Origin of the sequence: Aeromonas sp. ANP5 (genome assembly GCF_963870295.1) — a bacterium.
In the GTDB taxonomy this organism is placed as follows: Bacteria; Pseudomonadota; Gammaproteobacteria; order Enterobacterales; family Aeromonadaceae; genus Aeromonas; species Aeromonas veronii.
The window spans coordinates 57672-115342 of sequence record NZ_CAWMRY010000003.1; the positions used below are offsets into that span (position 1 = coordinate 57672).

The 57671-nt window shown below is 59.8% G+C and carries 49 protein-coding genes (1 of these 49 only partly in view); 22 read left to right on the top strand and 27 right to left on the bottom strand.

All coding sequences use genetic code 11. The annotated features are described in order from the left end of the window. Positions 1–726, top strand: the end of a protein-coding gene (dxs, locus tag AACT07_RS02720; RefSeq protein WP_069526514.1) for a 1-deoxy-D-xylulose-5-phosphate synthase. The gene continues 1143 nt to the left of window position 1, outside the view; the window shows 726 of its 1869 coding nt (coding positions 1144–1869); its start codon lies off the left edge, out of view; the stop codon is at positions 724–726. Positions 727–799: 73 nt separating this feature from the next. On the opposite strand, the gene AACT07_RS02725 is transcribed toward dxs, so the two are convergent. The 8 genes from AACT07_RS02725 to ribH all read right to left on the bottom strand — a co-directional run bounded on the left by AACT07_RS02725 (position 800) and on the right by ribH (position 9063). Then, positions 800–1741 (bottom strand): ABC transporter permease, encoded by a 942-nt coding sequence (locus AACT07_RS02725; RefSeq protein ID WP_040068611.1) that lies wholly within the window; start codon positions 1739–1741, stop codon positions 800–802. A 2-nt stretch (positions 1742–1743) separates the two neighbouring features. Beyond that, a complete protein-coding gene (locus tag AACT07_RS02730; RefSeq protein ID WP_005349514.1) occupies positions 1744–2718 on the bottom strand; it encodes an ABC transporter permease in 975 nt (324 codons plus the stop codon). Positions 2719–2817: 99 nt separating this feature from the next. Continuing rightward, positions 2818–4374: an ABC transporter substrate-binding protein gene (locus AACT07_RS02735; protein WP_069526515.1), complete on the bottom strand. Its 1557-nt coding sequence runs from the start codon at positions 4372–4374 to the stop codon at positions 2818–2820. 70 nt (positions 4375–4444) lie between these two features. Further along, positions 4445–6169 carry a dipeptide ABC transporter ATP-binding protein gene (locus AACT07_RS02740; RefSeq protein ID WP_005358467.1) on the bottom strand — a complete coding sequence of 575 codons (1725 nt, stop codon included), beginning with the start codon at positions 6167–6169 and terminating at the stop codon, positions 4445–4447. A 487-nt stretch (positions 6170–6656) separates the two neighbouring features. After that, entirely contained in the window at positions 6657–7151 is a 495-nt protein-coding gene (locus AACT07_RS02745) for a phosphatidylglycerophosphatase A family protein (RefSeq protein WP_005349509.1), read from the bottom strand. Beyond that, positions 7148–8107, bottom strand: coding sequence for a thiamine-phosphate kinase (thiL, locus tag AACT07_RS02750; RefSeq protein WP_026034998.1), 960 nt, complete (start codon positions 8105–8107; stop codon positions 7148–7150). The genes AACT07_RS02745 and thiL overlap by 4 nt, the downstream gene beginning before the upstream one ends. Positions 8108–8164: 57 nt before the next feature. Then, a complete protein-coding gene (gene nusB / locus AACT07_RS02755; protein ID WP_005343514.1) occupies positions 8165–8578 on the bottom strand; it encodes a transcription antitermination factor NusB in 414 nt (137 codons plus the stop codon). 14 nt (positions 8579–8592) lie between these two features. Then, positions 8593–9063 carry a 6,7-dimethyl-8-ribityllumazine synthase gene (gene ribH, locus AACT07_RS02760; RefSeq protein WP_005338866.1) on the bottom strand — a complete coding sequence of 157 codons (471 nt, stop codon included), beginning with the start codon at positions 9061–9063 and terminating at the stop codon, positions 8593–8595. Positions 9064–9276: 213 nt separating this feature from the next. Here ribH and AACT07_RS02765 point away from each other — a divergent pair, with 213 nt between their 5' ends. Then, complete coding sequence (locus tag AACT07_RS02765) at positions 9277–10503, top strand: S1 family peptidase (protein ID WP_069526516.1); 1227 nt, start codon at positions 9277–9279, stop codon at positions 10501–10503. A gap of 57 nt (positions 10504–10560) precedes the next feature. On the opposite strand, the gene ribBA is transcribed toward AACT07_RS02765, so the two are convergent. The 5 genes from ribBA to glyA form a co-directional block, all read right to left on the bottom strand. Next, positions 10561–11670, bottom strand: a complete 1110-nt coding sequence (gene ribBA, locus AACT07_RS02770; protein ID WP_069526517.1) for a bifunctional 3,4-dihydroxy-2-butanone-4-phosphate synthase/GTP cyclohydrolase II — start codon at positions 11668–11670, stop codon at positions 10561–10563. 149 nt (positions 11671–11819) lie between these two features. Then, on the bottom strand, positions 11820–12473 hold the full coding sequence (locus AACT07_RS02775; RefSeq protein ID WP_005349507.1) for a riboflavin synthase: 654 nt from the start codon (positions 12471–12473) through the stop codon (positions 11820–11822). A gap of 55 nt (positions 12474–12528) precedes the next feature. Further along, complete coding sequence (ribD, locus tag AACT07_RS02780) at positions 12529–13638, bottom strand: bifunctional diaminohydroxyphosphoribosylaminopyrimidine deaminase/5-amino-6-(5-phosphoribosylamino)uracil reductase RibD (RefSeq protein WP_069526518.1); 1110 nt, start codon at positions 13636–13638, stop codon at positions 12529–12531. Positions 13639–13743: 105 nt separating this feature from the next. After that, the gene (nrdR, locus tag AACT07_RS02785) at positions 13744–14193 is read right to left on the bottom strand and encodes a transcriptional regulator NrdR (RefSeq protein ID WP_005338880.1); all 450 of its coding nucleotides are present in this window, start codon (positions 14191–14193) and stop codon (positions 13744–13746) included. A gap of 150 nt (positions 14194–14343) precedes the next feature. Next, complete coding sequence (gene glyA, locus AACT07_RS02790; protein ID WP_005338884.1) at positions 14344–15597, bottom strand: serine hydroxymethyltransferase; 1254 nt, start codon at positions 15595–15597, stop codon at positions 14344–14346. Positions 15598–15921: 324 nt separating this feature from the next. Between glyA and AACT07_RS02795 the strand changes: the two genes are divergently transcribed. Beyond that, positions 15922–16206 carry a hypothetical protein gene (locus AACT07_RS02795; protein ID WP_069526519.1) on the top strand — a complete coding sequence of 95 codons (285 nt, stop codon included), beginning with the start codon at positions 15922–15924 and terminating at the stop codon, positions 16204–16206. Positions 16207–16254: 48 nt separating this feature from the next. On the opposite strand, the gene torS is transcribed toward AACT07_RS02795, so the two are convergent. Then, entirely contained in the window at positions 16255–19080 is a 2826-nt protein-coding gene (gene torS / locus AACT07_RS02800) for a TMAO reductase system sensor histidine kinase/response regulator TorS (protein ID WP_069526520.1), read from the bottom strand. A 70-nt stretch (positions 19081–19150) separates the two neighbouring features. On the opposite strand from torS, the gene torT reads away from it, so the two are divergent. Then, positions 19151–20197: a TMAO reductase system periplasmic protein TorT gene (gene torT, locus AACT07_RS02805; RefSeq protein WP_069526521.1), complete on the top strand. Its 1047-nt coding sequence runs from the start codon at positions 19151–19153 to the stop codon at positions 20195–20197. Between the two features lie 37 nt (positions 20198–20234). Continuing rightward, positions 20235–20639, top strand: coding sequence for a GFA family protein (locus AACT07_RS02810; RefSeq protein ID WP_005338893.1), 405 nt, complete (start codon positions 20235–20237; stop codon positions 20637–20639). Positions 20640–20675: 36 nt separating this feature from the next. On the opposite strand, the gene torR is transcribed toward AACT07_RS02810, so the two are convergent. Further along, positions 20676–21389 (bottom strand): two-component system response regulator TorR, encoded by a 714-nt coding sequence (gene torR, locus AACT07_RS02815; protein WP_069526522.1) that lies wholly within the window; start codon positions 21387–21389, stop codon positions 20676–20678. 145 nt (positions 21390–21534) lie between these two features. Between torR and torC the strand changes: the two genes are divergently transcribed. From torC to AACT07_RS02840, 5 genes are all read left to right on the top strand, one after another. Then, positions 21535–22701, top strand: a complete 1167-nt coding sequence (torC, locus tag AACT07_RS02820; protein WP_083243727.1) for a pentaheme c-type cytochrome TorC — start codon at positions 21535–21537, stop codon at positions 22699–22701. Positions 22702–22728: 27 nt separating this feature from the next. Then, positions 22729–25221 (top strand): trimethylamine-N-oxide reductase TorA, encoded by a 2493-nt coding sequence (gene torA / locus AACT07_RS02825; RefSeq protein ID WP_069526524.1) that lies wholly within the window; start codon positions 22729–22731, stop codon positions 25219–25221. A gap of 99 nt (positions 25222–25320) precedes the next feature. Beyond that, a complete protein-coding gene (torD, locus tag AACT07_RS02830; protein ID WP_058057287.1) occupies positions 25321–25989 on the top strand; it encodes a molecular chaperone TorD in 669 nt (222 codons plus the stop codon). A gap of 7 nt (positions 25990–25996) precedes the next feature. Beyond that, entirely contained in the window at positions 25997–26365 is a 369-nt protein-coding gene (locus AACT07_RS02835) for a hypothetical protein (RefSeq protein ID WP_042080620.1), read from the top strand. Positions 26366–26517: 152 nt separating this feature from the next. Next, positions 26518–28962, top strand: a complete 2445-nt coding sequence (locus AACT07_RS02840) for a sensor domain-containing protein (RefSeq protein ID WP_069526525.1) — start codon at positions 26518–26520, stop codon at positions 28960–28962. Between the two features lie 57 nt (positions 28963–29019). Here the strand turns inward: AACT07_RS02840 and AACT07_RS02845 are convergent, their stop codons facing one another. Continuing rightward, positions 29020–29301, bottom strand: a complete 282-nt coding sequence (locus tag AACT07_RS02845; RefSeq protein WP_236397141.1) for a hypothetical protein — start codon at positions 29299–29301, stop codon at positions 29020–29022. A 166-nt stretch (positions 29302–29467) separates the two neighbouring features. On the opposite strand from AACT07_RS02845, the gene acs reads away from it, so the two are divergent. From acs to AACT07_RS02880, 7 genes are all read left to right on the top strand, one after another. Further along, complete coding sequence (acs, locus tag AACT07_RS02850; protein ID WP_069526527.1) at positions 29468–31414, top strand: acetate--CoA ligase; 1947 nt, start codon at positions 29468–29470, stop codon at positions 31412–31414. A 288-nt stretch (positions 31415–31702) separates the two neighbouring features. Further along, positions 31703–32152 carry a type II 3-dehydroquinate dehydratase gene (gene aroQ / locus AACT07_RS02855; RefSeq protein ID WP_005338907.1) on the top strand — a complete coding sequence of 150 codons (450 nt, stop codon included), beginning with the start codon at positions 31703–31705 and terminating at the stop codon, positions 32150–32152. Between the two features lie 36 nt (positions 32153–32188). Continuing rightward, positions 32189–32647, top strand: a complete 459-nt coding sequence (accB, locus tag AACT07_RS02860) for an acetyl-CoA carboxylase biotin carboxyl carrier protein (protein ID WP_069526528.1) — start codon at positions 32189–32191, stop codon at positions 32645–32647. Positions 32648–32662: 15 nt separating this feature from the next. Continuing rightward, the gene (gene accC / locus AACT07_RS02865) at positions 32663–34003 is read left to right on the top strand and encodes an acetyl-CoA carboxylase biotin carboxylase subunit (RefSeq protein WP_005338910.1); all 1341 of its coding nucleotides are present in this window, start codon (positions 32663–32665) and stop codon (positions 34001–34003) included. 163 nt (positions 34004–34166) lie between these two features. Then, a complete protein-coding gene (locus AACT07_RS02870; RefSeq protein ID WP_005349483.1) occupies positions 34167–34430 on the top strand; it encodes a YhdT family protein in 264 nt (87 codons plus the stop codon). Further along, positions 34420–35877, top strand: a complete 1458-nt coding sequence (gene panF / locus AACT07_RS02875) for a sodium/pantothenate symporter (protein WP_069526529.1) — start codon at positions 34420–34422, stop codon at positions 35875–35877. The genes AACT07_RS02870 and panF overlap by 11 nt, the downstream gene beginning before the upstream one ends. An 89-nt stretch (positions 35878–35966) precedes the next feature. Beyond that, positions 35967–37394 carry a PTS transporter subunit EIIC gene (locus AACT07_RS02880; protein WP_042080616.1) on the top strand — a complete coding sequence of 476 codons (1428 nt, stop codon included), beginning with the start codon at positions 35967–35969 and terminating at the stop codon, positions 37392–37394. Position 37395: 1 nt separating this feature from the next. Here the strand turns inward: AACT07_RS02880 and AACT07_RS02885 are convergent, their stop codons facing one another. After that, on the bottom strand, positions 37396–38268 hold the full coding sequence (locus AACT07_RS02885) for a LysR family transcriptional regulator (protein ID WP_069526530.1): 873 nt from the start codon (positions 38266–38268) through the stop codon (positions 37396–37398). Between the two features lie 100 nt (positions 38269–38368). Here AACT07_RS02885 and AACT07_RS02890 point away from each other — a divergent pair, with 100 nt between their 5' ends. From AACT07_RS02890 to AACT07_RS02905, 4 genes are all read left to right on the top strand, one after another. Next, on the top strand, positions 38369–39385 hold the full coding sequence (locus tag AACT07_RS02890; protein WP_069526531.1) for a zinc-binding alcohol dehydrogenase family protein: 1017 nt from the start codon (positions 38369–38371) through the stop codon (positions 39383–39385). 537 nt (positions 39386–39922) lie between these two features. Next, positions 39923–40801 carry a 50S ribosomal protein L11 methyltransferase gene (prmA, locus tag AACT07_RS02895; RefSeq protein ID WP_005358410.1) on the top strand — a complete coding sequence of 293 codons (879 nt, stop codon included), beginning with the start codon at positions 39923–39925 and terminating at the stop codon, positions 40799–40801. Positions 40802–41003: 202 nt separating this feature from the next. Then, positions 41004–41981, top strand: a complete 978-nt coding sequence (locus tag AACT07_RS02900) for a D-2-hydroxyacid dehydrogenase family protein (protein WP_069526532.1) — start codon at positions 41004–41006, stop codon at positions 41979–41981. A gap of 66 nt (positions 41982–42047) precedes the next feature. Next, a complete protein-coding gene (locus tag AACT07_RS02905; RefSeq protein WP_069526533.1) occupies positions 42048–42602 on the top strand; it encodes a sugar O-acetyltransferase in 555 nt (184 codons plus the stop codon). A 383-nt stretch (positions 42603–42985) separates the two neighbouring features. On the opposite strand, the gene AACT07_RS02910 is transcribed toward AACT07_RS02905, so the two are convergent. Both AACT07_RS02910 and AACT07_RS02915 read right to left on the bottom strand, forming a co-directional pair. Beyond that, positions 42986–43534 (bottom strand): NAD(P)H nitroreductase, encoded by a 549-nt coding sequence (locus AACT07_RS02910; protein ID WP_005338924.1) that lies wholly within the window; start codon positions 43532–43534, stop codon positions 42986–42988. Positions 43535–43648: 114 nt separating this feature from the next. Then, positions 43649–45688 carry an NADPH-dependent 2,4-dienoyl-CoA reductase gene (locus AACT07_RS02915; RefSeq protein WP_069526534.1) on the bottom strand — a complete coding sequence of 680 codons (2040 nt, stop codon included), beginning with the start codon at positions 45686–45688 and terminating at the stop codon, positions 43649–43651. A gap of 208 nt (positions 45689–45896) precedes the next feature. Here AACT07_RS02915 and sppA point away from each other — a divergent pair, with 208 nt between their 5' ends. Further along, positions 45897–47741, top strand: a complete 1845-nt coding sequence (sppA, locus tag AACT07_RS02920; protein WP_069526535.1) for a signal peptide peptidase SppA — start codon at positions 45897–45899, stop codon at positions 47739–47741. Between the two features lie 92 nt (positions 47742–47833). Here sppA and AACT07_RS02925 read toward each other — a convergent pair whose 3' ends face one another. The 8 genes from AACT07_RS02925 to AACT07_RS02960 all read right to left on the bottom strand — a co-directional run bounded on the left by AACT07_RS02925 (position 47834) and on the right by AACT07_RS02960 (position 56982). Continuing rightward, positions 47834–48754, bottom strand: a complete 921-nt coding sequence (locus tag AACT07_RS02925) for a L,D-transpeptidase family protein (protein WP_069526536.1) — start codon at positions 48752–48754, stop codon at positions 47834–47836. A gap of 511 nt (positions 48755–49265) precedes the next feature. Beyond that, entirely contained in the window at positions 49266–50507 is a 1242-nt protein-coding gene (locus AACT07_RS02930; protein ID WP_069526537.1) for a tetratricopeptide repeat protein, read from the bottom strand. An 11-nt stretch (positions 50508–50518) separates the two neighbouring features. Continuing rightward, on the bottom strand, positions 50519–51154 hold the full coding sequence (locus AACT07_RS02935) for an energy transducer TonB (protein ID WP_005343441.1): 636 nt from the start codon (positions 51152–51154) through the stop codon (positions 50519–50521). Between the two features lie 16 nt (positions 51155–51170). Then, a complete protein-coding gene (locus AACT07_RS02940; protein ID WP_005338933.1) occupies positions 51171–51578 on the bottom strand; it encodes an ExbD/TolR family protein in 408 nt (135 codons plus the stop codon). A gap of 67 nt (positions 51579–51645) precedes the next feature. Next, positions 51646–52173: a MotA/TolQ/ExbB proton channel family protein gene (locus AACT07_RS02945; RefSeq protein ID WP_005338936.1), complete on the bottom strand. Its 528-nt coding sequence runs from the start codon at positions 52171–52173 to the stop codon at positions 51646–51648. 10 nt (positions 52174–52183) lie between these two features. Then, a complete protein-coding gene (locus tag AACT07_RS02950; protein WP_005338937.1) occupies positions 52184–53557 on the bottom strand; it encodes a MotA/TolQ/ExbB proton channel family protein in 1374 nt (457 codons plus the stop codon). Further along, complete coding sequence (locus AACT07_RS02955) at positions 53554–54318, bottom strand: DUF3450 domain-containing protein (protein ID WP_069526538.1); 765 nt, start codon at positions 54316–54318, stop codon at positions 53554–53556. The genes AACT07_RS02950 and AACT07_RS02955 overlap by 4 nt, the downstream gene beginning before the upstream one ends. A gap of 108 nt (positions 54319–54426) precedes the next feature. Continuing rightward, positions 54427–56982: a TonB-dependent receptor gene (locus tag AACT07_RS02960; protein ID WP_069526539.1), complete on the bottom strand. Its 2556-nt coding sequence runs from the start codon at positions 56980–56982 to the stop codon at positions 54427–54429. Between the last annotated feature and the right edge of the window lie 689 nt (positions 56983–57671).

Sequence of the window (57671 nt, forward strand, 5' to 3'; positions counted from 1 at the left end):
ATCGCCGACAAGAAGCCGGTGGTCGCAATCTATTCGAGCTTCCTGCAGCGTGCCTACGATCAGGTGATCCACGATGTGGCGCTGCAAGACCTGCCGGTGCTGTTCGCCATCGACCGGGCCGGTCTGGTGGGCGCCGATGGCCCGACCCATCAGGGGGCGTTCGACATCAGCTTCCTGCGCACCGTGCCCAACATGGTGGTGATGACGCCATCTGACGAGAACGAGTGCCGCCAGATGCTCTATACCGGCTATCTCCATCAGGGCCCTGCCGCAGTGCGCTATCCGCGCGGCAGCAGCCTGAGCGATGCGCCCATCTCATCAGAGATGCAGGCACTGGAGCTTGGCAAGGGTCGTATCCTGCGAGAGGGCAAGGCCACTGCCATTCTGGCGTTTGGCACCTTGCTGCACCACACGAAAGCGGCCGCCGAAGCACTGGATGCCACCCTGGTGGACATGCGCTTTGTCAAACCGATGGATGAGGCACTGGTGCTGTCGCTGGCGGCCAGCCACGATCACTTCGTCACCATCGAAGACAACGCCATCATGGGCGGCGCCGGTTCGGCTGTGAACGAACTGCTGATGCGCAGCAAGCAGTGCAAGCCGGTGCTCAACCTCGGCCTGCCGGATCGCTTCGTGGAACAGGGCACCCAGCAGGAGATCTATGCCCTGCTCGGTCTGGACGATGCAGGCATCCAGCGCAGCATCGAAAGCTGGCTGCAAGCCTGATAACGCTTAAAGCTATCAAGCAAAAGAAGGGCGCCTCACTGGCGCCCTTTTTATTTTGTGTTTCTGACCTAGATTACCCTTTGTAGATCTTGGGGTTAAACACATCCCGCAGCCAGTCACCCAACAGGTTGATGACCAGCACCAACACCACCAGGCAGATGCCCGGGAAGGCGGTGATCCACCAAGAGCCGGAGAAGATGTAGTTGAAGCCGACGCTGATAAGCGAACCGAGCGAGGGCTGATCAACCGGCATCCCCAGACCAAGGAAGGAGAGTGCAGCTTCACTCATGATGGCGTTGGCCACCTGCACGGTGGAGATCACCAGAATGGGCGACAAACAGTTGGGCAGAATGTGGCGGAACATGATGCGCGGGGCGCGGAATCCCATCACCTTGGCCGCCTCCACATACTCCTTCTTCTTCTCCGCCAGCACCGAGGCGCGCACGGTACGGGCGTACTGCGGCCACTCGGCGATCCCGATGATCACCACCAGCATCATGATGGCGAACTTCGAGTAGAACTCGGAGCCAAAGGTTGCCTGAAAGATGGCGGAGATGATGATCGCCACCATCATGGTGGAGAACGACAGCTGCACATCGGCAAAGCGCATCAAGAGGTTGTCGATGCGGCCACCGAAATAACCGGCAATCAGACCGATGACGATACCGAGCACAAGCTGCAGCGCCACCGCAAACAGGCCGATGGTGAGGGAGATACGGGCGCCATAGAGAATGGTGCTCCAGATATCCCGCCCCTGGTTGTCGGTACCGAGCCAGAAGCGCTCCTCGCCGCCTTCCAACCAGGAGGGGGGCAACTCGGCATCCATCAGATCAAAACTGGTCTGGTCATAGACGTTGTGCGGGGCGAGCCAGGGGGCCAGCAGCGCCGCCAGCACAAATACCACGAACACCGCAAAGCTGAACATGGCTACCTTGTCCCGCAGGAAGTAGTAGACGATGTCAGAGTTCTTGAATCGTGCCCAACGGCTTGGGCTTGCAGTTACAGCGTTACTCATGCTTACCCCTTGGCAGTCAGGTTAACGGTCGGGTTAATCAACCCGTAGAGCAGGTCGACCAGGGTATTGGTCACCACGAAGATCAGTCCCACGAAGATGACGTAGGCGGTGATGAGGGGCGTATCGACCCGGTGGATCGCCTCGAGGAACAGGAAGCCGGTACCCGGCCACTGGAACACGCTCTCGGTCAGAATGGTGTAGGCCACCATAGTGCCGATCTGCACCCCGCCGACGGTAATGACCGGCAGCATGGTGTTCTTCAGAGCGTGCTGATAGTAGACCTTGTTGTTATCCAGCCCTTTGGCGCGGGCGAATTTGACGTACTCGGAAGAGAGCTGCTCCAGCATCTCGGAGCGCACCAGCCGGATAAACAGCGGCAGCATGATGGAAGAGAGCGACACCGCCGGCAGGATCAGGTGCAGGATGCCATCCCAGGTAAAGAAGCCCGACTCCCAGCCCAGCAGGTTACGGGTCTCGCCGCGGCCATAGGCTGGCAGCCAGCCCAGCTGGATGGAGAAGAGGTACATCAGCATGATGGCGGTCAAAAATACCGGGATCGAGATACCGATACTGCTCCCCGCCATGATGATCTTGGTGGGAATGCTGCGCGGGCGGATCGCCGAATAGACACCGAGTGGAATGGAGACCACCACGATGATGAGCGCGGCAGCAAACACCAGCTCAAGGGTAGCCACCAGCTTGTCGAGGATCACCTCGAGAGCGGGTCGCTTGAAGAAATAGGAGGTACCCAAATCCCCATGCACCGCATTTTTCAGAAAGCGGCTGTATTTGATGAGGAAGGGATCGTTAAGGCCCATCTTCTCGCGCAACTCGTGACGCTGGGCTTCGGAGACGGATTGTCCCACCAGCTCGCGCAACGGGTCACCCAGGTTGTCCTGGATGGAGAAGGCGACCAGGCTGATGACGAACATCACTATCACGGCCTGATAGAACCGTTTCAGCAGGAATGTAAACATGCTTGTCCTTCTACGTGGCCTGTGTCGTGGCACAGGCTTCTGTTAGTGGGCGGAGTGGCCAGCTGACCACCCCGCCCCGTCCTTCCTTGCGACGTTCTCTTACTTGCTGACCACCAGGTCACCCAGGTAAGGGAAGTTCATCACGTTGACCACCGGCTTGATGTCGACGTTCTTCTTGGCGCCATAGGCCAGATCTTCCCAGTGCAACGGCACGTAGGCAGCATCTTCGATCAGCATGGCTTCGACCTTCTTCAGCATCTCGGCACGCTTGGCCGGATCGGTCTCGGCGTTGGCATCCATCACCAGCTTGTCAGCTTCGGCGTTGGCGTAACCGGCGCAGTTGTACTGACCCATACCGGTCTTGGCGTCCTTGGTGAAGGTCAGGAACTCGAAGAAGTTCGCGGTATCTTCGGTGTCGGAGTGCCAGCCGATCAGCTGCATGTCCGCGGCGCACTTGTCAAACTCAGGCCAGTACTGGGCCACCGGCATGGTCTTCAGATCCACCTTGATGTTGATCTTGGCCAGCATGGCAGAGACAGCCTGGGCAATCTTGACGTCGTTGACGTAGCGGGCAGCCGGGGAGATGAAGGTCATCTTGAAGCCTTTCTCGTAACCGGCCTCTTTCATCAGCTCCTTGGCCTTGGCCAGATCATACTGGGGCACCAGCGCCTCGTTGTGACCGGCATAGCCTTTCGGGCTCAGCTGGCCAGCAGGGGTACCGAAGCCCTTGTTGATCTTCTCGACAATGCCCACCTGGTTGATGGCGTAGTTGATCGCCTGACGCACGCGCTTGTCTTTCAGTGCCGGGTTGGTGTTCTGGTTCAGCTCGATGATGATGGCGCGGGTACCGGACAGGGTGATCAGCTGGGAGTCCTTGCCATTCTTCACGCGCTCCAGATCGTTCGGCGCAACCGGATAGATCATGTCCACGTCGCCACCCAGCAGGGCTGCAACACGGGTCGCATCTTCCTTGATCGGCACCACGGTCAGGTTCTCAACATTACCCTTGGAGGCCTTGTCCCAGTAGTTGGCGTTGCGGGCATAATCCAGCTTCACACCCTGCTCGCGGAACTTGACGGTGAACGGGCCAGTACCGGAGACGTGGGTAGAGGCATAGGAGTCGCCGTTTTTGACGATCTCGGCCTTGTCTTTGCCCGCTTCGGTCTTGCCGGTGTAGAACTTGGAGTCCATCGGGAAGATGTAGGTGACGGTCTGCAGCACCAGCGGGAACGGCTTGGCGGTAATCAGATCGACGGTGTAGTCATCGACTTTCTTCACTTCGCTGATGGGATCGAAGATCGCCTTGAAGTCGACGGAGGATTTCAGGCGGTTGACGGTCCACACCACGTCGTCAGCGGTGAAGTCGTTACCGGAGTGGAACTTGACCCCTTTGCGCAGGTGGAAGCGGACGGTCTTGTCATCGACACGCTCGAACTTCTCGGCCAGACGAGGCTCGAACTGCAAGTCCTGGGTGTAACGCATCAGGGGATCGAATACCAGGTGCGACATCTCCAGGGTCTGACCGGAGAGCTGCTCCTGCGGATCCAGCGAAGTGGCGTCAGAAGCGACACCCACCTTGATATCAGCGGCTGAGACACTGAAGGCGAAACCGGCGGCAAACAGCGCCAGGGCAATCTTGGACAATCCTTTCTTCATCTTGTTCTCCATGCTTTTGGCTTTCTTATGACACTTTTTTTGACAAGCAGACCGGCGCACCGGTGCTCTCCTAGCTTGCGATTTCCAGCCCCTCGCGGGACATTCCCTTGAACTCCGGCATGAGGGAGATCAGCTTGCGGCTGTACTCATGCTCGGCATTGGTAAAGAGTTTCTCGGTCTCGGCCACTTCCACCAGATGACCGTGCTGCATCACCCCGATGCGGTCGCACATCTGGCGGATCACCGGCAGATCGTGGCTGATAAACAGCATGGTGAGCTTGAGCTCCTGCTGCAGATCCTTGAGCAGGTTGAGGATCTGGGCCTGCACCGACACATCCAGCGCCGAGGTCGGCTCGTCGCAGATAAGGAAGCGCGGGCGAGTGGCCAGGGCGCGGGCAATGGAGATGCGCTGGCGCTGGCCGCCAGAGAACTCGTGGGGATACTTGACCCCGGCACCACGACCGAGACCCACATGATCCAGCAGATCGCCGACAATCCCCTCAATCTGGCTCTCGCTGCTCGCCAGCTGATGGAAGCGGATCGGCTCGGCAATGATGTCGCGCACCTTCATCCGCGGGTTCATCGACGAATAGGGGTTCTGGAACACCATCTGCATCTGGCGACGCAGCGGGCGGCGCTCGCGCTCGCTCTTGAGAGCAGTCAGATCGATCCCCTCGAAGAAGATTTTGCCGGTATCAGGCGGATAGAGACCGGTGATGGCGCGGGCAATGGTCGATTTGCCGGAGCCGGACTCCCCCACCAGACCGAAGGTCTCCCCTTCGAAGATCTCGAAGCTGATGTTGTTGCAGGCGCGCACATATTGGCGACGGCTCGGGAAGATGGAGTCCTTGGTGACGAACTTCAGATCAACGTTCTCCACCCGCAGCAGCGCCCCTTCATAGGCACGCTCGTCCTGACTCTGGCCGAGCCAGTGGGTCTTGAGGTCGATATTGGTATCCGGCGCACTGGCATCCTCGATATAGGAGACCAGCGGGAAACGCACCAACTTCACGTCGGAGCGGGGTACCGCCGAGATGAGGCTGCGGGTATAGGGGTGATTGGGGCTGCCCAGTACCTGTTCGGTCAGGCCGAACTCCACCAGATCGCCGCGATACATCACCGCCACCTTGTCGGTGACGTTGGAGACCACCCCCATGTCGTGGGTCACCAGCATGCAGCCCACCTGACGCTCTTTGCAGAGGGCGCGGATAAGCTGGAGGATCTGATCCTGAATGGAGACGTCCAGCGCTGTGGTCGGCTCGTCGGCGATGATCAGCTCCGGATCGCAGGAGAGGGCGATGGCGATAACCACCCGCTGACGCATGCCACCGGAGAACTGGTGCGGATACTGTTTGATGCGCAGCTCCGGCTGCGGAATACCCACCGCCCCCATCAGCTCCAATGCCTTGGCAAAAGCAGCCTCGCGAGAGAGGTCGGTATTGGCCAGAATGGTCTCCACCAGCTGATGCTCAACGGTGAACAGCGGGTTGAGGGAGGTCATGGGGTCCTGGAAGATGAACCCGATACGGGAGCCACGGATGGCCCGCATCTCATTCTGGCTCTTGCCGGAGATAAGCTCGCCATTGAGATAGATATCGCCACGAGCGATGCGACCCGGCGGGCTCAGGAGATCGATAACGGCGTTGCCGATGGTGGACTTGCCGGCGCCGGATTCACCGACCACCCCGACAATCTCACCCTTTTCGATAGAGAAAGAGAGATCCTTCACCGCGGCCAGTACCCCGTAGCGGGAGGGGTACTCAATCCGCAAGTTCTTTACTTCGAGCAAGGACATGTTTACCTCTGCGGGGGACATCCGTCCCAAATAATTCGTCCGTAAATCAGCCGCAGATGCCGGTTGTTACCTTGGGCAATATTTGCTCAATCCATGAGGCAGCGAAACCAGCGATCCGGGCGGGTTTTTTGCATTTTTTTGGAATAACCCGCGAGTAACTTAGACGGTTTGACCACGGGTGTAAATGATTGAGTTATACAATTCCGCAATGTTTTGTGCAGATAACCACCAATTCGGCAGAGATAAATGATGATTTTCATCACACAAATGGCCGGTGCGTCCGTACATCTATTGGTATCATTACTTTAATTTCAACAACAACGCAACAAGCAGCATTTATCACTATTTCCAAAACAATCACCAGCCCCGAATGAGTAGTGAATATTTATGTGAAATGGATGATAAACGGCAGCATATGCCGATGAATGAAAATTAAGCAGATATAAATCGGGGGATGCCAGAACGGTCATCCCCCTGAAGGTGGCTCTCAACCGAGCCAGAATGCCAGTAATTGCATACAAAACAGGGCGAACAGGCCGGCGATCAGATCGTCCAGCATGATGCCCAGGCCACCGTGGATCCGGCGATCAAACCAGGAGATGGGCCAGGGCTTGAGCACATCAAACAACCGGAACAGCGCGAAGCCCGCCACCACCCACTCCCAGCCGGCTGGCGCGGCGATCATGGTGACGCCAAAACCGATCACCTCGTCCCAGACGATGGCGCCGTGATCCGGCATACCGATGGCATCGGTGGCGCTCTGGCAGATACGAATACCGACCACAAATCCCACCGCCAGCAAGGCGATAAACCAGTGGGTCGGCAGCCCGCTCACCAGCAGGTAGAGCGGAATGGCCGCCAGGGTGCCCATGGTGCCCGGCGCCTTGGGGCTGAGACCAGAACCAAATCCCACCGCCAAAAAATGAAGCGGATTTTTCAGATCCAGTCGTGTCAGCTCGGGCTTTATCCTGAACAAACTCATGCGAAGTGATCCCACCCTTTCAGTTGCAACTCGACCGCCTGGTCGCCACGCAGGTAGTCGATGCCCGGCTCGCCCGCCACGATGCGGCCGATGCGGCTGAACTTGACCCCGCTGTGGGCCAGCGCCGTATCGAGCGCGCCGCGGTGCTCCTCCGGCACTGTAAAGCAGAGCTCGTAGTCATCGCCACCGGCCAGCGCCAGTTGCCACGCCTCCTGCTCGCTCACCGCATCCTGCAGCACCGGCGAGAGCGGCAGCAGATCGAGATCGATCTGGGCCCGCACGCCGGAGGCCTTGAGGATATGGCCGAGATCCGATGCCAGCCCATCGGAGAGATCCAGCGCACTGCCCGCCAGTCCGCGTAGGGCCTGACCGGCCAGAATGCGGGGATGGGGGTGGTCGAGCCGTGGCAGCACCGCAGCCAGCTGGTTCTCGTTGAGGGTGCGTTTGCCCAGCAGGTGGGAGAGCGCCAGCGCGGCATCTCCCAGAGTGCCGGTCACATAGATGCCGTCACCGGCTTTGGCGCCGCTGCGCATCAGGGCGCGACCGGCAGGCACCGATCCCTTCACCGAGATGGTGATGGAGAGCGGCCCACGGGTCATGTCTCCGCCCACCAGCGCCACATTGTAGTACTCGGCCAGCTCCAGAAACCCTTCGGCAAAACCGGCGACCCAACCTTCGTTGATGGCAGGCAAGGTCAGCGCCAGCGATACCCAGCGCGGCTCGGCCCCCATGGCGGCGAGATCGGAGAGATTGACCGCCAGCGCCTTGTAGCCGAGATCCACCGGATCCATGTCGGGAAAGAAGTGTACGCCGCTCACCAGAGTGTCGGTGCTCACCGCCAGTTGGGTATCGGGGGGCAGGGTCAGCAGGGCACAGTCATCTCCAGGGCCCATCACCACGTCCTTGCGGGCGTGGGGGACCTTGAAGTACTTATCAATCAGCTCAAATTCACCCATACAGTAAAAAGCCAGCAATAAGCTGGCTCCTCTCTTAGATGCTGACGGACAGCAGGATCAACGCTTGTTTAGCGACTTGATCACCTTGTCCAGTACACCGTTGACAAACTTGTGGCTGTCATCGGCAGCAAAAGCTTTGGCCAGCTCGATCGCTTCGTTGATGACCACGCGCGGCGGTACATCATCACGACGGGTCAGCTCGTAGGTCGCCAGACGCAGGATCGCCTTGTCCACCATGTCCACTTCTTCCAGCGGACGGGAGAGGAAAGGTGCAAACACCTTGTCCAGCTCGCTGCAGTGGAGGGCTACCCCGAACAGCAGATCGCGGAAATAGTTCAGGTCTACACCCTTGGTGTCCTGATCGATCTTGAACTGCTCTTCGATGTCACCCACGTTAGCCTTGGTCATCTGCCACTGGTAGATGGCCTGGGTGGCGCAATGGCGGGCTTTACGGCGCTCAGACGGTTTCAATGTACTTCTCCTCGTTACACGTCCAGTTCTTTCAGGACGTTGATCATTTCGAGCGCTGCCAGTGCAGCCTCTGCACCCTTGTTACCCGCCTTGGTACCTGCACGCTCGATGGCTTGTTCAATGTTTTCAGTGGTCAGCACCCCGAAGGCAACGGGAATTTCATATTCCATCATTACCTGAGCCATGCCCTTGCTGTTCTCGTTTGCCACCAGGTCGAAGTGGTAGGTGCCGCCACGGATGACAGTACCGACCGCCACGATGGCGTCGTATTGACCACTCTTGGCCAGCTTCTTGATGACCAATGGCATTTCAACCGCGCCCGGCACTTTTACCAGTGTCAGGTTGCTGTCCTGCACTTGACCTTGACGCTTCAGTACGTCCACCGCACCGTTCACCAGACTGTCGTTGATGAAGCTGTTGAAACGGGCAACAACAATAGCAACGCGCGCCTCAGGAGCGGCGATATTTCCTTCGATAACCTTCATTGGAAATCCTGTATCTGTGCAATCAAAAGGGCCGGAGTCAAAAGTGCGCACATTCTAGCACAACAGACCCACGACAAAAACCAGCTTCATAACTCCGACAAATTCCATCTATTAACTTTTTTCACAGCCAGTCAATAAGACCCATAATACTCCCCCCCCACAACCGCATCGTTCCAGTGCGGTAAAATAAAAACACACTGAAAGGAGTTCGAAATGTTGTATTTAAAACGTGCGGCATTGATATCTGCAATCATCGCAGCTACATCGCCTCACGCAAATAGCACACCACGCATTATTGGCGGCAGTGGTACTACCGCTCCTAGCTGGATGGTTGCCATTGGGGAAAATGTTAATGGAACATGGTTCAACTACTGTGGCGGTACTCTTATCGATCGTGAGTGGGTCGTCACAGCAGCCCATTGCGTAGAAAACCCGCAAGTAGGCAAGATGGAAGTCGCCATCGGCGTAACGGACTTGAGCAAATCCCATCAGCGGACTTCGATTGACCAAGTTTTGATGAATACCGAATATCTGGTCAATCGTCTGAAATCCCTCGGTTTTGATATTCCAACCTTTGAAAAAGATATTGCCCTGCTGCACCTAGCAACACCCACAGCCAATGCTCCAATCACTTTGGCGCCATTAAATACCAAAGACACATGGGTTGGGCCAACTCAACTACGAACCTATGGTTATGGCGGCATCAATCCGCAGGCCACTATTGACAGTCCAGTACTTCAGACTATTGACCTCCCTTATCAAGGCGACAGGGACAGATGGTATGGAGACACAACCCTGAGCCATATCTTTGCCGGACAGACCGTGATGCAGGACTCCTGCAAAGGCGATAGCGGGGGGCCATTGGTTTATATGGGACAGCTGGTCGGCATCACTAGCTATGGGGCCTTTCCGTGTGCTTCCGGAGCCGCAGGGGGATACACTTATGCACCTGCTTTGGCTGATTGGATAAACGAACAAAAACACAACATTACCATTACATCACTACGCGGACTGAATGTTCCGGCAAACCAGAGCCGCTGGGCAGAATATAGACTAGTCAACCGCACCATGTTCAGCGCAACCCTGAGTGATCTGGTAACTACTGCACCTGGAATAGCCAATAACTGTAACGTTGAACTAAAACCGGGCCAAGATTGCACAATTCGCGTTCGTTTCGATGGCAAATACGCTGTTGACTCTATTCGTGCCGAAATCATTAGTATGAAAAGTACCATTGCTGGACGAGCTTCAACACTTGAAGCAGCACTTATAGGTATCACAACAAAAGAAGAACCAGCCCCCATCCCTGAACCGACACCGCAACCTGCCCAACCCTCCCAGCCGACAACCACATCAGGTAGTGGCGGTGGCGGCGGTGGTTCTATCGGTCTAGCAGCCCTGTTACTAATACCAATAGCCTGGCTACGGCGTCGCCGTTGAAACCAACAAAAAAAAGATGACGCCATGGCGTCATCTTTTTTATCCTACAAAGATTAATTACTCGCCGATGTACTCAACCACTTCCAGACCGAAACCACCGAGGGCATGGTACTTCTTCGGCGAGCTCAGCAGGCGCATCTTGCTTACACCAAGGGCCTTGAGGATCTGGGAACCCACGCCAACCCGGCGCGAGGTGCCCTGCCACTTGGCTCCTTCCGGTGCCAGCCCCTTGTCGGCGGCTTCAAAACCCTTGACCCGGGCCAACAGCTCGGCGCCATGGGATTCCGCCCCCAAAATCACCAGCACGCCGCCTTCGCTGGCAATGCGGGCCATGGATTTGGGCAGCGGCCAGCTACGGGCAGCGTGGCGGTCGGTCAGCAGCAGATCGCTCAGCACATCGTGCAGATGGACGCGCACCAGGGTCGGCTGATCGGCCTGTACCTCACCCTTTTTCAGGGCGAAGTGAACCTGATTGTCGATGGTATCGCGGAAGGTGATGAGGTCGAACTCGCCAAATTCGGTGGGCAACTTGCACTCGGCCACCTTCTCGACCGTGGTCTCGTGCTGGTTGCGGTACTCGATAAGATCGGCGATGGTGCCAAGCTTGATGCCGTGCTCCTCGGCGAACACCTCCAGATCCGGACGGCGCGCCATGGTGCCATCCTCGTTGAGGATCTCGACGATGACGGCGGCCGCCTCGAAACCGGCCAGACGGGCCAGATCGCAGCCCGCTTCGGTGTGACCGGCACGGGTCAGCACGCCGCCATCCTGAGCCATCAGCGGGAAGATGTGGCCCGGCTGCACCAGATCGGCCGCCTTGGCATTGGGCGCCACAGCGGCCTGCACGGTCACAGCACGATCGGCGGCTGAGATACCTGTGGTCACCCCTTCTGCCGCCTCGATGGAGACGGTAAAGGCGGTGGAGAACTGGGCATTGTTGCGATCCACCATCAGCGGCAGAGCCAATTGCTTGCAGCGATCCCGGGTCAGGGTCAGGCAGATGAGGCCACGGCCGTAGCGGGCCATGAAGTTGATATCCTCCGGACGGACGCAGGAAGCGGCCATGATGAGGTCCCCTTCGTTCTCCCTGTCTTCGTCATCCATCAGGATCACCATCTTGCCAGCCTTGATATCGGCAATGATTTCCTGGGTTGTGCTCAGCGCCATGGGCTACTCCATCAGTGTGCTTGGGGGTTGAGCCCGCAGGCTCAACGCAAATGCGTGTGTATGTTGCTCTAGATTGGGGCTAGCGGCTCCATTTCAATCAGAGCGGGATCACAGAAAATCGTTTTGGTGGCCAGATTCAGCGCACACCGTCAGAGAAAACCGGCCTTGGCCAGCGTCTCCATGGTCAGGGTCGAGGCGCTGCTCTCCTGACTTTTTCCCATCATCAGCCGCTCCAGATATCGGGCGATCTGATCCACCTCGAGGTTGACCTTGTGACCCGGCTTCCAGCTGGCGATGGTGGTCTCCTGGGCGGTGTGGGGCACTATGGTCAGGCGGAAAAGGTCGCCCTGCACCGCGTTGACGGTGAGGCTGATGCCATCCACCGCAATGGAGCCTTTCTCGGCGATATAGCGGGAGAGTTCCCCCGGCGCCTTGATCCAGTACTCGATGGCGCGGCCGCTGCTGGAGACGCTTTTCACCTCCCCTACCCCGTCCACATGACCGGAGACCAGATGGCCGCCGAGGCGGGAGGTGGGCATCAGTGCCTTCTCGAGGTTGACCCGATCGCCCACTCTGGCGGCGGCAAAACCGGTACGGGAGAGGGTTTCCAGCGACACATCGGCGGTATAACTCTTGTCGCCCAGCGCCACCACGGTGAGGCAGACGCCGTTGGTGGCGATGGAGTCGCCCAGTTTGACGTCGCTAAAATCCAGACCTGGTGCGTGGACGGTGAGGGCCATGTCATCGCCCTGACGGCGCAGTTCGGCCAGGGTTCCCACCGCTTCGATAATTCCGGTAAACATGCAGATCACCTTGCTGATGACGGAGGCTGATTATGCCCCCTTGAACATTGATAAATCAGGCTATTTTGGCGGTAATGCGAATATCCGGCCCCACCATTCGCACATCCTTGATGGCGAGCCTGGGTGCCTGGAACAGCCGGGTCAGGCCCGGCAGATGGAACAAGCCACGCCCCTCGTCACCCATCAATTTGGGAGCCTGATAGAGCACCAGCTCATCCACCAGCCCTTTTTCCAGCAGAGCGCCGCACAGCCGCGGGCCCGCCTCAACCAACACCGAGTTGACGTTCTGCTTGGCCAGCAGCATGAAGAGGCTGACCAGATCCAGCTTGCCATCCAGCAGCGGCAGCTCCAACTGCTGCACCCATGCGGGCCACTCGCCGGACGCCTTATGACGGGCCAGCAGCACCGGACTCTCGCTCTGGAACAGCGGCAAGTCGGGTGTGAGGCGGTTTTGCGAATCGACGATGACTCGCAGCGGCTGGCGCAGGGTCTCTTTGGGATAGCTCGCCTTGACCGAGGGGGGCAGCTCATCCCAGCGCACGGTCAGGGAAGCGCCATCGGCCAGCACGGTTTCAGCGCTGGAGAGCACCGCATCGTGGCGGGCCCGCAGTCGTTGCACATCGCGGCGCGCATCGGGAGAGGTGATCCACTGGCTCTCGCCGCTCGCCATGGCGGTGCGGCCATCGAGGCTGGCCCCCAGCTTGACGGTCACCCGCGGGAAGGCGGTACGCATCCGCTTGAAAAAGCCCGGGTTGAGCGCTTCGGCTTCGCTCGCCAGCAGGCCGAAATCTGTCTTGATCCCCGCTTCGGAGAGCATCCGCAGGCCACGTCCGCCCACCTGGGGATTGGGATCGACCATGGCCGCCACCACCCGGGCCACGCCAGCGTTGATCAGCGCCTCGGCGCAGGGGGGAGTACGACCGTGGTGGGAGCAGGGTTCGAGGGTCACATAGGCGGTGGCGCCGCGGGCGTTGTCACCGGCGGCGCGCAGGGCGTAGACCTCGGCATGGGGCTCGCCCGCCTTCTGATGCCACCCTTCGCCAACCACCACGCCATCCTTGACCAGCACGGCGCCGACGCAGGGGTTGGGGGCCGTGGTGTAGCGGCCGCGGCGGGCCAGTTCGAGGGCCCGACTCATCCATTGGTAATCATCTTGACTAAACATTCGGGCTCCTGTTTTCAACAACATCCAAGCCGTATCGCATCAGGTAACTGGCTGCGTTACCGCATCCGATGACGCTTCGCTAATCGGGCCTGCTTCAGGGACGATTTATTTTTCCAGCTTGGCGATCTCTTCGCCGAACTCGCGAATATCTTCGAAGCTGCGATAGACGGAGGCAAAGCGGATATAGGCCACCTTGTCCAGACTCTTGAGCTCATCCATCACCAGATTGCCCACCAGCTCGGAGGCGACTTCGCGCTCGCCGGTGGCACGCAGGCGGGATTTGATATGGTTGACCGCTTTTTCGATGGCCTCCATGCTCACCGGCCGCTTCTCCAGCGCCCGCAGGATGCCGGCGCGCAGCTTGTCTTCGTTGAACGGCTCGCGGGAGCCGTTGGACTTGATGACGCGGGGCATCACCAGCTCGGCCATCTCGAAGGTGGTAAAACGCTCGTGACAGAGCAGACACTCACGACGGCGGCGCACCTGATGGCCTTCTGCCACCAAGCGGGAATCGATCACCTTGGTATCAACCGCACTACAGAATGGGCAATGCATCGGACCTCCGGCGTTAATGGAACAGGGACCGGCCCGGCGGGCCAGGATCTAGGTCGGCCAGTGTAGCACGGCCATCCAAAACCGGTAAAAGCCAGAAAAAACAATGCCACCCGCAGGTGGCATTGGTCTCAAACCGAACGGTCTGACTTATCAGCCATAGACCGGGAAGCGGCGGCAGATATCCAGCACCTTCTCACGCACGGTGGCCAGCACGGCATCGTTGTCGTGGTTGTCCAGTACGTCACAGATCCAGTGGGTCAGCTCGATGGACTCGGCCTCCTTGAAACCGCGGCGGGTGATGGCCGGGGTACCGATCCGTACACCGGAGGTGACGAACGGGGAGCGCGGGTCGTTGGGCACTGAGTTCTTGTTGACGGTGATGTTGGCTTTGCCCAGCGCAGCGTCAGCATCCTTACCGGTCAGCTCGCGGCCGATCAGGTCAACCAGCATCAGGTGGTTGTCGGTACCACCGGAGACGATCTTGTAACCGCGCTCGATAAAGGTGGCAGCCATCGCCTTGGCGTTTTTCACGACCTGAGCCTGATAGGTCTTGAACTCCGGCTCCAGCGCCTCTTTGAAGGCAACGGCTTTACCGGCGATAACGTGCATCAGCGGACCACCCTGACCACCCGGGAAGACGGCGGAATTGAGCTTCTTGTAGAGCTCCTCGTCGTCAGCGGCGGAGAGGATCAGACCACCGCGCGGACCGGCCAGGGTCTTGTGAGTGGTGGAGGTGACCACGTGAGCGTGGGGAACCGGGTTCGGGTAAACGCCAGCGGCAATCAGACCAGCCACGTGGGCCATGTCGACGAACAGGTAGGCACCGACCTTGTCGGCGATTTCGCGCATGCGGGCCCAGTCAACGATGCCGGAGTAGGCAGAGAAGCCACCGATCATCATCTTCGGCTTGTGCTCGACAGCCTGACGTTCCATGTCGTCGTAGTCGATCTTGCCGGACTCATCGATACCGTAAGGCACGATGTTGTAAAGCTTGCCGGAGAAGTTGACCGGAGAGCCGTGGGTCAGGTGACCGCCGTGGGCCAGGTTCATGCCCAGTACGGTGTCGCCCGGCTGCAGCAGAGCCATATAAACGGCGCTGTTGGCCTGGGAGCCGGAGTGCGGCTGCACGTTGGCGTAAGTGGCACCGAACAGCTCTTTGGCGCGCTCGATAGCCAGGGTTTCGACCACATCCACATACTCGCAACCACCGTAGTAACGCTTGGAGGGGTAACCTTCAGCGTACTTGTTGGTCAGCTGGGAGCCCTGGGCTTCCATGACACGGGGGCTGGTGTAGTTCTCAGACGCAATCAGCTCGATATGCTCTTCCTGACGACGGGTTTCGTCTGTGATGGCCTGCCACAATTGCGGATCATAATTGGCGATGGTCATGTCACGTTTCAACATCCGTTTCTCTCCTGAAAATCGTTTGCGCGTTAGGTGAAGTGGGCGCGGGCATTGTAACGTGAGCTGGATCAAAGAGACAGTCCAACCACCTAAAAAAATGTTGAATTTATGTTGTAAAAAGCAAGGTTCCCTCCCCGTTCAATACCCTGGCCGCTCCGCCAAACGGCACATTTTTCATCCCGCTGCGGGCGGGCAAAACCCGAAGGGGATCACAACGCCCTCTTTATCCATCCTGTAACATATTCATTCGAAACAAATTTAATGATGATGGAGCTGATTGCAGCCATGCATCCGAGGGGCTGCACCTAACCGGAGGAGTTCAAGATGGACCATCTGCTGACATTCGTGATCCTGGCTGTCTTTTTTCTGTTCTACTGGGTCTACTACACCAGCCAACGCAAGCATGTCCCCACCACCTCGTGGGATCAACTCCCCACCAAAGCCGAATATCTGGCGGCCCACCCTGAATCAGTCGATGGCGACATCGTCTTCTGTTATCACTGCGGCCACCACGAGTTGCTGGAGGTAGGCATAGTGCACCTGACCGATTTTCGCCGGGAATGGGTCTGCGCCAAGTGCAAGCAGGTGCTGTTTCGCGAAATAGAATAACGGCACAGGAACTGGCCCCCTCTGAACGTTGTGCATCGCCAGCAGGGATCAGAACGGCGAATCCCTGTTGGCCGCCAGCCACTGCTGCAACCCGCTCACCGCCGCGTCAAATTGCCCGCCGATTGCCGCAGGCTCCCCGCCTCCCGCCTCAAGAGCCGCACAGTGGCTGGCAAATTCGGTCAACCCCAGCGCCAGCGCACTTCCCTTGAGCTTGTGCGCCAGCTGACGTTGCTCTTTCCCCTCACCCTGAGCCAACTTATCTACCAACACCCGCCCTTGCGACTCAAACAGCGCGACCAGCTGGCGGATCCGCGCCATGCCGAGCAGGGGCAGATCGGCATCCAGCACCGGATTGGCCCACTCGGGGTGGTTAGTTGGGGGCACGGCTACTGATAACGGCACCTGCGGCTCGATAGAGGTTCCTTCTTGCCGAAACAGCTGATCGATAGCGTTCGCCAGCACCGCCAGCCGTACCGGCTTGCCGACAAAATCGACAAAGCCGGCGGCAAGGCAGTGGCGGATATCCTCCGGATACATCTGGGCCGAGATGGCGATGGCGGGCAGCGGCCGTTCATGCATCTCCTCGCTGATGGCGGCCAGATCCTCGCGCAGAGTCATACCGTCCATATCGGGCAGATTGATATCGAGCAGCGCCAGCTCGAAGGGGCGCTCGGTCACCAGCGCCAGTGCACTGCGACCGTCCTCCGCCAGGGTGACGCGATGGCCGAGGCGGGTCAGCATGCCGTGCGCCACCAGCCGATTGATCTCGTTATCCTCCACCAGCAGGATGTCGCGGGACTGGCCAAGGTGCAGCGGTTGCGCCTCGGCAGGCAGTTGGGCGCTCGAACGCTGCAAGGGCAGACTGAAGCTGAATTCACACCCCTTGCCCGGTTCGCTGGCAAGGATAAGCTCGCCCCCCATGGCGGCCACCAGCTTGCGACTGATCGCCAACCCCAGCCCGGTGCCGCCCTGATGGCCTATATCGCGCTTGCGCTGGCGAAACGCCTCGAACACCGCCTCCTGTTCATCGGCCGGAATGCCGGAGCCGGTATCGCGCACCACGAAGCGGATGCAGGGCTCGGCGCAAGGGCCTTGGCAGGCAAGAGGCGCCACCGTCAGGGTAATCTGGCCACGGACGGTAAACTTGACCGCATTGCCGAGCAAGTTGCCGAGCACCTGGCGCAGCTTGCCCAGATCCCCCTCGACCACAGGCGCCAGCCCGGGCGCATATTCCAGCGCCAGAGTGACCCCCTTGGCCTCTGCCTTTGGCCGGAACAACGCGCTGAGCTCATCCACCAGCTGGAACAGGGGGAAGGGCTCGCGGCGCGCCTCCACATGGCCCGCCTCGATCTTGGAGTAGTCGAGAATGTCGTTGAGGATCTCCAGCAGGGATTCGCCGCTATGTTCGATTGCGGCCAGATAGCGCTGCTGGGTATCGCTGAGGTGGGTATCTTCCAGCAGCGTCAGGCCCCCGAGAATGCCGTTCATGGGAGTACGGATCTCGTGGCTCATGGTGGCGAGAAACACCGACTTGGCGCGGTTGGCCTGTTCGGCCTCGGCGCGGGCCTGCCGCAGCTTCTCCACCTCCTCATTGAGCCGCTCGTTGGCGTGGCTGAGCTGGCCAGTGCGCTCCTCGACCCGCGACTCCAGCTCGCGCTGATAACGGCCCAGCTCAACCGCATTGTCACGAAACACCTGCAGGGCCCGCCCCAACTCAGCCAGCTCATCGCGCCCGGTACTGGCGATCGGTTCAAGGGGGGCCAGATCCCCGCGCGCCAACCGGCTCATCCCCGCCACCGCCCGTTGCAGCGGCCAGACGATCCGGCCGTAGACCATGCGCCACATCAGCAGCATCAGCAGTAGCAGGGTGAGCAGGCCAATGGCCATCAACGCCTGCTCCAGCAGCCTGAGGCGCTGGCTTAGCGCCTGCTGGCTCTGCCCCAGCGAATCGCGGGCACTGCTGACCAGCTCACCGACCTGCTGGTTGAGGCTGCTCATCAGGGCCTCATTGGCACTGGCCAGCACCCGAAGCGCCTCCCCCTTGCCGAGCCAGTCGCTGCGCAGTTGCATCAGCTTGTCGCTCTGTGCCAGCACGGTCAGCGCCTGTTCCACCGCCTGCCGGCGGGCCGGATCGGTCACCGCCCCGGCCCGCAGTTGCAAGATGGCCAGCTCCCGCTGCCCCTCTTGCAATAGCGTTTGCAACTGTTCCTGCCGTTCGCTGCGCCACATCTCCTCGATGCGCTGCTGCTGCATCAGGGTGCGATGACGCAGCTCGGTCATCTGCTCCAGCCAGTCGAGATCCTGCTCCAGCAGGCGGTCCAGCGTCCGGGTCACCTGCGTACCTTGCTGTTGGTAGAGGGAACCCAATCCCGCCACCATCACGGTTTCGGCGTTCTCCATCTGACTGCGCGCCAGCTCGGCGATCTGTCCGGCCGCCGCCACCAGACGGGCCCGCTGCGCCTCCCCCTGCGCCATCAGGGTCAACCGCTCCCCCACCAGCCACCCCTGTTGACCCAGATTACCGATAATGCTCTGGCTGAGCTGATCGAGGCTTGTTGAACTCTGCCCACGGTCGAGTTGCGCCAGCACCTGCTGCAGCTGTTGCCCCTGCAGAGTGAGCAAGCGTCCCTGATGCTCCCGCTCCTGCTCGCTGGTCGCGGTGGCCAGCAGCCGTGACGCGCTCTGGATCTCGCCGCTGAGGCGAGAGAGCGTGCGGGCCAGCTCCTGATCGGCCAGCGTCTGCTGCACCCCTTGCTCCAGCTGGCGCAGATGGCTAAGCCCCACCCAGCCCAGCAGGGAGGCACTCAGGGTCAACAACGCCATCAGGGAGAAGGCCAGCAGCAACTTGCCACCCAGGCCGGAAAAGATTCTCACGGGAAGTCCCTTGGTTGTGGTCGGCTTTGACCGGATAATATGGCCCAACACTTTAACAAAACCCCTGACCATGCGAAGCGTCTATCTCTCCCCGTTGTTGCTGATCTGGTTGCTAATGCTTCCCCGCGCCGCCCTCGCCTTTGCGGTCGATATCTGGCCCGGCGGCGAATTCAGTGGCCAGCCGGTGCGCCAGCAGTGGCCGGAACCCGCCGCCGCAACCAAATCGCTGACCTTCTGTGCCCTCTACCCCCATCTGCGCGACGCCTACTGGCTTTCGGTCAATCAGGGCATGGTAGACGAAGCGAAGCGGCTGGGAGTCAAGTTGCAGATCCACGAAGCAGGGGGTTACGGTGCCCTCGCCGAGCAGCGCCAGCAGTTGCTGCGCTGCGTGCAGGAAGGGAGCGACGCCATCTTGCTCGGCGCGGTGAGCTATCAGGGCTTGCGCGAGGCAATCGAGGCCACGCCGCTGCCGGTCTTTGGTCTGGTCAACGATCTGCCCAGCGGTCTGGTGCAGGCCAAGGTGGGGGTCTCCTGGTACCAGATGGGCTGGCAGATTGGCCACTGGCTGGCGCAGCGCCACCCCGCCGGCAGCAAGCCGGCCTCGGTCGCCCTCTTCCCCGGCCCGCAGGCAAGCGGCGGCAACAACTTTGTCGAACCTGGCTTTGCCGACGCCATCAAGGGGAGCGCCATCAAGCTGGTCACCACCGAACGCGGCGACAACAGCCGGGAAATCCAGCGCACCCTGGTGCAGCAGACGCTGGCCCGCTATCCCGACCTCGACTATCTGGTGGGGGGCGCCATCGCCGCCGAAGTGGCAGTCAACGAGCTGGCGCAGCGCCATCTCGACAGGCCCCAGGTGCTGAGCACCTACTTCAGCCACGGGGTACAGCGGGGCCTGCGCCGGGGCAAGATCTTGGCCGCCAACAGCGATCAGATGCGGCTGCAGGGGCGCCTTGCGGTGGCTCAGGCGGTCTGCCTGCTGCAACACCCTGATGCCAGTGCCGAGCAGTGCCCGCGGGTGATGGGGCCACCCATTCTGACGCTGTCTGCACCGCTGGCCGACCCCGCCGATTCCCTCTCGGATGGCGCTTTTCGTCCCGTCTATCGGGTCGAATAGCCGTTCCAAATCCGATTAGCCCACTCAAGGAGAAGAGATGAAAGAGTTACATGCCAGCTGCCTGTGCGGCGCCGTCGCCCTGACCCTGCCTGATCAGTTCGACTATATGGGGAACTGCCACTGCAGTGAATGCCGCAAGTTTTCAGGGGGAGATTACGCCTCGGTCGGCGGACTGGATGGCAACAAGGTCACCATAGTGAAAGGGGAAGAGGCCATCGGCCGCTACCGGAAATCGGCAGAGACCACCCTCGCCTTCTGTCGTCACTGCGGCTCCAGCCTGTTCAGCCAGAAGAGCAGCAGCGGCAAGATCAACCTGCGCCTCGGGGTACTGGACGATGTGCCGAGCCAGCGGCCCGCGTTTCACATCTTCGTTGGCTCCAAGGCGCCCTGGCACCAGATTGGCGACGACTGCCCGCAATTTGATACCCGCCCGCCGGTCTGATACCCGGTCAAACAGGTCAAGGCCGCCGCAACGGGATCAGGAGGCTATCTCGCCGGCAAACAGATAGCCTTCACCATGGACGGTGACAAACAGCTGGGGATCCCGCGGATCCGCTTCCATCTTGCCGCGCAGCCGCCGGATCAACACGTCTATGGTGCGATCGCTCGGGCCATCGCCGCGATGGCTGATAAGGGTCAGGATCCGCTCCCGACTGAGCACCCGCCCGGCATGGGCGACAAAGGCCACCAGCACTTCATATTCGGCCTTGGTCAGACGCACCGGCACCCCGTCCTTGCTGAGCTGGCGACGGGGAATGTCAAAACGCCAGGGGCCGAAGCGCACCGCATCGTCAGCCACCGCAGGCTCGCTCGGCGCGGCGGCCGCCAGCGAGATCCGCCACAGCAGATTCTTGACCCGCACCAGCAACTCCCGCAGCTCGAACGGCTTGGTGACATAGTCGTCGGCCCCCATCTCGAGGCCGACTATCCGGTCTACCGCATCACTGCGGCCGGTGACCAGAATGATCCCCACCGTGCTGCGCGCCCGCAGTTCACGGGTCAGCAGCAGACCATCTTCCCCCGGCAGGTTGATATCCAGCATCACCAGATCGACCGTTTGTTCCGCCAGCACGGTGCGCATCTCCTGGCCGTTTTCGACCGCCGTCACCCGATAGCCTTCCCGCTCGAAATAGCCGGTCAGCTTCTCGCGGGTAACCGCATCATCTTCAACAACCAGAATGTGGTAGCTCATGGGCAGGGTTCACGATGGTCGACAAGGGAGGATTATTCTATTCACATTTTGTCATAAATACCCCTATTTCATTAATTTATGGCGGCAGCCCTGTTCACAACGCCTCCCTATCATGGCTCCCATCAAAAAAGTGATGTGAGAGAGCATGATGAAAAAACTGTGGCACTTCCTGCGCACCCCCAGCCGTCGCTGGTCGGTACTGGCGCTGCTTCTGGTGGGCGTCGGCGTTACCCTGGCGGGCACCGTCGGTCTGCACTATGGCTTTGAGAAAACCAGCAGCCTCGAATTCTGTATCTCCTGCCACTCCATGAAAGACACCGTCTATCCGGAGTACAAGGAGTCCATCCACTTCAAGAATGCCTCAGGGGTACAGGCGGTCTGTACCGACTGTCATCAGCCGAAGGATTTCGTCGGCAAGGTGGCCCGCAAGATGGAGGCGGCCAACGACCTCTATCAGGAGTACATAGGCCACAGCATCGACACCCAGGAGAAGTTCGAAGACCGGCGCCTGCATCTGGCCGAGAAGGTGTGGGCGCGGATGAGCAGCCAGAACTCCAAGACCTGCAAGTCCTGCCACAGCTACGACAACATGGATCACGCCAAGCAGTCCCCGGCGGCAGCGCTGGCGATGAAAGATGCGGCGGCGAAGAACATGAACTGCATCGAGTGCCACAAAGGCATCGCCCACGAACTGCCCAACATGGCGGGCGGCTTCCGGGCCACTTACGCCACCCTGGTCAACGACGCGCAAGAGGCGCCAGCCACCGAGACCCTCTACAACCTGGGTGAAAAAGATCTCTACGCCAGCGAACAGAGCAGCGACCCGGTCGGCAAACTGCTGCCCGCCTCCCGCATCGACGTGGTGGACCGCAGCGGCGATCGCCTCAAGGTGACCATCGAAGGGTGGCGCGAGAGCGATGGCAAGGGCCGGGTGCTGAGCGAATACATGGGCAAGCGGGTCTTCGTCGCCACCATCCGTGACGAACTGAAAGCGAGCGAGAAAGTGCTCAAACAGGAGACCGACAGCGCCACCCATATCAAGTGGGAACAGGTTCAGGTGCAAGCCTGGGTCGATGGCAAGGGCTTTGAGTCCTCGCTCAAGCCGATCTGGGATTACGCCGGCGAGATGTACAAATCCACCTGCAACTCCTGCCACGGCGCGCCGGATCCCGCTCACTTCACTGCCAACGGCTGGATCTCGGGGCTCAAGGCGATGTCTGCCTACTATCGCCTGAGCAAGGAAGAGGAGCGCACCCTGCTCAAATACCTGCAAAACCATGCCGCCGATACCGGTGGTCAGGGCAGCCACTAAGTCCGGATTCGAAAGAGGAATAACAAGATGATCAATATTTCCCGTCGTGGTTTTCTGGGTGGCTTGCTGGCCAGCGGTGCCTCTGCCCTGATCGGCCCCTCCCTGCTCGGTCGCGCCGTGATGGCCGCCGAGTCTGGCGACAAGCTGGTGCAATCCGGCTCCCACTGGGGCGCCTTCCGTGCCCGGGTGGTCGATGGGCGCTGGGTCGAGACCCTGCCGTTCGAGCACGACAAGCACCCCACCGACATGCTCAAGGCCTTGAGTGAGGTGGTCTACAACCCCTCCCGCATCCGCTACCCCATGGTGCGGCTGGACTGGCTGCGCAAGGGCCACCAGTCCGACACCAGCGAACGCGGCCAGAACCGCTTCGTGCGGGTCACCTGGTCTCAGGCGCTCGATTTTTTCTATCACGAGCTGGAGCGGGTGCAGAAGACCTATGGCCCGAGCGCCCTCTATGCCGGCCACTCCGGCTGGCAGTCGGTGGGCAAGCTGCACTCCGCTGGCGCCATGCTGGGGCGTGCCATGAACCTGCACGGCACCTATCTGGCCAAGGCCGGTGACTACTCCACCGGTGCCGCCCAGGTGATCCTGCCCCACGTGGCGGGCGCCATGGAGGTGTATGAACAGCAAACCTCCTGGCCGCTGGTGCTGGAGCACAGCAAAACCATCGTTATCTGGGGCTCCGATCCCATCAAGAACCTGCAGGTTGGCTGGCTGGTGCCGGATCACAGCGTCTACGACTACTGGGCACAGCTGAAAGAGAAGGTGGCCAAGGGCGAGATCCGGGTGATCAGTGTCGATCCGGTCAAATCCAAGACCCAGAAGTACCTCAATTGCGATCAGGTGACCCTGAATCCGCAAACCGACGTACCGCTGATGCTGGGCATCGCCCACACCCTCTACAGCGAGAAACGCCACGATGAGGCGTTCCTGAAGAACTACACCACCGGTTTTGACAAGTTCCTGCCCTATCTGCTGGGCACCAGCGATGGTCAGGTGAAGGATGCCGAGTGGGCCGCCGCCATCTGTGGCGTCCCTGCCGAGACCATCCGCGAGCTGGCCCGAGCCATGAGCAGCGGCCGCACCCAGCTTATCGGCGGCTGGTGTGTGCAGCGCATGCACCACGGCGAGCAGTACGCCTGGATGCTGGTGGTTCTGGCCTCCATGCTTGGCCAGATCGGCCTGCCGGGGGGCGGTTACGGCTTTGGCTGGCACTACAACGGAGCGGGCACCATCACCTCCAGCGGCCCAATCATGTCCGGTTTCAGCTCAGTCATTCCCGGGGTCAAGCCGCTCCATGACGGCGACTGGAAGGGCTACTCCAAGTACATTCCGGTGGCCCGTTTCGTCGACTGCATCCTCAATCCGGGCAAGCAGATCGCCTTCAACGGTCAGACCATCACCTACCCCCACATGAAGATGGCAGTGTTCTGCGGCAACAACCCGTTCCACCACCAGCAGGATCGCAACAAGATGGTTGCGGCCTGGCGCAAGCTGGAAACCGTGGTCAGCATCGATCACCAGTGGACCGCCAGCTGCCGCTTCGCCGATATCGTGCTGCCCGCCACCACCACTTATGAGCGGGATGACATCGAGCAGTGGGGTTCTCACTCCAATGCGGGCATTCTGGCCATGTACAAGGTGGTGGAGCCGCTGTTCGAGGCGCGCGATGACTATGACATCTTCGCCGATCTCTGCCGTCGCTTCGGTCGCGAGGCCGAGTTCACCGGCGGCAAGAGCAAGCTGGAGTGGATCCAGAGTATCTATGACGACGCCCGCCTGCAGGGTCGCGGCATCGGCATTCGACTGCCCCGTTTCAGCCAGTTCTGGCACGGCGAAGGCTTCGTCACCTTCCCGGCGGGCCAACCCTGGGTGCGCCACGAGTCGTTCCGTCAGGAGCCGGATCTGGAGCCACTGGGTACCCCGTCCGGTCTCATCGAGATCTACTCCAAGACCATCGCCGACTACGGCTATGGGGATTGCCCGGGCCACCCGGTCTGGATCGAGCCCTACGAGCGCTCTCACGGCGGGCCGGGCAGCAAACAGTACCCGCTGCACCTGCAATCCTGCCACCCGGACAAGCGGCTGCACAGCCAGCTCTGCTCCTCCGACAACTACCGCGCCACCTACACGGTGCAGGGTCGCGAACCTGTCTACATGAATCCGCAGGATGCCAAATCCCGCAGCCTCAAGGACGGCGATCTGGTGCGGGTGTTCAACGGCCGCGGTCAGGTATTGGCCGGTCTGGTGGTGAGCGATGACTACGCCCCCGGGGTGGTGCGCATTCAGGAAGGGGCTTGGTATGGCCCGCAAGAGGGCGGCAAGGTAGGGACTCTCTGTACCTACGGCGATCCCAACGTGCTGACCGCCGACATCGGCTCCTCCAGCCTAGCGCAGGCCACCACGGCCCATACCGCGCTGGTGGAGATCGAGCAGTTCCGCGGACAGGCACCCGCCGTCACTGCCTTCGGCGCGCCGGAATCGGCCAAGGGCATCGACCCCATGTTCCCGGCACTCTGACCCCTGGGGGACGAAAGCGCCCCCTTGAGTTTCCTTTATTTTTAAAGTCGTTAGAATCGGGAGCCATCAAGGCTCCCGATTGCCATCCACGGAGGAAAAATGCAGGAATTTATGGCTACCAGCGAACGCCGGGCCGAACTCTACTGGTGGTTCTCCACCCTGTTCGCCGCCGAACTCAGTGATGAGCAGATCGCCGAATATGACACCTATGATGTGCGAAGCTTCCTGAAAAGCCTCTCCACCCTGGATCCGATGCGCGAAGCCGTGGCCGAGCTCAACGATGCCATCGCCCGCCTGCTGGTGCGCCCGGATCGCCAGCTGGAACTCGCCGCCGACTTCGCCGGCCTGTTTCTGGTGGATCCCAAGCAGGGCGCCCTGCCCTACGAATCGCTCTACCGTGGCGAAGCCAAGCTACTGATGCAGGCCCCGATGGCCGAGATGCAGGCCCGCCTCGATCGCCTCGGCATCAATGTTAGCGACAAATACAAAGAGCCTGCGGATCATCTGGCCATCGAGCTGGATCTGATGGGCAATCTCATCATCCGCGCGGCGGAAGCCAAGAGCGCGGCCGAGCGGGAACGCTGGCTCGACGAGCAGGAAGCGCTGCTGCACGGCCATCTGCTGGGCTGGTTTGACAAGTTCGAAAGCGCCTGTCGCGCCGCCGACCGGTTTGGCTTCTACGGCGCCAGTGCCCGTCTGCTGGGGGTCTTCCTCAAGATGGATGCCAACTACCTCTCTCTGGTCAAACCGGCACCGTCCGCCGACTGAGGCCGCGATGAAGACAGCCCTGCTTCTGATTGCATGCTGGCTGCTGGCCCTGATCCCGCTGGATCAGGGCATTACTCCCCTGATCGCGCTGCTGTTCAACCCGGATCGCGAGCTCTACGGCACCGCCCAGCTCACCGGATTTGCCGGCATCCTGCTCACCCTCTACCTTGCCAATCTCGGCGTCGAGGTGGTGTTGCGCCGCCGCTTCCAGATTGCCGGCATGCTGGCGCTGCTGGCCGCCTGGATCGACTTCATCAACAGCAGCGGCAGCGAGTCGCACTTCCTGCTGCTCTATCTGCTCGCCCTCCCCTTCCATCTGCTCGGCTGGCTGGTATTTGTGCGCGGTATTCAGGCGTTTGGTCGCCAGAAGGGATAACCACTCGCCCCTTTTTCCATCCTTTTTATCAGGTTTTTCTGCCTATTCTTGCCGTCAAAACAACCAGATAACTCCGCTTGACTCCCGGCCAAACAGTTCGTGCCATACTGACAACTGATGCAAGTGACAAAACAATCAATGCCGAGGTCATCATGGATGGGAAGCTTTTCAACGCCGACACCGAGGCAATGTTGACCCAGCTGTCAGATCACACCGTCCTGGAACAGCTGATGGATAATGCCCCTCTGGGCATCGGCGTCTTTGACTGCGAATTTCGCTACCGTAAAGTCAATCAGGTGCTGGCCGACATCAATGGCAAAAGCATCGAGGAGCATCAGGGCAAGCACCTCAGAGAGGTGGTTCCCAAGCTGGCCCCGACCCTGGAGCCCATGTTTCAGCAGATCATGCGCAGCGGCATGCCCTACGTGGATATCGCCATCACGGGCCAAACCGCGGCGTACGACAACAGCTCCCGCCGCTTTCAGGCCACCTACAGCCCGATGCGTGATGAGAAAGGGGAGCTGAACGGCATCCTCGCCATCGTACGGGACATCACCGAGCAGTACGAAACCGAACAACGGCTGCAGCTGGCAATGCGAGCGGCCCAAATCGGGGTGTGGGAGTGGCACGTGGCGGAGGACAGATTACTGTTCGACGGCCAGATTGAGCCGCTGCTGGGCATTGAGGCCAACCAGTTCCACGGCGGGCTGCAAGCGTTCGTCGACTGTTTTGAACCGGAATCCGGCAGCCAGCTCAAAGCCGCCCTGCAAAGTCATGACCCCATCCATCTCACCCTGAGCTACCTCACAGCTCTCAACGAGCGCCACTGGGTCGATATTCATGCCGACCATGTCCCCGCCACCGAGTCGGTCGGCCACCGGGTCATGGGGGTCATTCACAATGCCACCGCCCGCCGCCGTCAGGAGGAGCGGCTCCATCAGGCCAACGTGGTATTCGATACCACGGCCGAGGGGATCATCATCCTCGACAGCGAGCACCATATTCTGTCGGTCAACCCGGCCTTCACCATGCTGACCCAATACAATGCCGAGGAGGTGATAGGCCGTACCCCGGATATCATCATGCATCCCAGGCGCTACACCGACCTCGACTATCCCTGGTATCACCTGCGCCCCGGCAACAACGCCTGGCATGGCGAGATGGTTTGTCTGCGCAAGGATGGTAGCTACTTCTCCTCCTGGCAGCAGATCAGTGCTGTCTATGACAACTTCAACAACACCACTCACTATGTGATCGCCCTTTCCGACATCAGCGCCATTCGCAAGGTGGAGGCCGAGCTGAATCACCTTGCCTATCACGATCCCCTGACCGAGCTGGGCAATCGTCATCTGTTGCAGGAGCGGCTGGCCCTTGAGCTGAAAACCGCGCAGCTCAATCGCAAACGGTTGGGGCTGCTCTTTATCGATCTGGATGGCTTCAAGCTGATCAACGACAGCCTGGGCCACGGAGTTGGCGATGAGCTACTCAAGCGGCTGGCAGAGCGGATCCGCGGCTGCCTGCAGCACAACGATCTGGCGACCCGCCTCGGGGGAGACGAGTTTCTGGTGCTGATCCCCTATCTGGAGGAGCCTGACGAGCTGGCAACCCTGGCCAATACCCTGCTGACCGTGTTGCGTGAACCGGTTGAGCTGGCCCATGAGCTGGTGGCAATCTCGGCAAGTATCGGTATCGCCATCTATCCCGATCATGCAGACAGCCCGGAAACCCTGGTCAGCGCCGCCGACAGCGCCATGTACGAGGCGAAAAGTCAGGGGCGCAACGGATTCCAGTTCTATACCCCCTGCATGGCGGCTCGAGCCCGCGAGCGGATGCAGATTGAGCAGGGTCTGCTCAAGGCCCTGGAGCTCGAACAGCTCTGCATCTTCTATCAACCCATGACCAATCTGGCCAACGGCCACCTGAGCGGACTGGAAGCCCTGCTGCGCTGGCAGCATCCGAATGAGGGGATGATAGCGCCGACCCGTTTTATTCCGGTGGCAGAGGAGTGCGGCCTGATCGAGAAGATAGGAGAGTGGGTGATGCGCAACGCCTGCGAGCAGGGACAAAACTGGCTGGCTGCCGGCCTGCCGGTGCCCCGCTTGTCGGTCAATGTGTCGGTGCGGGAGATGCGCTCCCCGGGCTACGTTGAACGGGTCGCCGCTATTCTGGCCGAGACCGGATTTCCGCCAGAACGGCTGGAGATAGAGGTGACGGAGAGCATCATCCAGCGGGTCGAACAGAGTCTGGATCTCTTTACCCGCCTGAAAAATCTCGGCGTGCAGATTGCCATCGATGACTTTGGTACCGGCTTCTCGTCACTGAGTCTGCTCAAGACCCTGCCGATCGATCGCATCAAGATCGACCGGGCGTTTGTGCAGGCATTACCGGAAGACAAGAACAGTCGGGAGCTCTGCCGCACCATCATCAATCTGGCCGACAGTCTGGATATGGAGGTCACCGCCGAAGGGATTGAAACCAAGGCACAACACGCCTTCTTGCAATCACTCAACTGCGGCGAAGGACAGGGCTATCTGTTCAGCAAACCACTGCATGTCGAACATATGGGAGATAGCCTGCATCAACGCTACGTCTCATAGCGGCAGGCAATCATCATCACCAGCTGGGAGGCATCCGCCTCCTGGCTGCCGACCGGATTACCACTCGATCTGCAAGCGGGATTCCCAACCATCATCACGATCATTGAGCATGCGCGTCAGCGGTGATTCACCAGCATAACGGGGAGCTGGCTCGCTGAAGGTGAGTCTGGTACCAGGCTCTTTGGCCTGCCATGCATGACCAAACTGATCAGCCACCCGCTCCCGCACCGCAGGTGAGGCCTCCTGATGGGTGATCGCAAACTCTTTCGGAGGTTCGCCAGCGGGCACTGGCGCATCAAACTGCCAAAGGGATGCACAGAGCAACAGAGAAAACATCATGACCTCCAATTAATCGACACCCCCCCTTTTACCCACTCACCGATTAATTGTCACTCTTTGTCCTGTAACCAACTGTTGCCGCCTATCCAAAAGTCTAATTGCCCCCCGCCACCAAAGGTATAAGTTGTTAAGAAACCATTAAAAGATCTATTCAAAGGAGTGAGTGATGAGCGAGAGCAAGGTCTACCCGGTCAAACCCCACATCAGCAGCAATGCACTGCTCGACAAGGGCGACTACGCCGCCATGTATCAGGCCTCCGTCGAGGATCCCGATACCTTCTGGGGAGAGCAGGGAAAAATTCTCGACTGGATGAAACCCTATAGCAAGGTCAAGAACACCTCCTACGATCCGGGCCATGTCTCCATCAAATGGTTTGAAGATGGCCAGCTCAACGTCTCGGCCAACTGTCTCGATCGCCATCTCGCCGAGCGTGGCGACAAGGTCGCCATCATCTGGGAAGGGGACAACCCTGCCGAAGATCGCAAACTCACCTACCGCGAACTGCACAGCGAAGTGTGCAAGTTTGCCAACGTCTTGAAAGCACAAGGGGTTCACCGCGGCGACGTGGTCTGTCTCTATATGCCGATGGTACCCGAAGCCGCCATCGCCATGCTGGCCTGTACCCGCATCGGCGCGGTACACAGCATCGTCTTCGGCGGCTTCTCGCCGGAAGCGCTGGCCGGTCGCATCATCGACTCGGGCTCGCGCATCGTGATCACCGCCGACGAGGGGCTGCGTGGTGGCCGTCCGGTGCCGCTCAAGAAGAATGTGGATGAAGCGCTCACCAACCCGGAAACCCAGGTCAACAAGGTGATCGTGCTCAAGCGCACCGGCGGCAATGTCGCCTGGCACAACCACCGCGACATCTGGTGGCACGAAGCGACCGCCACCGTCAGCAGCGACTGCCCGCCCGAGGCGATGAACGCCGAAGATCCGCTCTTTATCCTCTATACCTCCGGCTCCACCGGCAAACCCAAAGGGGTGCTCCACACCACCGGCGGCTATCTGGTCTATGCCACCCTCACCTTCAAATATGTGTTCGACTACCACGAAGAGGATATCTACTGGTGTACCGCCGATGTGGGCTGGGTCACCGGTCACTCCTATCTGGTCTACGGGCCGCTTGCCAACGGCGCCACCACCATCATGTTCGAAGGGGTGCCCAACTACCCGGCCACCAACCGCATGAGTCAGGTGGTGGACAAGCATAAGGTCACCATCCTCTATACCGCCCCTACCGCCATCCGCGCCCTGATGGCCAAGGGTAACGAAGCGGTCACCGGCACCTCGCGCCAGAGCCTGCGCATCATGGGCTCGGTGGGTGAACCCATCAACCCGGAAGCCTGGGAGTGGTACTACCGCACCATTGGCGATGAGCGCTGCCCCATTGTCGATACCTGGTGGCAGACCGAGACCGGCGGCATCCTGATTACGCCGCTGCCCGGCGTCACCGACCTGAAACCGGGCTCGGCGACTCGTCCCTTCTTCGGGGTGCAACCTGCGCTGGTCGACAACATGGGCGAGCCGCTGGAGGGGGCCACCGAGGGCAATCTGGTGATCACCGACTCCTGGCCAGGCCAGATGCGCACCGTGTTCGGCGATCACGAGCGCTTTGAGCAGACCTACTTCTCCACCTTCCCGGGCCGCTACTTCACCGGCGACGGTGCCCGTCGCGACGAGGACGGCTACTACTGGATCACCGGTCGGGTGGATGATGTACTGAACGTCTCCGGCCACCGCATGGGTACCGCCGAAATTGAATCGGCGCTGGTGGCCCATCCCAAGATCGCTGAAGCGGCGGTGGTGGGGGTGCCCCACGAGATCAAGGGTCAGGGTATCTATGCCTATGTCACCCTGATCGCCGGGGAAGAGCCGAGCCGTGAGCTGCACAAAGAGGTGAAGGAGTGGGTGCGCAAGGAGATCGGTGCCATCGCCACGCCGGATGTCATTCACTGGGCGGAGGGCTTGCCGAAGACCCGTTCCGGCAAGATCATGCGGCGAATTCTGCGCAAGATCGCCACCGGCGAGACCGACAGTCTGGGGGATATCTCCACCCTCGCGGATCCGGGCGTAGTAGACAAACTCATTCGCGAGAAGTCGGAAGCAGCCTGATCCCGCTTCGTTTGTAGCTCGATAAAGCCGGCCCCGTGCCGGCTTTGTCGTTTCTCATCCGCCAGCAAACAGCAAGGCAGTAGCTACGAAGCCTTGCCGATCGAAACGTGCAATAAATAGCCAGATGTAGAGATTAGACCAGTAAAATGCTGCTAATTTTCACGAAATCAATATAATTGCGAAATCTGTGTGCCAGGGCACACCGATTTGCGCAGAAAATGGCTAGATTTCTGGTAGTCCACAAGATAGCTGATAGATAGCAGCATTATCATCGAGGATGTACTCAATATGTCGCAAAATCACCGCATTCTCCTGCTCAACGGACCAAACCTGAATCTGCTGGGCAAACGGGAACCGGGTATCTACGGCAGCAAGACGCTTGATGAGATCGTCGCCGATCTGAAGCTTAACGCCAGCGAACTCGGTGTCACTCTGGAACATCTGCAATCCAATGCCGAACATGAGTTGGTCGGCCGCATCCATCAGGCCATGGGCCAGGTGGATTTTATCATCATCAATCCAGCCGCCTTCACCCACACCAGCGTCGCCATTCGCGATGCGCTGCTGGGTGTCGCCATCCCTTTTATCGAGGTTCACCTGTCAAACGTCCATGCCAGGGAGCCGTTCCGTCATCACTCCTATCTGTCTGATGTCGCCAAAGGGGTCATTTGTGGTCTGGGGGCCGATGGCTACCAATTCGCTTTAACCGCGGCCGTGCACCATCTGCGCGCGGCTTGATAATCACTGATCAGATAAAGAAGAAAGAGAATGCTAATGGATATCCGCAAAATCAAGAAGCTGATTGAACTGGTTGAAGAGTCCGGCATCGCCGAACTGGAGATCTCCGAAGGTGAAGAGTCCGTTCGCATCAGCCGCAACTTCTCCGGTCAGGTGACCACCGCCATGCCGCAGATGGTGATGCAGCAAGCCGCTCCGGTTGCCGCACCTGCCGCTGCCGCCCCGGTTGCCGCTGCACCGGCCGCCGATGCCGCCCCGAGCGGTCACCTGATGCGCTCCCCGATGGTTGGCTCCTTCTACCGCTCCTCCAGCCCGGATGCCAAGCCGTTCGCGGAAGTGGGCCAGCAAGTCAATGTCGGCGACACCCTGTGCATCGTCGAAGCCATGAAAATGATGAACCAAATCGAGTCTGACAAGGCCGGTGTGATCAAAGCGATCCTGGTTGAAAATGGTCAGGCCGTCGAATTTGACGAGCCGCTGTTCATCATCGAATAAGGGAAATCGCCACCCATGTTGGACAAAGTAGTCATCGCCAACCGCGGTGAAATTGCCCTGCGGATCCTGCGCGCCTGTAAAGAGCTCGGGATCAAGACAGTGGCCGTTCACTCCACCGCCGACCGGGAGCTCAAACATGTGCTGCTGGCCGACGAATCCATCTGTATCGGCAGACCGGCCAGTACTGAATCCTACCTCAACGTCCCGGCCATCATCGCCGCCGCCGAGGTAACGGGTGCCGTGGCCATCCACCCGGGTTACGGCTTCCTCTCCGAGAACGCCGATTTCGCCGAAGTGGTCGAAAAATCCGGCTTCATCTTCATCGGCCCGCGCGCCGAGACCATTCGCCTGATGGGTGACAAGGTCTCCGCCATCGAAGCGATGAAGAAAGCGGGCGTACCCTGTGTACCGGGCTCTGACGGCCCCGTCGATAACGACGCCAAGCACAACGCCGCCATTGCCAAGCGCATCGGCTATCCGGTGATCATCAAGGCCGCCGGTGGCGGTGGTGGTCGCGGTATGCGCGTGGTGCGCAATGAAGCGGAACTGGCGGGCGCCATCGCCCTGACCAAATCCGAAGCAGGCCAGTTCTTCAAGAACGACATGGTCTACATGGAGAAGTACCTGGAAAACCCGCGCCACATCGAAATTCAGGTGTTGGCAGACGGCCAGGGCAACGCCCTCTATCTGGGCGAGCGTGACTGCTCCATGCAGCGTCGCCACCAGAAAGTGGTGGAAGAGGCGCCGGCGCCCGGCATCACCGCCGAAATGCGCAAGTTCATCGGCGAGCGCTGTGTGCGCGCCTGTATCGAGATCGGCTACCGCGGTGCGGGTACTTTCGAGTTCCTGTACGAGAACGGCGAGTTCTATTTCATCGAAATGAACACCCGTATCCAGGTTGAGCATCCTGTCACCGAGATGGTCACCGGTATCGATCTGATCAAGGAGCAGCTGCGCATCGCCGCCGGCCAACCTCTGTCGATCACCCAGCAGGATATCCGCATCCGTGGCCATGCCATCGAGTGCCGGATCAACGCCGAAGATCCGGCCACCTTCATGCCCTCTCCGGGTCTGGTGCAGCGCTTCCACGCGCCGGGTGGTCTGGGCGTGCGTTGGGACTCCCACATCTATGCCGGTTACAAGGTACCGCCCCACTACGATTCGATGATCGGCAAGCTGATCTGCTACGGCGAGAATCGTGACATTGCCATCGCCCGCATGCGCCATGCGCTGGACGAGCTGGTGGTGGAAGGGATCAAGACCAACGTACCGCTGCAAAAAGAGATCATGAAAGACGAAAACTTCCAGCACGGTGGCACCAATATCCACTATCTGCACAAGAAGTTGGGTCTGTAAGATCTCGCAGGCAGAACAATCACTTCCGGCCGGATAGCAGCCCGCTGCTTATCCGCAATCCAACCGGGAGGCGGCTTCGCAAGAAGCCTCTGCTGAAAAAGGGCCATGGCGACATGGCCCTTTTTTGTTATCCTTGCGCCCCTCAAATTTGTCGGAGGCCAAGGTGAACCGTTTTGCTCTCGCCCGCCGGGAAGCAGCTTTCTGCCTGCTGCTGACCCTGTTCTACTTCTTTGCCTGGTATGGCACCGCCTATTTTATCCCGCTCCAGCTGGAGTTGTGGGGGCTGCCGCTGTGGTTCCTGCTCAGCTGCATGGTGATGCCGCTGCTGTTCATTCTGCTCTGCGCCCTGATGGTAAACCGGCTGTTTGTGGAGATCCCCCTCGATACCCACTCCCCTTCCGGCAAGGAGTCATCCCATGAATCTTGAGTTGATGCTGCCGCTCGTCATCTATCTGGTGCTGGTGCTGGGGGTGGGTTTCTGGGCCAGCCGCCATCGCGCGCAAGGCAACTTCGTGCAGGAGTACTTCATCGGCAACCGCAGCATGGGCGGGCTGGTGCTGGCGATGACGCTAGTGGCCACCTACACCTCGGCCTCCTCCTTTATCGGTGGGCCGGGCGCGGCCTACAAGATCGGTCTGGGCTGGGTGTTGCTGGCGATGATCCAGCTGCCCACCGTCTGGCTCACTCTGGGAGTGCTTGGCAAGAAGTTCGCCATCATCGCCCGCCGGGTCAATGCGGTGACCATCAACGACATGCTGTGGGCCCGCTACCAGAGCAAGGCGGTGGTGATCCTCGGCTCCGTTACTATCATCCTCGCCTTTATCGCGACCATGGTGGTGCAGTTTATCGGCGGCGCCCGCCTGCTGGAGACCGCCACCGGGCTCTCCTACCAGCAGGGGTTGATGCTGTTTGCCAGCTGTGTGCTGCTCTACACCATCATCGGCGGCTTCCGCGCCGTGGTGATGACCGATGCGCTGCAGGGGATCATCATGCTGATCGGCACCGGTGCCCTGCTGGCGGGCATTCTGGTCGCCGGTGACGGCTTGCCAAACCTCATCCACCAGCTCAGGGAGATCGATCCCAAGCTGGTGAGCCCGCAAGGGGCCGGCGACATGCTGACCCAGCCCTTTATGCTGAGCTTCTGGATCCTGGTCTGTGTCGGGGTCGTGGGGCTGCCCCACTCGGCGCTGCGCTGCTTCGGTTATCGCGACAGCAAGGCGCTCCATCGCGGCATTTTGATCGGTACTGTGGTCAGCGCCCTGCTGATGTTTGGCATGCATCTGGCGGGTGCGCTGGGCCGCGCCATCCTGCCGGGCATGGACAGCCCGGACAAGATCATGCCCTCCCTGATGATGGAAGTGCTGCCCCCCTGGCTGGCCGGGGTCTTTCTGGCGGCGCCGATGGCGGCCATCATGTCCACCATCGACTCCCAGCTGATCCAGGCTTCCGCCACTCTGGTGAAGGATCTCTACCTCAACTATCTGAGTCCAAAGCAGGAGAAGCTGGAAGTGCGCATTCCGCGCCTCTCCCTGCTCTGCACCCTGATCTTGGGCACCCTGGTACTGCTGGCGGCGCTGCAACCGCCCGAGATGATCATCTGGCTCAACCTGCTCGCCTTTGGCGGTCTGCAGGCGGTGTTCCTCTGGCCGCTGGTGCTCGGTCTCTACTGGTCACGGGCCAACGGCCCGGGCGCGCTGGCCAGCATGGTCAGCGGCATCGTCTGCTATGGGGTACTCAGTCAGTGGGGGATCAAGCTGGCTGGCCTGCACGCCATCGTGCCAAGCCTCACGCTGGCACTGGTGGTCTTTATCACGGTCAGCCTGCTGACGGCACCGCCCTCGCGGGAAGTGCGCGAGCTTTTCGGGCAGAAATAATAAAAATATAAATTAGGGGTTCCAAAACTATCCCCAAATAGGTGTTTTCCGGTTAAACTGTGCGCCAAGTCACAGAACGTAGCCGCTGTATGCCCGTTAAAGCCACTCGACAAGTCGTTACTCAAGCCCTGCAGCGGCTCGGTTATGCCCTGCTGCTGCCCGTCTCCATCCTGCCGATGGCGGCGTTGATCTACCGGCTTGGGCAACCCGACGTGCTCGATTTGGCGGTGCTCTCCCTCACCGGTCAGGCGATCTTCAGCCAGATGCCGCTTATCTATGCGGTGGCGATCGCCTTTGGCCTGAGTCGGCAAGAGCTGGGCGGACAGACGCTGGCGGGTGCGGTCAACTTCCTGCTGCTCAGCACCGCCTTCAATACGCTGGCCCCCAACCTGCACGCCGACATGATCTGCGGCCTGCTGGCGGGGCTCACCACTGCCATCATCTACCCCTGGGTTCACCAACAAACCCTGCCCCGCTGGCTGCAGATCGCCAGGGGGGAGTTTCCCAGCCTGCTGGTGTCGGCCTTGGCTTGTCTGCTGATCGCCATCCCCCTTTCGCTGCTGTGGCCGCCGCTGGAGCGCGGGCTGACCCTGCTCACCTCCGAGCTGCTTACCACGCCGTTTGGCGCCTTCTGCTACGGCACCCTCAACCGGCTGCTGATCCCGCTCGGGCTCCATCAGGTATTGGGCAGCGTCATCGGCCTTGGCGAGAGCAACCTGCAGGCGCTGGCCACCGCCCAACCCCTTCATGAAGGGTATGTGGCCGGTCTTTACCCCATCATCATGTTCGGCCTGCCGGGCGCCTGTTTTGCCATCTGGCTGCACCGCCAGCGGATGCAGCGGCTGCCGCAGGGCGGGCTGCTGCTCACCCTGGCGCTCACCTCGGCACTGGTGGGTATCACAGAGCCTATCGAATTTCTGTTCGCCTTTACCGCCCCCTGGCTGTTTCTCGCCCACGCCCTGCTGACCGGGCTATCGCTCGCTGTCTGTAGCGGGCTGGGGATCAAGGTGGGCAGCTACTTCTCCGCCGGCCTGCTGGATCTGGTGCTGAGCTATCAGGCAGGGGAGCACAGCTTCTGGCTCATTCCGGTCGGTATCCTGTTCTTCGTTGCCTACACCCTGCTGTTCTATCAACTGCTGGAGCGCGCGCCCCTCAGCATGCCGAGCAAGCCCATCGCGGTGGAGCATCCGCGCCTTGCCAGCGTTGCCCCCTCAGACCCGCAGATGCTGGCGATCCAGTACCTCAAGGTGCTGGGCGGGATGGACAATCTGGTGGCGATGAGTGTCTGTATCACCCGCCTCAGCCTGCGGGTACGCGATATTTCACTGGTGGATGAATCCCGCCTGCTGGGCCTGGGCTGCCTCTCCTGGATCCAGCTCAACGACCACCAGCTGGTGCTGGTGCTGGGCCCCAGCGCCAGCCTGATTGAAGGGCAGATCCGCATGCTGGCGGAGCGCCAGTCGGTCCCCCTCGGCCTCAAACCCAATCAGGAGTCGGCCAGCCAGAGCAGCTGGTAACTCAGGCAAACGGCAACCGCTCGGCCACGAAATCCATCAGGGTGCGCAGGGCGGGGGCCAGATGCTCCCGACTCGGATAGATAAGGTAAAACGGGTTGGCCGGAATGGGCTGATCCGGCAACACCTTCTGCAGCCGCCCCGCCGCCAAATCCCCTTCACAGACATGGTGGGGCAACAGGGCAATCCCCCCGTCATGGAGTGCCATCTCCCGCAGCGCCAGCAAGCTGTTGCTGACACAGGCCCCCTGCGGCCGCCAACCTCCCTCTTGCAATGGCCACACCGGCATGGCCGAGTGCACCAGACAGGCATAACGGCCCAGCTCGCTCAACTGTTGTGGCATGCCGTGGGCCGCCAGATAGGCGGGCGCTGCCACCAGATGGCGTGCCACCTGACCGATGCGCCGACAGATAAGGCTGGAGTCTTTCAGCGGCGCCGCCCGCAGCGCCAAATCATAACCTTCCCCCACCAGATCGAGCTGTTCGTCACTCAGGGTCAGTTCCAGCACCACTTCGGGATAGAGGGCACGAAACTCGGCGAGGATCCGGCCAAGCAGCAGGGTGCCGGTCGCCTCGGGGGCGGTGATCCGCACCCGCCCTGCCGGGGCCGAGCGCAGCCGCGCCATCGCCAGATTGGCGCTGCGGGCCAGTACCAGCAGTCCCTGACAGTGCTCCACATAGAGTTCCCCCTGCGGAGTCAGGCTCAACCTGCGAGTGGTGCGCTGCAACAGCCGCACCCCGAGCTGGGATTCGAGCCGCGAGATCTTCTGGCTCACCGATGACTTGGGCATCCCAAGCAGCTCGGCGGCCCGGGTAAAGCTTCCCTGCTCCACCACGGTGGCAAACAGTCCCATCAACTCCAGATCGACATTGTTCATATATTCAAACAGTCTTTACCAATTACCCATCTTAATCTTGATAATCAACCAGACTAGAGTGAGTGGCAATCCCGAACACAGCGATTTGAAAGGAAAAACCATGAAAGCCATTGCCCTGACTCACTATCTGCCAAGCGACCACCCCGACTGCTTTATCGCCGCCAACCTGCCCGATCCGGTTCCGGGCCCGCGGGATCTGCTGGTGCGGGTCACCGCCACCTCCGTCAATCCGGTGGATACCAAGGTGCGCTCCCCCAAGGCCAAAATTGAAAGCTCGCCCCGGGTACTCGGCTGGGATGCGGTGGGGGAAGTGGTCGCCACCGGCAGCGAAGTCACCCTGTTCAAGACGGGCGACCGGGTCTGGTATGCCGGCGACATCAGCCGCCCGGGCAGCAACAGCGCCCTGCAACTGGTGGATGAGCGCATCGCCGCCATCGCCCCCACCAGCTTGAGCGATGTGGAGGCCGCCGCCCTGCCGCTCACCGCTATCACCGCCTGGGAGACCCTGTTCGAGCGCTTTGCCCTCACCCGCGAGAGCCGTGGCAAACTGCTGATCATCGGCGGCGCCGGTGGCGTGGGTTCCATCGCCATCCAGCTGGCCCGCCAGCTCACCGACATGGAGGTGATTGCTACCGCCTCCCGCCCCGAGAGCCGCGAATGGTGCCTCGAAATGGGCGCCCATCAGGTCGTGAACCACCATAAGTTGCAGGAGGAGCTGACCGCCCTTGGCATCACTCAGGTCGATGCCATCTTCTGCACCAATGCCACCGCCGAGCACTGGGCCACCATGGCCGGGCTGATCCGCCCGTTCGGCCATATCTGCACCATCGCCGAATCGAGCGAGCCGTGGGATCTCTCCCTGCTCAAGAGCAAGAGCGTCACCTTCAGCCAGGAGTTCATGTTCACCCGCTCCCTGTTCCAGACGCCGGACATGATCGAGCAGCACCGCCTGCTCGGCCGGGTGGCGGCACTGGTCGATGAAGGGGTATTGCAGACCACCCTGACCAGAACCATCCCCTCACTGACCCCGGTCACGCTGGCTCAGGCCCATGCCGAGGTGGAAGCAGGCCGCATGGTAGGCAAGCTGGTGATCGACATGAGCGGCTTTGCCAACTAAGCCCTCCAACGCACCATGATGGGATAAGTTCACCAAGGAGATGCCCCAAACGGGCACAATCAGCGGCACTCATGACTGCCTGTGGCAGACCAACGTCCGACAATCAGCCAAAAAAGAGGCCATTTCGCGAGAAATGGCCTGAATACCTGAACATTGGGGTAACAATCACACACATATCCTTATGCAGGACATATTAGTCTTTGCATCTGGCGTGCCAACAGCAGCATGAATGCGCCAAAACGGCGTCAGCCCATCCTTGAGCAAGGTTTCGACCTTGCTCTTTTTTTGTCTGGCAGACTGTTTACCAAGCAAAGAAGTGCAGATAAAAAAATGCCACCCGAGGGTGGCAGTGAAAGATGACGGAACTTGAGCAAAGCGTTCAGCGAAAACCGGTCGTCTTCGCCTGCATAGAGCAATACAGGAACCGTGCCAATCCGGCAAAAGCCCCCGTATCCCTCCACGTCATGGGCAAACCACGACAGCACTGCCCCATGATGGTAGAATCTCGCGGTTTCACATTTATGAAGAGTCGACGCCATGCCCTGGATACAAATTCGAATCAACGCCACTGCCAAGACCGCAGACAAGGTGAGCAACATGCTGCTGGGGCGTGGAGCCCAGGCGGTGACCTTTATGGATGCCAAGGATGTGCCCGTCTATGAACCCATGCCCGGTGAAACCCCGCTCTGGGGTGAGACCGAAGTGATGGGGCTGTTCGATGCCGAAACCGATCCGGCCCCCACTATCGCCTTCTTCCAGCAGATCTTCGGCGAAAATGTCGGCTACAAGGTCGAGCAACTGGAGGACAAGGATTGGGTGCGCGAGTGGATGGATCACTTCCACCCCATGCAGTTTGGCGAGCGCCTCTGGATCTGCCCGAGCTGGCGCGATGTGCCGAACCCCGATGCGGTCAACGTCATGCTGGATCCGGGTCTAGCCTTCGGTACCGGTACCCACCCCACCACCGCGCTTTGCCTGCAGTGGCTGGACGGCCTGGATCTGACCGGTAAAACCGTGGTCGATTTTGGCTGTGGCTCCGGCATTCTCGGCATCGCCGCCCTGAAACTGGGTGCCGCCCGCGTTATCGGCATCGACATCGACCCGCAAGCCATTCAGGCCAGCCGTGACAACGCCGCGCGCAACGGCGTTGCCGACCAGATTGAGCTCTATCTGCCAGCCGACCAGCCGCAAGATGTCGAAGCGGACGTAGTGGTCGCCAACATCCTGGCCGGCCCGCTGCGCGAACTGGCTCCACTTATCGCCGGCCACGGCAAGCCGGGCAGCCTGATGGCCCTCTCCGGCGTGTTGGAGAGCCAGGCTCCGGAGCTGGAAACCATCTACGGCCAGTGGTTCGAGATGGACCCGACCGCCGTCAAGGAGGAGTGGTGCCGCCTCTCCGGCCGCAAGCACGGCTAAGCGCGGGCAACATAGACGCCAACCTCATGCCATCAGGGCTCCCATTCGGGGGCCCTGATTGTTTTGGCCTGTCAGGCTCTTCCCGGTCCGTGGACATGGGCTTGATCGCCCTCCCTTCTGATTGTGCTCGTTTGAAAACAACAGACACCTTTTATTCCGGTAAGATAGCGGTCCGAGCCAACGCAACCGAGAAGGATTTCTTATGCGGATTGCCATTCTGGATGACTATCAGGATCAGGTGCGCCACCTCCCCTGCTTTGCCCTGCTGGCGGGTCATGACGTCACCATCCTCAACCAGAGCGAACCCGATACAACACGCCTTGCCGCCCTGCTGGAAGGAATGGAAGCACTGGTGCTGATCCGCGAGCGTACCCGCATCGACGAACAGCTGCTGATACAGCTTCCCACCCTTAAACTCATCAGCCAGACCGGCAAAGTCAGCCAGCATATCGACCCGGCACTATGCCAGCAGTACGGCGTTGCCGTGGCAGAAGGGATCGGCAGCCCTATTGCTCCCGCCGAGCTCTGCTGGGCGCTCATCATGGCAGCCTCCCGCCATATACCTGCTTACAGCCAGGCGTTAAGCCAAGGCCAATGGCAGCAATCTGGTGACCTCGGTTTGGGACACACGCTGCATGGGCTGACGCTCGGCATCTGGGGCTACGGCAAGATAGGCCAGCGGATCGCCCGCTATGGCAAGGCATTTGGCATGTCGGTACTGATATGGGGCAGTGAGGCTTCGCGCAGGCAGGCCGAGCTGGATGGCTATGCCTGCGCCTCCAGCAAGGAGGCTCTCTTCAGTCAAGCCGATATCCTCACGCTGCATCTGCGCCTGAGCGAAGCAACCCGCGGCGCTGTTACCCGCGCAGATCTGGCCCGCATGAAAGTTGACTCTCTGCTGGTCAATACCAGCCGTGCCGAACTTATCGAGCCGGGCGCCCTCTATGCAGAGCTCAGTAACCATCCTGGGAAACGGGCCGCGCTCGATGTATTTGACATCGAGCCGGCGACACAGGAAAGCGAGCCCCTGCTGCGTCTGCCCAACGTATTGGCGACGCCTCATCTCGGCTATGTGGAGCAAAACAGCTACGAACTCTACTTTCGCGTGGCGTTCGAGAATGTGCTGGCCTTTGCCGAAGGCAGACCTGCCAACCTGGTTCTGCCCATATCGGGTGGATGATCACGTTACTTCTGCCGTATTGGCGCCAATATCCAAATCCCTGGCAGATAAAGGAAAGCAACCTTCATGATCGAATACCAGAAGATGATTAGCAGCCAACAGTACAACTGCATGGCACCCGAGCTGGCCCAGTTGCGCCGGGAGGCGGCACGGCGCTATCGCCGTTTCAATCAGGCGGAAGAGGAAGCAGAACAGCGGGCACTACTGGCGGAGCTGATTGGCGAACTGGCAGAGAATGCCTTTATCTGCCCGCCCCTCTACTGCACCTATGGCCGCCACATCCACCTGGGCAAGGACTCCTACATCAATATGGGAGCGACCCTGCTGGACAATGCCCCCATCCGCATCGGAGCCAACGTGATGATTGGGCCAAACGTGCAGATCTATACCGCAACCCACGCACTGGAGGCCGACGAACGGATTCAGGGAACAGAGACGGCGCTGCCGGTCACCATTGAAGACAAAGTCTGGATTGGGGGCGGCGCCATCTTGCTGCCCGGTGTAACCATAGGGCGGGAGGCGATCGTCGGCGCGGGTGCCGTAGTCACCAAAGATGTACCGGCCGGAGCTCGGGTAGTCGGCAATCCGGCCCGGATCCTGCCAGCCAAAAACAGGGCATAAGGCAGCAACCGGGTTGTATGCCGATATCGCCATCAGCTCACAACAGCCCCGACACCCCATAAAAAAATAAAGCCCAATGTCACGAAGACGTTGGGCTGTTTAAAAAGGTGCTACGGAATTGCGACTCTCATCGCAGAAAAATTAGAAGGAGTGCCCTTCTAAACTGGCAGGGAGATATTAGCGAATGCGCAAACGTTTTACATAGTGAAATACAACAGGATTGCGAGTTACATCGCACTATTTAAATAATTACCTGCTATGGCGCGCGAAGCCTCTTTGAGCCATTTATTTTCTCCAATTTCTCTGGTTACTATTCACGGTTAAACAGAAAAGCCCCGATTTCTCGAGGCTTTGCTTCTCTCAACCGCAACGTGGCCGAAAAGTCAGAAACGGCGGACAAACTCATCGAGCGGCAGCTCACGCAGTTTGCGTGCTTCCAGCATGGGAGTACCTAGATAGAGGAAACCCACCAGCTGATCCTCTGCCGCCAGTCCCAATCCCTTGTTGATCTGCTCGTCGAAGATAAACCAGCCCGAGCGCCAGATGCCGTTGAAGCCCTGCGCCTGCGCCGCCATCTGCATCGCCATCAGGGCACACCCGGCTGAGAGTTCCTGCTCCAGTTTCGGCACCTTGGGGTGATCCTGATAACGGGTTGCCACGGCGACGACCAAGGGCGCCCGCAGCGGCGCTTCGCTGCACTTCTTGATGCTCTCTTCATCTTCGCCACGGGCACGGGCCGCCTCGGCCAGCAGTTTGCCCAGCCGCTCGCGCCCCTCCCCTTCGAACAGAATGAACTGCCAGGGGGTCAGGGTGCCGTGATCCGGCGCACGCAGGCCCGCCTTGAGGATATTGTCGAGCACCTCACCGCTCGGGGCGGGATCGGCGAGACGGCCACAGGAGTGGCGATTGAGCAACAGGGTGAGGGCATCCATGGGCAATTCCTTCTCTGGGGCAATGATGGCGCTACCTTAGCACAGCACCGAATGAAGAAAACCCCTGAGGCTCAGGGGTTTATCGCACTATAAAGGGCACGAGGGCACTGTTGGCTAGATGATCGCAGCCAGCTCGGCCCCTTGCCGGATGGCGCGCTTGGCATCCAGCTCGGCAGCCACGTCGGCTCCGCCGATGATATGCACCGGCTTGCCTGCAGCCTGCAACCCGGCCTGCAGTTCTTTAAGGGGCTCCTGCCCGGCGCAGACTATCACCTGATCCACCGGCAGACACTGCTTGCTCTCGCCCACCTGAATGTGCAAGCCCTCGTCATCGATCCCCAGATATTGCACCCCGGAGAGCATCTGCACCTTGCGGTTCTTGAGCACGGTACGGTGGATCCAGCCGGTGGTCTTGCCAAGGCCGTCACCCACCTTGCTCTCCTTGCGCTGGAGCAGCCAGACCTGGCGCTCGGGGGCGTCGATTTCAGGAGCCGTGAGGCCACCGCGCTCGCCAAGCTGTTTGTCGATGCCCCACTCCTTGAGCCAGTGATCACGGTGCCCATCAGCATCCATCTCCACCTTCTTCTCTACCCTTTTCTCCACAAGGAATTCAGCCACATCGAAACCGATGCCGCCGGCACCGATCACCGCCACCTTCTGGCCGACCGGCTTGTGATCCCGCAATACATCGAGGTAGTTCAATACCTTGGGATGCTCGATCCCCGGGATATTGGGGGTGCGCGGACGGATACCGGTGGCGAGGATCACCTCGTCAAAACCGCCGCTGAGCAGGCTCTCGGCACTCTGGCGCTGACCAAGGTAAAGCTCGACGCCGCACTTCTCCAGCCGTTTGGCGAAATAGCGCAGGGTTTCGTGAAACTCCTCCTTGCCCGGGATCTGCTTGGCGAAGTTGAACTGGCCGCCGATTTCGCTGGCTTGATCGAACAGGCTCACCTGATGACCGCGCTCGGCAGCGTAACAGGCAAACGCCAGGCCAGCCGGGCCCGCCCCCACCACCGCCAGCTTCTTGGGCTGGGGCACGCGGCCAAACGTCAATTCGGTCTCGAAACAGGCTCGAGGATTGACCAGACAGGAGGCGCGCTTCTGCTTGAACACATGGTCAAGGCAGGCCTGGTTGCAGGCGATGCAGGTGTTGATCTCGTCCGCCCGGTTCTCGGCCGCCTTGATGACAAATTCGGGATCCGCCAGGAAAGGGCGCGCCATGGAGACCATATCCGCCTCGCCCCCCGCCAGAATCCGCTCTGCCACCTCCGGGGTGTTAATCCGGTTGGTAGTGATAAGCGGCACCTTGAGATGCTTTTTCAGCTCGGCGGTCACCCAGCTGAAGGCACCGCGTGGCACGCTGGTGGCGATGGTGGGAATACGCGCTTCGTGCCAACCGATACCGGTGTTGATGAGGGTCACCCCCACCGCTTCCAGCGCTTTGCCCAGGGCAATCACCTCTTCCAGGGTCGAGCCCTGCTCCACCAGATCCAGCATGGAGAGGCGGAAGATAATGATGAAGTCGGTGCCGACCCGCTCGCGGATGGCGCGGACAATCTCCACCGGGAAGCGCATCCGCTTTTCGCTGCTACCACCCCAGCCGTCCGTGCGTTTGTTGGTGCGCTCGCAGATGAACTGGTTGATGAGATAGCCTTCCGAGCCCATCACCTCGACGCCGTCATAACCGGCCGCCTTGGCCAGCGCAGCTGTAGCCGCGAAGTCGCGAATGGTGCCGCGGATCTGCCGCTCGCTCATGGCGCGCGGTTTGAACGGGGAGATGGGGGCCTTGAGGGCGCTCGGGGCCAGACTGAAGGGATGATAGGCGTAACGACCGGCATGGAGGATCTGCAGCGCTATCTTGCCCCCCTCCTGATGCACGGCGCTGGTCACCTTCTTGTGCTTGCTCACCTGCCAGGGAAAGCTCAGCTGAGAGCCGTGAGGTACTAGCCGCCCGCGCAGGTTGGGGGCGATGCCGCCGGTGACGATAAGGCCAACACCACCACGGGCGCGCTCGGCATAAAAGGCGGCCAGCTTGTCAAAACCGCCCTTCTCCTCTTCGAGGCCGGTATGCATAGAGCCCATCAACACACGGTTGCGCAGCTGGGTAAAACCAAGGTCGAGCGGGGTCAGCAGGGTCGGATAGCGGCTCACGATGCCTCCAGTTAATTTTTTGTTATCAAACTGAGGCTAGAGTAAAGAATCGAAAATTCTTTTTCAAACAAATGTTTGGACAATTTTTCAGCGAACAGCCGTGCCCTGAACGAAGATAGGCGGGATCCGCCAGTAGGAAATGGCAATTTCGCCCGCAACTGGTTAATAATGGCTCTTCTCTACCCATTAACAGGGCGATAACGCGACTATGTCTATTTTCAAAGGTCTGGGTTGGTTGTTCCGCAGCCTGTGGCGCCTGCTCAATTTCACCCGGCTGATGCTGGTCAATCTGCTGTTTCTCATCGTAGTGCTGGTCATCGTCTTCAGCGTCAGCCAGAAAGAGGCTCCCAAGGCGCCCATCGAAGGGGCGCTGACCCTCAATCTCAACGGCGTGCTGGTGGAGCAACGCTCCCAGACAGATCCCACCGTACAACTGCTGCGCCAGATGGACAGCAGCGACGAGCAGCCGAGCGAGATCGTCCTCTCCGACCTGCTGTGGGCCATCAAGAGTGCCAAGGATGACGAGCGCATCAAGGCGCTGGTGATCAAGCCACAAGGGCTGCAGGGAGCCAACTTCACCAAACTGCAGGAGGTGGCGAGCGCCATCGACTCCTTCCGGGAGAGCGGCAAACCGGTGATCGCCATGGCCGACTTCTACACTCAGGGGCAATACCTGCTGGCGGCCCACGCCGATCACGTGCTGCTCAACCAGAGCGGCGCCGTGGTGATCGAGGGGCTTGGGGTCTACCAGACCTACTTCAAGTCGGCGCTGGAGAAGCTCAATATCACCCCGCACGTGTTCAAGGTCGGTACCTACAAATCCTTCGTCGAACCCTATACCCGCGACGAGATGTCCCCCGAGAGCAAAGAGGCGAACCAGCGCTGGCTGGATCAGCTGTGGCAATCCTATGTGGCCGATGTCGCCGAGCAGCGGGAGATCGAACCCGATGCGGTCGCGCCGGGCAAGGATCGCTTCCTCGAGCTGCTGCGCAAGGCCGGTGGCAATGCCGCCAACTACGCCCTCGATAACGGGCTGGTGGATCAGCTGGCCACCCGCGACGAGATGACCCAGGCGGTCATTAAAGAGGTGGGTGAAGCAGACGACCACGGCTGGAAAGGGGTCGGCCTGAAAGAGTATCTGGCTGCCATTCCGGAACAATATCCCCAGAGCGGCAAGGATGAGGTGGGTCTGGTGGTCGCCAGCGGCGCCATCATGGATGGCGTCCAGCCTGCCGGTACCATCGGCGGCGACAGCCTCTCCGACCTGCTGGCCGATGCCCGCCGCGATGACAAGGTCAAAGCCGTGGTCCTGCGGGTCGACAGCCCGGGCGGCAGCGCCTTCGCCGCCGAGCAGATCCGCGCCGAGCTGCTGGCCCTGAAACAGGCAGGCAAACCGGTAGTGGTCTCCATGGGCAGCTATGCCGCCTCCGGTGGCTACTGGATCTCCGCCGATGCGGACAAGATCTTCGCCTCCCCCACCACCCTCACCGGCTCCATCGGGGTATTCGGCATGTTCGCCACCATCGACAAGGCGTTGGCCCAGTTCGGGGTGCATACCGACGGGGTCGGCACCACAGATTACGTTGGCGTCGGCCCGACCCGCGCCCTGCCGGATCACGTCGGTCAGGCAATCCAGCTGAGCGTAGAGGATACCTACCAGCGCTTCATCGGTCTGGTCAGCAAGGGCCGTGGTCTGAGCCCGGAAGAGGCCGAAAAAGCGGCCGAAGGCCGGGTCTGGACCGGCGAAGATGCCAAGGCCTTGGGGCTGGTGGACGAGTTCGGCAATCTGGATGACGCCATCAAGGCCGCCGCCGAACTGGCCAACCTCAAAGAGTGGCAGGTGACCCCCATCGAGCAGGAGGAGTCCACCAAGGACAAGTTCCTGCGCCAGCTGTTTGACAGCAGCGCCCAAGTGCTGGCCCCTCAGTTGCAGAGCTGGCTGCCGGCAGGATTTGGCAAGGCATTGGTGGAAGTGAACCGCAGTCTCGACCCGCTCACCCGCTTCAACGATCCGCAAGGCACCTACGCCTTCTGCCCGGTCTGCGTGCAGTAAGCAAACGGCGAATGCCCCATAAAAAAACGGCGACCAGATGGTCGCCGTTTTCTTTATTCAGCCAGTGCGCGCGGCACCGCCAACTTGCTCAATCAGGGATTGAGGCGGGTCGGCATACCGGTACGCTGTTCCAGCACCTGCTTGACCACGTTGGAGTCAGACTCGGCGTGAGCGATGAAGCGGGTGATAGCCGGTGTCATCGGGAGCGGCACGGAGGCGGTGGAGTTGAACTCCTCCTCGGTGCGCGACAGCGGCTCGTGTACTTCCATGTAGCGACCGCCATCCGGCTCAACCGTGGTCTTGACCGGCTGGTTGACGAACTGGACGCGGGTGCCGACCGGCACGTTGTCGAACAGATACTTGATGTCGTCAGCGCGCAGACGCACGCAGCCGCTGCTCACCCGCAGACCGATACCGAAGGTGGCATTGGTGCCGTGGATGGCATAGAGGTTGCCGATGTAGAGGGCGTGCAGACCCATGGGGTTATCCGGACCGGCTGGCCATACTGCCGGCAGAGTCTTGCCCTGGGCGGCATAGCGGCGACGGATGTTCTCGGTCGGAGTCCAGGTCGGGTTGGCGCGTTTGCGCTCTACCTTGGTGATCCAGTTCTCCGGGGTGTTTACCCCCAGCTGACCGATGCCGATGGGCAGTACTTCCACCACATTCTTCCCTTTCGGGTAGTAGTAGAGACGCATCTCGGCAACGTTGATGACGATCCCTTCGCGGGGCGCGTTGGGCAGGATCAGCTGGTGGGGGATGATCAGGCTGCTACCCGCTTTCGGCAGATAGGGATCAACGCCCGGGTTGGCTTCCATGATGTTGGTCAGACCCAGCTGGAAGTCAGCAGCGATCTGCTCCAGCGGACGGTTGTCCGCAGGCACCACGTATTCCTGATTTTCACCGATCAGGCGGCTGTTGGCCGCAGGCAGACGGTACTCGACGGCGGCAGCCTGCTGGCTGACCAGCGCAAATGTGCATAAAAGGGCCGAAGCGGCAGTGCGAAGGGGATTCATAAAATTCCTGTGTGGTTTCCTATACCAAATGGGCCGGGGGCCGTCTCATCCTCGGTCTGCCGGTGGCGGGTTAACCTGCCCCACGACGCCAATAACCGAGCGCGCATTCTTTCCTGAGTCGGCCAAAATTTCAACTTCCATATGTTGCTTTTCTTGTTAAAAGTAGCCGTTTTCGATGTGACGCTTATCAACAGGGCAAAAGCCACACTAGCAAGTCGCAGCTGAGTGAAAGATGAATGGCACTGCCCGCCTGTCAGCAAGCCACACGATCCCCCGTCAACCACAGCGCTGCACCACCTTGCTTCACGGTTGCAGCAGTGGTTAAAACGTTTGTCGCATCTGGGGAGATAGACCAATGTCGACGGAGGCTCTTTATTGGGATGAAGAGGGATAAAACCGTGCGTCGGCCACCCGCCGGTGCTGGCAGCCACCATAAAAAAACCGCTCCGAAGAGCGGTTAATGGAGCCACCAGGCAACCATAAAAGGGACTACAGGTAGTTGTCATTGGAATTACTGGACGGCTGCCTCTCCGGTGCCATTCTGCTCTTTGAGGAAGCTGATCCACGGAGATGCCCGACCGCTGACGTTGCCATTCTGAGCCGCCTGGGTGAAGGCGTTGAGGGCCTCCTTCGGCTTTTGTTGCTCAAAATAGGCGACACCGGTCAGGAACTTGAGATCCGCACGCTGTTCACCATTGGCATTGGCTGCCGGTTTGGCGGCCAGCGCCACCAGATCCTGATAGCGTTTGCTCTGGATCATCATGCGCGCCATCTTCAGCTGCAGATCGGCACTCGGGGCCAGCTGGTAGGATTTGGCCAGGGTGTCGATGGCCGGATCCAGCTCCTTGGCCTGATGCCAGTAGTTGGCCAGAGTCTTGTAGTTGCTGGCGCTCTGCTCAATCACCCCATCCTTCATCCCCTTCTCCATCACACGTGCGGCGCGATGGGGAATGCCGGTGAAGGCGAGGTAGTTGGCGAGGCGCTGCAGCTCAGCTGCCTCGGTCAGCATGCCGAGGTTGTAAGCCGACTCCAGCGCAGCCAGCGCCTTGGCATCGTTGCCTGCCTGCATATGCATGGCCGACAGCTGGGTCCAGTACTTCTTCTTCTCCGGGAACATGTTGACCAGAGAGGTCAGCACCTCGGTCGCCGGTTTGTACTGTTTCAGCTCGTAATGAGCCCCCATCTTCAGCAGATACCAGGACTCCGGCGCTTTACCTGCCGACAGCTTGATCGCCTGATCCACCGCCGGGATCGCGTCACGGTACTGCTTGAGCTGCACGTGGGCGTTGGCCAGCGTGATATAGGCATGGGAGTTGGGCTTGTCATCCTTGCCCTGGTTGGCAAACCACTCCTTCATGGTCTTGATCGACCCCTGATAATTACCCTCCGCCATATAGAGCTGGGCCAGGTTGTAGCGCACCTGCTGGGCCACCGGTGGCGGCAGGCCGCCTGTCGCGATGGCATCGGCAAAGTACTTCGTTGCCTGACCGTATTTCTCCTGCTGAGCAGCTACGAAACCGAGAGTCTGCAATATGACCCCCTTGTCGTAGACCCGCTCGCCTGCACCGGAGAGGGCATCTTGCAACTTGGCATTGGCCTCGCCGTATTTCTTCTCGGTGATCAGCTCCTGCGCCTTGTTGACCGCCCGATAGGCCCGATCCGACAGGGCCGGCTGCTCGGCGGCCCAACTGGCGGTGCTGAGCAGCACCGCCATGGCGACCGGGGCGAGGATCATCTTGTGTAACTTGTTCATCGCCACCTTCCTTAGTTGACCGCAAACTCGATCTCTTGCTGCATACGGCTCGCCTGCGGCTTGCCATCCACCATGGCCGGTTTGAACGTCCACTTGGCGATGGTTTTGCGCGCCTCTTTACCGAGGTCATAGCTGCGCGGCTCTTCCTTGACGATCCGCACGTTGCTGACGGTGCCGCGCTCGGTGACGGTGAACTCCACCAGCACCTTGCCGGAGGCCAGCCCCGCCAGTGCCGCCTTGCGGGGCATCATGGGCTCGAAGGTTGCCAGCGGAATGGCACCATTGTTGCCACCGACTCCGCCACCACCGCCGCCGGTGCTGTAAGCACCCAGCGCGTTGCCACCACCGATGTTGACCGGGATGTCGAGCTTGGGCATGTCCATCGGCGCGCTCTCCATCTTCGGCCGATCCGTGCTGGCCACCTCCATCTCGGGAGGCGGTGGCGGACGCTTGGGCGGCGGCGGTTTGGGCAGCTCCCGCTGTTTCTCTTGCAGGGTCTCCTGGGGCTTGAGGCGGATGAAATCGGTCATGGTGACGTCATCCTTCTCCACCAGCTCCCGGTGATCCGGTGTGATCAGCTTGTTCATTCCCAGAAACAGAAAGAACACCACCACACAGGAGACCGCCAACGATATCAGGTATCTCATAGGTCTCTCTCCGGCATCAGCTGCTCTTGTCTGCCGCGATGGAGATGTTCTGGACACCGGCCATGCGGATCTGATCCATGACCTGCACCACCAGACCGGAACGGGATTCGTTATCGGCCTGGATCACCACGGCGCTCTCCGGGTTTTCGGCCCGCAGCCGCTCGATGTTGGCGCGTACCGCCCCCACCTCGACCACCCGCTTGTCGACCCAGACCTGACCGTTTTCGCGCACCGCGACCATGATATTGCCCTTCTTCACCGTCTCGGCCGTGCTGGCACTGGGACGGTTGATCTCGACACCGGACTCCTTGACGAAGGAGGTGGTGACGATGAAGAAGATCAGCATGATGAACACTATGTCCAGCATGGGGGTCAAATCGATAGCCGCCTCGTCAGCACCGCTGTCGCTGTAACGTTTTCTCATAGCAGAAACTCCTTGCTTGTTCTGTGCCCCCGGCAGGCCATGCCTCGCCGGGGGTATGCATCCTGCATCAACCGTGTTTCAGGTTGTCTTCCAGCTTTTGCACCGCCAGTTTGGCCTTGTGATCGAGCTGGTTGACAAAAAACAGGCCGGAAAGGGCGGCAATCATGCCCGCCATGGTCGGTACCGTTGCCTTGGAGATCCCCGATGCCATCGCCCGCGGCGAACCGGTGCCGGTGATGGCCAGGGTGTCAAACACCTGCACCATCCCCACCACGGTGCCGAGCAACCCCATCAACGGGCAGAGAGCGATCAACACCTTGATGACCGGCATCCCCTTGTCCACCGCCATGGCGACCCGTGAGACCAGCTCGCGCCGGATCTGCTTGGCAGACCAGGAGAGATGATCGGTGCGAGCCAGCCAGGTGGCCTTGGTCTGCTTCACCTGCTTGGGGTAAACCGCCATGAAGTAGAACCAGCGCTCCAGCAACAGGGCCCACATCATCAGGGTCAGGAAGAACAGGGCGACCAGTACATCGCCCCCCAATCCCAAAAACCGGCGGACCGACTCGACTTCTTCAATCAACCAGAACCACATGGGTGACTCCTTACGCTGCGGCTTTGGAGGCGTGCAGACGTTCCTGATAACGGGCAACGAAACCGGCGCTCTGCTCTTCCAGCACCTGGATCAGACGACGGCTCTGGGTCTGCACAATGGTGTAGAGGAACAGCATGGGCACCGCGACGACCAGACCCTGCATGGTGGTCACCAGCGCCTCGGAGATACCGCCCGCCATCAGCTTGGGATCGCCGGTACCGAACAATGTGATGGCCTGGAAGGTGGCAATCATCCCCACTACGGTGCCGAGCAGGCCCAGCAGCGGCGCGACGGAGGCGATCAGCTTGATGAGGCTGATGCCCTTCTCGAACTTGGGCACGTTGCGCAGGATGATCTCGTCGAGCTTGGACTCCAGATCCTCGATGTTGTCACCGCGATGGTTCTGGTAGGCCCCCAGCATGTCACCAATGGGGTTGCCCTTGATGATCTGATCGGATTTCAGCTGCTTGCGCATGGACGAGCCGATCAGCGACAGGCGAATACCGCAGAAGATGGCCAACAGGGTACCGATGACCCCCAATGCCAGGATCACATAACCCACGGAACCACCCTGATCGATACGCTCCTTGAGGGTCGGTGACTGCACCAACAGGGAGAGGATCACGCCGCGAGACGGGTCGATGAAGATGGGTTTGACCCCGTCACCACCCTGTTCAAACTCGGCGATGGGAGCCAGCACGCTCTTCTCCGGTTGACGGGAGAGCTGCTCGAACTTGCCGGTCTCCGGCACGAAGGTGAGATACTTGCCTTCGGAGACAGTGTTGAACTCGCCGATCTGGGTGACGGTCTTCTCGGCCTGGTTGCCTTCGCCGTAGACCACGGTCGCCGGGATCTGGCTCACCTTGCCACCATCCACCATGCGGCTGAGGGTGGTGGTCCAGAACGCTTCCAGGTCGTCGCTGGAGGGGAGCTCTTTACTCTCGGCCAGACGGGTCAACAGGGCGGATTGCTCCGGATGCTCGACCCGACGAGCGGAGGCGTTGAAGATCCCCTTGAACTCACCGGCGAACTGACGCAGTACACCAAACATCTCGCCCATGTTGCCGGAACGCTGGCGCAGGGTTTCGGTCAGCTCGGTCAGCTGCTTGTCGTTGGCATCGAAGGTCGCCTTGAGCTGCTCGCCCTTGGCGGTTTCGGCTGCCAGCTCGGCCTTGGCCTTGGCCAGCAGCGCCCCCTGCTCGTTCTTGTCAGCCAGGAAGCGGGCTTCCCGCTCCTTGTTGAGTTGGGATTCGCTCAGGCTGGAGGCCTTGACCTGGTTCAGCAGCGCATTGAGATCCACCGGTTTTTCGGCGGCGGTCACCGGCAGGGTGACCAGGGTTGCTCCCGCAATCAGGGAGGCAATCGCAAGTTTGATTCCTTTCATGATGCTTTCTCCGCAGTTTGAACCGGCAGCTTGATCAGCGCGGGAGGCGCCTGCTTCTTGGCGATGCGAAGGCCCTGTTCAACCGCACTGCGATACTCCTGGGGCAACTCTTCCCACTGGCGAGTCTTCTTGTTCCACATCCCGGTCTCATTGCCATCCGGGGATTGATAAAGCAGCGCAATGCGGCCAACCCGCAGGAATTCGTAAGTCTTCTCGCTGCCATCCTTGTCCAGGCTCGCCTTGTAGGCCTCGATGGTGCGGCTGAAGCCCTCCTCGATCTGGTATGCCTCCAGGATCTTGCGGTACTTCTCGGAGATGGTGACATCGGCCCGGTTCATCAGGTCGGTCAGGGCCGCCACGCGGTCCTCCCGCTCGACCTTCTGGAACGGCAGATCCAGCGCCACAAACTGCTCGAGGGAGTCGATCATCTTGAGCATCAGGGGCACCACTTCGGTGCTGGTCTGATCAATCTGGGCGATCTGCTTTTGCATCGACGCCAGCTCGGCACTCTGGGACTCGACCATCTTGCTCACCTGCTCGTTGTAGGTGCGCAGACTGTCGACCTGACGCAGGGCGGCCTTGTACTGGGCCAATGCGGATTCGGCAGATTCGGCATAGCTGTCGATCTTCTGCTGGGAAACTTTGGATGCGTTGTCGGTGGCGGCTTGAGCGTCCACGGCCTGACCGGCAGTGGCGGCACTCAGATTGAAGCTGGTCAACAAGGCGGCCGAAACCAGGCTGCCAAGGAGCGCTTTCTTCATTGTAATGGTCCTTGTCTTCATAGGATTACCCTATCTCCGTAACTTCCTTGGACGTTGGGCACAGCCGGCCCGACCGGGCCGGCTGAGGTTGTATATCAACGGGGTTGATTAGAACTTCTGGGTGTAGTCGATGTAGTAGACGCGACCGTCGATGCCGTAGAGGTATTCATCGTAAGTGAAACCATCGTTGGACAGGGAAGGCCCGCGGTTGAACATGTTCTTCACGCCGGTCTGGATCTTGGCATTCCAGCTGGTATCGACCGCGACGTTCAGGTTCCAGATGGTGTTGGAAGCAATATGGCCCTCTTCCTTGTCATCCACATAGTCCTGGCTCTGGGAGTCGATATAGTTGGTGCTCAGGTAGGTATCCAGATTCCACAGCTGCGGGAAGTTGGCACCGATCCCGGAGTTGAAGCGGAAGTCGGGTTTGCCATTCCAGCCCTTCTTGTCGACCATTGGGCCACCAGCAAACAGACCTTCCTCATATTTCAGGATGTAGCTGCTGCCAAAGTCGTAACGCAGGGTGAAGGAGTTGAAGTCGTACTTGTAATCCGCCTTGAAGTCGATACCACTGGTCTTGAGCTGCCCCAGGTTGACCATGCCGGCATAGACCTTCTCTACATCGCCGTTGGCATCACGGATGACGTTCGGGTTGCTGCCGGTATTGAGCTCCTGATAGAACTGGGTCTGGGTGGTAGCCAGCTGGATCACGTCATCAATCTTGATGTAGTAGTAATCGAGCGACAGGTTCAGGTTGTCCAGCGGGTTGTAAGCAGCACCGATGGTAAAGGTGTCAGCCGTCTCTTCCTTCAGGTTCTTGTTGGATTGACGTGTTGTCTCGTACTGCGCTTCGGAACAGTTGGCAATGCCATTGGCCTGGCAGTAGACATAGTCCTTGGCAAAGTCCGCTGACTGGGCATCCGCCGCATAGAGATCGTTCAGACCCGGCGCGCGGAAAGACTGGGACCAGGAGGTACGGAACATCAGCTGGTCGAGCGGTTGATAACGCAGACTCGCTTTGGGCGAGAAGGCGCTGCCAAAATCGCTGTACTTGTCATAACGACCCGCCAGGTTCAGCTCGATCTGCTCGGTGATAGGGATCAGACTCTCGATATAGGTGGCAAACACATCGCGCACACCACCACCGGAGTTACCGGATGAACCCAGTACGTTACCCGCTTCGGACTGGCTGTCATAGGTATCGGAGTAAACCCAATCGTTATACTCGGCCCCAAGATACCAGCTGACCGGGCCAGCGGGCAGTTCGCCCATCTCCCAACCCACGCCACCGTACCACTGGAAGAAGTCCATCTTGGAGTTGCGGCTGGTGGTATAGGAGAGATCCTTGGTCGCCGCATCAGAGAAGCTGCCATTAACAAACTTGCCGGTATTGACCTGAGTTTCCACAGCGGGTGCCAAGACATAACCATTGCCGGTGCTCTGGTTATCTGTTTTGGAATACATGTAACCGGCATTCCATTCCAGGTCGCCTACAGCCTCGGTCGGCACCACCCCTTCAAAACCCAGGTTCAGGGTACCGGTCAAGTCAGTCACATCGTTGTCACGGGGACCGACGTTGTTAAAACGGTAGTAAACGGTCGCAGCCTTGGCGGTGCTAAAGTTGTTGGCAGACAGCACTGCTGCGCTTTCAGGGGTGGAACCATCCACGGTAAAGGCACCGGCAGCTGGCGCGAAGCGGCCAAAACTGGTGACGCGGGAACCAATCATCTGTGGCACGAAATCCACATTGTCGTTGATATGGTAGCGCCCGTTGAGATAGACGGTATCGCGGGTACGAGAGGCAGTCTTGGCAGCGACCTGGGCAAAGTCGAAGCGGCAAGCCGTGCCCTTGGTGACGAAACCGGTGCCGGTACCTTCACAGTCAACTCCCTTCAGGGTACGGGTAACCGTCTTGCCGGTAGTGGCATCCACTCCCTTGATATTGCGGCCATAGAGACTCGGAGCAGTTGCCCCCTCTTTCGCCAGATAGTCGCGATCCTTGTAATAGATCTCGTCTTTCACATCGTGCTCGTAGACCATCATCAGGGAGCCTTTCTCACCCGAGATGCCGCTAACGATGGAGCCACTCTGCTCGTCACCACCCTCTTCGGTCGGTGAACCAATACGTCCCTGGAAAGTCAGCCCTTCGAAACCCTCTTTGAGGATCACGTTGATAACGCCGCCGATGGCATCAGAGCCATACAGGGCGGAGCCACCATCCAGGTTCACTTCCACCCGCTCAACCGCCGCCATGGGGATGGTGTTGAGGTTGATGGCAGTGCCGCCCATGGAGGGAGAACCGGCGATACGCTTGCCATTAAGCAGCACCAGCGTGCGATCTTCACCAAGACCACGCAGCCCTACTGTGGCTTGTGATTGGGCGGAACTACCGGAGGATGGGGAGAAACCACCAAAGGAGTTATAGGAGGCCTGTTTCAGATAATCGGCCACAGTCTGCTGACCAGACTGTTCAATTTGAGCCTTGCTGACAGAGACAACCGGAGTCGCCCCCTCAACATCAACACGGGAGATACGGGAGCCAGTGACTTTGATTTTCTGCAGTTTTTCGACGTTCTGCCCTTCTTCGGCAGATACGGATGGGGCCGCCGCAAGGCTCGCCAAGGCGAACGCAATCGCAGCAGAGATTCTGCTCTTCCTAAGCATCGCTTATATCCTTCCTGGTTGTTTATTGTTTGCTTCCTGATACCGCCCTCTTTGGAGCGATGTGTAAGGCTTATCAATCTTTGACTAGCGACGTCAATGGAGCAGGGGTATGGCGAGGCCAGGCGTAGAATAAGCGGAGTGTATTAATTTTGACCGGGATAATTAGTGAATAATTCTGCCAAAAACAATTCATGCAATGTAAAAACATTGTTAAATGGCGTAAATGGCGCTGAATTAAAAATTGATGAACTTATTAGTTAACGTGCTGTCCGTTTATATCTTATTTTGATTTATCGGCCTTAATAAGAATAAAACACTAACTTCATGAGGGTTGAACCTGACCGCTCCCATGGGGATAACAGTTAAAGTCGTCGAGATGATATCGTTTTCCTTCAATTTCACCACCAAAACAAAAGCATTACCAATCAACAAGTTAAAAACATTTAAAGCTCAAGCAAACAGCTGTTTATATTTTTTAAAATAATGTTGAGCAGTAGCGTTTTGTTTTGATTTTCACTTTTCAGATAAAAAACGTCATTTTTCGGTGCTTTTGGTCTCAGCGGGTCATTTGTCCCAGTTTTCCATTTCCTTGTACTTGATTTTTGTTGCAGAGCTTTTACAGTGGCCAAGCGGATTGTCTGCTGTTTGGCAACCAATCCAGCGCGTAATGCCAGGAAGGACAGGCCCGT

What these genes read in the sequence shown, in the direction of transcription:
- AACT07_RS02930 (WP_069526537.1), bottom strand. Translation starts at nt 50,507, where the DNA reads ATGAACAAGTTACACAAGATGATCCTCGCCCCGGTCGCCATGGCGGTG.
- AACT07_RS02945 (WP_005338936.1), bottom strand. Translation starts at nt 52,173, where the DNA reads ATGTGGTTCTGGTTGATTGAAGAAGTCGAGTCGGTCCGCCGGTTTTTG.
- AACT07_RS02740 (WP_005358467.1), bottom strand. Translation starts at nt 6,169, where the DNA reads ATGTCCTTGCTCGAAGTAAAGAACTTGCGGATTGAGTACCCCTCCCGC.
- ribBA (WP_069526517.1), bottom strand. Translation starts at nt 11,670, where the DNA reads ATGGCGCTGAGCACAACCCAGGAAATCATTGCCGATATCAAGGCTGGC.
- torA (WP_069526524.1), top strand. Translation starts at nt 22,729, where the DNA reads ATGATCAATATTTCCCGTCGTGGTTTTCTGGGTGGCTTGCTGGCCAGC.
- AACT07_RS02730 (WP_005349514.1), bottom strand. Translation starts at nt 2,718, where the DNA reads ATGTTTACATTCCTGCTGAAACGGTTCTATCAGGCCGTGATAGTGATG.
- AACT07_RS02935 (WP_005343441.1), bottom strand. Translation starts at nt 51,154, where the DNA reads ATGAGATACCTGATATCGTTGGCGGTCTCCTGTGTGGTGGTGTTCTTT.
- AACT07_RS02905 (WP_069526533.1), top strand. Translation starts at nt 42,048, where the DNA reads ATGATCGAATACCAGAAGATGATTAGCAGCCAACAGTACAACTGCATG.
- AACT07_RS02795 (WP_069526519.1), top strand. Translation starts at nt 15,922, where the DNA reads ATGGACCATCTGCTGACATTCGTGATCCTGGCTGTCTTTTTTCTGTTC.
- AACT07_RS02775 (WP_005349507.1), bottom strand. Translation starts at nt 12,473, where the DNA reads ATGTTTACCGGAATTATCGAAGCGGTGGGAACCCTGGCCGAACTGCGC.
- AACT07_RS02960 (WP_069526539.1), bottom strand. Translation starts at nt 56,982, where the DNA reads ATGCTTAGGAAGAGCAGAATCTCTGCTGCGATTGCGTTCGCCTTGGCG.
- AACT07_RS02910 (WP_005338924.1), bottom strand. Translation starts at nt 43,534, where the DNA reads ATGGATGCCCTCACCCTGTTGCTCAATCGCCACTCCTGTGGCCGTCTC.
- AACT07_RS02845 (WP_236397141.1), bottom strand. Translation starts at nt 29,301, where the DNA reads ATGATGTTTTCTCTGTTGCTCTGTGCATCCCTTTGGCAGTTTGATGCG.
- AACT07_RS02810 (WP_005338893.1), top strand. Translation starts at nt 20,235, where the DNA reads ATGAAAGAGTTACATGCCAGCTGCCTGTGCGGCGCCGTCGCCCTGACC.
- AACT07_RS02835 (WP_042080620.1), top strand. Translation starts at nt 25,997, where the DNA reads ATGAAGACAGCCCTGCTTCTGATTGCATGCTGGCTGCTGGCCCTGATC.
- accB (WP_069526528.1), top strand. Translation starts at nt 32,189, where the DNA reads ATGGATATCCGCAAAATCAAGAAGCTGATTGAACTGGTTGAAGAGTCC.
- acs (WP_069526527.1), top strand. Translation starts at nt 29,468, where the DNA reads ATGAGCGAGAGCAAGGTCTACCCGGTCAAACCCCACATCAGCAGCAAT.
- AACT07_RS02940 (WP_005338933.1), bottom strand. Translation starts at nt 51,578, where the DNA reads ATGAGAAAACGTTACAGCGACAGCGGTGCTGACGAGGCGGCTATCGAT.
- AACT07_RS02925 (WP_069526536.1), bottom strand. Translation starts at nt 48,754, where the DNA reads ATGAATCCCCTTCGCACTGCCGCTTCGGCCCTTTTATGCACATTTGCG.
- panF (WP_069526529.1), top strand. Translation starts at nt 34,420, where the DNA reads ATGAATCTTGAGTTGATGCTGCCGCTCGTCATCTATCTGGTGCTGGTG.
- thiL (WP_026034998.1), bottom strand. Translation starts at nt 8,107, where the DNA reads ATGGGTGAATTTGAGCTGATTGATAAGTACTTCAAGGTCCCCCACGCC.
- AACT07_RS02885 (WP_069526530.1), bottom strand. Translation starts at nt 38,268, where the DNA reads ATGAACAATGTCGATCTGGAGTTGATGGGACTGTTTGCCACCGTGGTG.
- AACT07_RS02765 (WP_069526516.1), top strand. Translation starts at nt 9,277, where the DNA reads ATGTTGTATTTAAAACGTGCGGCATTGATATCTGCAATCATCGCAGCT.
- ribD (WP_069526518.1), bottom strand. Translation starts at nt 13,638, where the DNA reads ATGTTTAGTCAAGATGATTACCAATGGATGAGTCGGGCCCTCGAACTG.
- AACT07_RS02725 (WP_040068611.1), bottom strand. Translation starts at nt 1,741, where the DNA reads ATGAGTAACGCTGTAACTGCAAGCCCAAGCCGTTGGGCACGATTCAAG.
- torD (WP_058057287.1), top strand. Translation starts at nt 25,321, where the DNA reads ATGCAGGAATTTATGGCTACCAGCGAACGCCGGGCCGAACTCTACTGG.
- AACT07_RS02745 (WP_005349509.1), bottom strand. Translation starts at nt 7,151, where the DNA reads ATGAGTTTGTTCAGGATAAAGCCCGAGCTGACACGACTGGATCTGAAA.
- ribH (WP_005338866.1), bottom strand. Translation starts at nt 9,063, where the DNA reads ATGAAGGTTATCGAAGGAAATATCGCCGCTCCTGAGGCGCGCGTTGCT.
- aroQ (WP_005338907.1), top strand. Translation starts at nt 31,703, where the DNA reads ATGTCGCAAAATCACCGCATTCTCCTGCTCAACGGACCAAACCTGAAT.
- prmA (WP_005358410.1), top strand. Translation starts at nt 39,923, where the DNA reads ATGCCCTGGATACAAATTCGAATCAACGCCACTGCCAAGACCGCAGAC.
- sppA (WP_069526535.1), top strand. Translation starts at nt 45,897, where the DNA reads ATGTCTATTTTCAAAGGTCTGGGTTGGTTGTTCCGCAGCCTGTGGCGC.
- torR (WP_069526522.1), bottom strand. Translation starts at nt 21,389, where the DNA reads ATGAGCTACCACATTCTGGTTGTTGAAGATGATGCGGTTACCCGCGAG.
- AACT07_RS02890 (WP_069526531.1), top strand. Translation starts at nt 38,369, where the DNA reads ATGAAAGCCATTGCCCTGACTCACTATCTGCCAAGCGACCACCCCGAC.
- torC (WP_083243727.1), top strand. Translation starts at nt 21,535, where the DNA reads ATGATGAAAAAACTGTGGCACTTCCTGCGCACCCCCAGCCGTCGCTGG.
- nrdR (WP_005338880.1), bottom strand. Translation starts at nt 14,193, where the DNA reads ATGCATTGCCCATTCTGTAGTGCGGTTGATACCAAGGTGATCGATTCC.
- AACT07_RS02880 (WP_042080616.1), top strand. Translation starts at nt 35,967, where the DNA reads ATGCCCGTTAAAGCCACTCGACAAGTCGTTACTCAAGCCCTGCAGCGG.
- AACT07_RS02950 (WP_005338937.1), bottom strand. Translation starts at nt 53,557, where the DNA reads ATGAAAGGAATCAAACTTGCGATTGCCTCCCTGATTGCGGGAGCAACC.
- glyA (WP_005338884.1), bottom strand. Translation starts at nt 15,597, where the DNA reads ATGTTGAAACGTGACATGACCATCGCCAATTATGATCCGCAATTGTGG.
- AACT07_RS02840 (WP_069526525.1), top strand. Translation starts at nt 26,518, where the DNA reads ATGGATGGGAAGCTTTTCAACGCCGACACCGAGGCAATGTTGACCCAG.
- AACT07_RS02735 (WP_069526515.1), bottom strand. Translation starts at nt 4,374, where the DNA reads ATGAAGAAAGGATTGTCCAAGATTGCCCTGGCGCTGTTTGCCGCCGGT.
- torT (WP_069526521.1), top strand. Translation starts at nt 19,151, where the DNA reads ATGCGAAGCGTCTATCTCTCCCCGTTGTTGCTGATCTGGTTGCTAATG.
- AACT07_RS02955 (WP_069526538.1), bottom strand. Translation starts at nt 54,318, where the DNA reads ATGAAGAAAGCGCTCCTTGGCAGCCTGGTTTCGGCCGCCTTGTTGACC.
- AACT07_RS02900 (WP_069526532.1), top strand. Translation starts at nt 41,004, where the DNA reads ATGCGGATTGCCATTCTGGATGACTATCAGGATCAGGTGCGCCACCTC.
- accC (WP_005338910.1), top strand. Translation starts at nt 32,663, where the DNA reads ATGTTGGACAAAGTAGTCATCGCCAACCGCGGTGAAATTGCCCTGCGG.